The sequence below is a fragment of the Delftia sp. NA_296.1 genome, from assembly GCF_052692095.1.
Map to the genome: position 1 here is coordinate 1 of NZ_JBQZGF010000006.1, position 53,859 is coordinate 53,859.

Here is a 53,859-nt window from a genome sequence, read left to right on the forward strand (position 1 = left end):
CCTGTACCGGACGACGTGATGCAGCTTGCAGATGTCGATATGACCACATTGCTTGGACTCGATGCATTTCCAACTACCGACACCCTGCCATTAAGCGTTTTGGTGAATACGGCGGAGTCTGTGTAAGTGCCGTCAGCGAGCTGCACGGTGATTGTGTATCCGCCGAAATCTATAGGCACAACAATTTCAGCAACTCGCTGAAGAGTTTTGAATGCCCCGCCGGATGTATTGCTGAGCCCCGTATTGCTGTCGCTGCCATCGGTGCGGACGTAGTAGGTGCGCGCAGCTGTGAGCAGCTCGCGGAAAACAAGCTGGTCCCGGGACACGATGTCCTTGGGATCTGTGCGGCGACCGACATGCTTCATGGAATCAGCCCGTGACGGTGGCTCGGTACTGGCCCGTGGTGGGCGCCACAGCGAAGGTCAGCTGCACCGTGTTCACCCCGTTGGCGACCCAGTCGCACAGCACACCAGCATTCGTCGCGGCCTCGCGCACGCTGACCACCACATCCTGGGTGTTGAGGCTGTGGGTCACGGTGATGGTCGTGGCCGTGCCGTCGCCCACGGTGGCTGAGGCCTTGCGCGCCACCACACCGGTATCCACCGCGATGACGCCGGCACTGATCGTGATGCCGTTGCCCGCCGTGTAGCTGGCCCCGCCGCCGACCTGGGCGAACGTCAGCGCCGTGGTGCCGATGGTGATGGGCGCATCCGTGGTCATCAGCCAGACCTGGTTGCCTTGCGTCGTGCCCTCGGAGACGAAGACGGCGGCGCCCAGCACCTCGCTGGCTGCGTCGAAGTCCGTGGCGCGCGTCCAGGCGCCGGCGGCGGCCAGGTAGACACCGTTGGCCGAGCCCGTGGTCTGGTTCTTCACCAGCACCCGGTCGCCAGCAATGACGGACACCCCGTCGATGGTCTGGGCACCGGACAGCGTGATGTTGGCCGTGGTGGCCGCGCGCGCCGGCTCCTTCCATTTGTAGCCCTGCACTGCCGCGTCGAGCTGGGCCTTCGTGACAGCATCCTGCGGGTTGACCGCGTCGGCCAGGTTGATGACCCGGTTGCCCGAGGCGTCGAGGTTGTTCGTGATCTTCATGGCTGGGCCCTCAGTTGCAATAGGCGCGGCCCGTCAAAGGCACGCTGTGGGTGATCTGGGCAATGTCGGCGTCCAGGTACCGGACATCGGGATAGAGCTGGCCGCCGAGGTTGTCCACGACGGTGATGGAGGGGTAGCGGCCCAGGTTGTGCGGCACGGTCCAGACAGCTGCCGCGACGCTCTGGGTGTGGGTGTATGTCGCGCCAGCACCGCCGCCGGGCGGACCTTGCGGCCCGGGTGGGCCCTGCTCCGCCGCCGCCAGGATCTCGATTTCCTCGACCTGCTCGACAAGCACCGAGTCCTGGGATTCCTCGGCCAGGATCTCGGTTTCGTGCACAACAAGCACGTCAGTCACGGGTGACCTCCGGGCTCACGCAGCAGGAGCCTTGGGCAAGGCGCGTGACGTCGCCGCCGGGGTGCACGATTTCCAGGTCGAACACCCCGCCGGTCCAGGCGATGGCCGCCGTGGTGCCCGCATCGACCAGCAGGTCCACCGTGCCGGCAGTACCGCCCAGGGCAATGCGCCCGTTCTCGGTGTTCAGCTCCAGCAGCGCGGCCGTGGACTCCACATCCTCTCGCACCTGCATGCGGGCCGTGCAGCCCGTCAGGTCGATGGGTGTCTTGTCGGGGTTGAGCCAGCGCAGGCGCCGCCGGAATGTGGCGCCTTGGTAGATCGTGAAGTTGAGCTTGGCCGGCTTGGTCATGCCCCGCAGTGTCCCGGCCAGGGCGCGCGCAGGCGAACCCTAGCCGGGGGAGCCTCAGAGCTGGCCTGAGTAGGTCCAGCTGACACGGCCGTCGATGCCCGCCGTGGTGGACACCATCGACCAGGCGCTGGCCACGCGCTGCGCCGCAGTGGTGTATGCGACCTTGGCCGCGTCCAGCTGCGCGTCCTTGGCGTGCATCGCTGCATCGTTGTTGGCCTTCGCAACATGGAAGGTCAGATTTGTGCCTGCCTCGTACTGCTTGAGATCTGCTTCCCAACGCCGCATGTACGCGCCGGCCTGGGCCTCCGCAGCCGATGCGCCCAGGCGGTAGCCATCCACAACGATCGACGACTGGTGCGCGGCGGCCTCCATGCGACTGCTGGCCGCCGACAAACGGGCTTTCCAACCATCCCACTCCAGCGTCTTCGCGGCAATCTGCGCTTGGTACCGGGCCAGCTCGACGCGAGCTTTCTCGGCCTGGGCCCCGACCTTCGAGGCATAGGCCTGGGTAAGCGAGCGGAAGGCCTCCACCTTGGTGCCCTCAGCGCCGACCTGAGCCTTGTACATGTCGGCGCGGGCGGTCTCGGCGTTGACCGTGGCCACAAAGGCCCTGACCTGCTCGCCGCCGGCCTGGATGCGGGCCTTCTCCAGTTCAACCAGTGTCTGGGCCGCGCCCACGCGGGCCTTGTAGATCTCGACCACCGCCATGCGCCCATCGATCTCTGCGCGGTAGCGATCCACCAGGGACTTGTTGATGTCGGCCTTGGTCTGCTCTGCCGTCAGCATGGCCTTGTAGACCTCGACCTTGTTGAGCTCAGCCCGGATCACGGTGTCATAGGCGGCAGCATAGGCCTGGTAGCCGGCCAGCAACGCCTTGTAGTGCTCGACCGCCGCATTGAAGGCGGCCAGGGCATTGTCTGCCGTGGTCTTGGCGGTCTCGAAGGCCAGCATCTCCAGCTTGTATGCGTCGTCCAGCAGCGTGGTCTCCAGCTGCAAGGCCTGGGTGATGGCGTCCTTGACGTTCTGCTGCTCCATCTCGGCCTGCTTGATGGCCACATCCCGCGAGAGGCCCGAGAGCTTGTCGTGGAACTCGCGGCGGGCATCCGCCAGCTGGCCCGCCAGCGCCCCGCTGGGCAGCGGGAAGCCCAGAGCCTCGGCGCCGCGCAACACCTCCTGTTCGCGCGCCAGCGCCACGGCAGTCTCGCGGTCGCGCGCACGATCCCAGATCTGCTGCTCGACCGCCGGAGCGATCCCGGTGCCGCCTTGGATGCGTGCGTGCAGCGAAGCCTTCAAGCTGTCCAGCAGCTGCGAAGCGTACTTCGCCCCGGGCTTGTACTGGAACGGGCTGGGCTGCAGCACGGAGAGCGCCGGGATATCGTCCAGCTTCGCAAGCCAGTCCTCGTGCAGGTTCACGCCGCCGAAGGTGTGTGTCTGCAGTTGCAGGAACTCGGGGGCTCCTGGCAGCACGACATCAGGGGCATCTGGCACAGCGACGTCGCGGACTTCGGGCAGCGCCGGAGCCTGGCCGATGTTCAGCGTCGGTGCCTGCCCAAAATTCAGCTGCGGCGGCGTGACATCGAAGCTGTCGATCTGCACGTCATCCATCTGCAGCAGCAGGGCCCCAGGCATGCCCCCTGGCTCATCAAAGGTGACGTTGGGCAGCTGTGGCAGGTCGGGGATGGGAGGCAGATTGGGCGCGGCCAGCGTCTGCCAGCGCACGTCGATCTGGCCGGGCTTGTAGAAGTTGTTCGCCAGCGCCGTGGCGCATGCCGCAGCCTCTCGGTTCGCGGCCTCGGCCAGCGCGACGGATCGGGCGTATTTGTCCTCGACGATCTCGGCGGGTCCATTCAGATCCAGTGCCATTTCATGCTCCTACGCGGCGGGTTTTGGAAGACACGGTCGCAACCTCAATGCGATCGAGCGTGAAGGACTGGCCGGCCGGGGTGCTCAGGCCGAAGCCCAGGTAGTTCTGGCGGATGCCGCGGCCTGGCTGGCAGCGCGTCTGGCCGGAGGCCACGAGGGGGAAGCTGTAGGCCCAGCGCTCCGCGTTCGGCCCCAGCACCGCGAACTGCGCGCAGCCGCGCCCGCGCATCGACAGGTAGACCATCTCCAGGTGCTTTTTCAGCGTGTTCTCGCGGATGGTTGCTGGCAGCCGCAATTCGGCAACGATGGGCAGGCCATCGTCGGTATCACCGCTGGCCAAGGCAAATAGGCCCGCTGCGCTGCCGCCGTGGGTGGCAGTGATGGCATGGAAATCGTGGCGGCTGTATTCAGACACGGCACCGCTCAGGGTGTTACAGACGACGGTGTTCATACTGAAAAAATCTCCGCATTGCTTCGGGCCTTGACATTGGGGGCAGCGGGCAAACGCATCAAATCCTGGATCTGCTTCACACCATGGTCGTCAACGACGAAGATCCAGCTCTGGTGTACGGCGCGGGTTTCTTGCAATACCTCCTGCAGATTCACAACGATAGCGCCCGTCATTGGATCAGAAGCAAAAATAACGACATGGCGATAAGGCCCCATGGGGTCAAAATCCATGGTCAGTACCCTTGAATTATTGAACGATACATTCAGATAGTTTGATTCATAATAAGCATCTGAAGTGATTTCTTTCCTATAGCCGAATTCTGCATCTGGATCAGTTACGTATTGCCACGTCGTACTGTTCACCTTGTTTTCTTCATAATAGATTCTGAACTTGTAGTCCAGATCATCGAACAGCAGAGATTGCCCGCCAGTGTTAATCATTTCAGAACCGCCTCCACTGGCAGTTGTTGAAACTTCCGTGGCGATGGCTTCGCTTCGCAAAGAAAATGAATCACTGTATTGGAGAGTGGTCCTAGCACCGCCAAATCCGCTCACAACATCAGTGCGGCGCCGAGTTTCTCTACTAGAGCCAATCGTGTGCAATGGCGTTGTCTCTGTCGAAACCGTGATAATACTAAAGGAGCTGTATTTATCCGAGTAGCTTGATACGGAAGCAGTTCGATTCTCATCCGCCTCAGGCAAAGGCAATCCACGTCGGCTATAAGCCCAATCCCCCTGGGCGTAGACCTTGAAGACAAACTCACCCGAACCGTAGTCGCGCCCCGGACCTAAATAGCTATTTACCGTATCCACGGGGGTTGTGCTGCCGTATTCGGCGCTACCGTCGCCATATCCGAAGATGTCCCAAGTCTGCCTGTTATATCCGGGCTCATTGGGATTCCCGGCCTCCTCCACCTTGAATGATCGGTTATAAAAGATGCCCGTTTGCCTGCTGCTTGGAAGTTCTCTCTCGACAGAAACGGCAACACCGGCGCGCGTTATTGAGAGCAGCACGAATCTTGTCTCCCCAGCCCCATATGCAATCGCGCGCGCAAATTGCCCATCAGAGCTGAAGGTTATCGTCCTGAAATCGAGCCCTAACCCAGCGGGCAGCCTCTCCCTCGAAACGACATCGCCGACATAATCGCTCCCACGTTGCACGATGGGCCCAAGACGCAATTGCATCCAGTACCTGTCTGGAAAAATCGCGTCCTGCTCAATATCAATATGCATGGCATATTGCTTGCCGCCTTGCTCCGTGTAGATGAATGGGATGGGCGATGTTGAAGACCCAGAAACCGCCACCTGCACAGATTCCCGGAACACGGCAACATTTTCTTGCATGTCGTCGTACCAATATGCCTGGCCATTGAGACTCACTGCTGAACGGATGAAGGGGATGTTTTGATCAGCCACCCCCTGAACACCTGCGAAATAAACCCGGCCCGTGCCGTCTGCATTCACTGCCTTGCCGCCTCGCAGCACCTTCCTCCTGCGCACGCGCCAGCGACCTGAGGGTAGACGGCTCCCCTTCACCACTTCAGGCGTGAGCAGATATAGGGCCGGGGCGTCGCTCTCGATGTGGCCCGGAATGGACTTGCCCTCCAGGTCAGTGAGCACGATGGCGATCCCGCTGTTGCGTTCTCCCTCGTCTCCTTCCTCGGTCCATATCTGCATCGTCGTGGAGTTGCCCACGCGCACGATGCGGTATGCGGTCCCGTCGGGCAGGCGGCCGGTCTCCACCGGGTTGGGGGCCTGTGATACCCGGGCCTGCATGCAGAAGCGATAGAAGGTCGCCTGGGCCTGGCCGAGCTGGTCCTGCGTGAGCGGCGCGCCGTGCACACGCAGCGCGGCAGGCGCCACCGGGCCGATGGGCACGCCGCCGGGCTTATAGGTGTGCGGGTCCCAGATGCTCATTGCGGCACCGCCAGGTACTGCGGGATGTCATTCACCACCCGGAACGTGGCTGCGACTTCGGCCACGGCCCCAGGCATCTTGAAGCGGTTGGCCGTGAGGCTGGCTGTCTGGCCGCCCGCGAAGCCGGCCACGATCTCGCCGCCTGCGATGCACACCATGGCAGGGCCCGAGCCGGTGCCATCGCCCAGTTTCAGATGGCGGCCTGGCGCCGGCACGGCAGAGCCAGGCACCACAGGGCCAGTCTTGCGCTCCAGATAGGCCAGTTGGTCGAAGGTGGTCCCAGACAGGAAGACCAGATCCTCGGCTGTGCCCACATAGATGCCATCGTCCACGGGCACGATGCCGGTGATCGGCGCAGGCATGGGCCGGAAGTCGCGCCAGTCAGCAAGGTGCGGTGCCATGGGTCGGCTCGCCCACAGCACATTGCCCTGGGCGACAAGCACGCGCCCGCGCCACGCGGCGGTGATGGTGCCCACGGGGAACGGTTGGGCGCCCAGGGTTCGGCAGGGCAGCACCAGGGCCGAATTGGGGCCGCTGACTTCAAAGCTGCTGCCCGTGGCCACGCCGGCCAGATAGGCGCCCTCCCCGTCCTGGCCGGAGAGGTAGACGTTCACGGCGTAGCCCTCGCGCACCGGCAGCCCGTCCAGCCGCAGGCCGCCCTCGGCGATCTCGATAGGTGCCGAGCTGATGGCCGGGCCTTCGAGCCGGTCAGCCAAGCGCACATGGCTGAGGTGGTAGCGGTACTGGCCCGGGTGCAACTGCCCAAAGGCCGCGTCTGGCGCGCCCAGGCCCGCCGGCGTGGGCACGCTGCGCTCTTCATTGACTAGGCCGTCCGTCACGCCCTGGATCAGCCCGTTCGTCCATGTCGTGCGCCCATCCGGCAGGTTGCAGTACCAGACCCGCTCAGGGCCCAGGGATGGGTGGATGACGTGGCGTGCGCCGCCGGGATGGATTGCGGTCAGCTGCGCGCCCACGGTGGCGAGCAGGAAGCCGCGGGCCTGGTGCAGGTTCTTGTGGCAGAGGTCCGAGACCTGGGTGAGGCCGGCGCGGCGGGTGATCTCGCCCGTGAGCCCGATGTCCACGTTCTCGGCCGCCAGCAGCGAATCGCCGCCCAGGCGGTGCTCGGGCAGCACGTTGTTGATGCCACTAAATTTCTCGAAGGTCAGCATGTGTTCTCCCTGGCCGCGCCCGGCCCGCCCAGCTGCAGCGGGAAGCCGGCGCGCGCGCGGACGGTTGTGGAAGGCAGGCCCAGGGAGCCCAGCTCAAGGACATAGGCGCCCGCGGCCAGCAGCTGCGCGGTGGGCAGAGCTATGCTGGCCGTTCCCGCGCGCACCAGATCAATGCCATCGACCTGCAGCGCCACAGCCACCGATGGCACACCCAACTCCAGAGGCCGGGCGGCGCTGGCCTGCAGGCGAATGCCCGCGGCAGGAATGCCGAGTTCCAATGGATGAGCGCCCTGTGCCTGCAGACGGACGCCGGCGCCCGGAATGCCCAGTTCCAGGGGCTGAGCGCCGGCAGGCTGCACCGTGACGGCGCCGGGTTGTGCTGCTGGCACGCCCAGTTCCAAGGGTCGGGCACTGCGGGCCTGCACCACCTGATCGGGCGCGACCTGATCCAGCGTGATGACTGCAAAGTCCGAGCGCACGAGGTCCAGACCGTCGATCACCAGGGCCACATCAAGCCCGTTGCGCACACGAGGCGCGCCCAGTTCCAACGCCTGCGCGCCCTGCGCCTCCAGCACCGGCATGGCGATGGCCTGCCCGCCCGACACCAGGTCAATGCCCGGCGGCCGCAAGGCGGTGTTGTAGCGGGCGATGGCCTGCCCGGACGTGACCAGATCCATGCCTGCAGGCCGCAGCGCGAGCGCAGCACGTGGCGCTCCCAGCTCCATCGGCAGCGCGCCAGCGGGCAGGAGCGCAGGCCGGGCAATCGCCTGCCCCGAGGTCACAAGGTCTATGCCGACCGTGGCCTCGCCAGCCTCTTCTGCGTTGATGGCAGCGCCGTTGATGAGCGGGTAGCTCATGAGATCAGCCCTCGACGTAGAAGCCGCGCCAGTAGAAGCGGCCGGCGAACTGCCCACCAGCGGCGGGTGTGTCAACTCGGAACGTCAGGGCGTTCGACAACTGGCCACCCACGGCGATAGGAACGCGATGCGACTCGCCCCCACCTGTGATCTGCGACAACGCCACCGCATTTGCAAAACGTGTCGGCCGGGGATCGCCAGAATTCAGTTCCGAGCCAATGGAAACGGTGGGCGGTGCGCTGGCCGTGACCACGCTGGCGATGAAGCCAACCTCCTCCACCACGACGCGCACCCCTTCAAGGCGCACCAGCAGGTTCACAGGCATGGGCACGGGAACCCAGTGGCCCAAGGCCGGGTTTGCGGGGTCCAGCGGCACATGGGTGCCAGGCCCCTGGAAGTCCGGCGTGGTACCCGCATACACGGCGCTCGACTGGTTCGTGCAGGCCCAGTACTGGCAGCCATCCGCCACGGCAGGTACCACGACATCGCCGTGCAGGATGTTGCCCGCCGCCCAGGCTGGCGCCGTGCCGAGATCCACGAACATGGAGCCGCCCACGATGGACATGCCGTTGCCCGCGCGGTGCCAGTTGAGGGTCGGGCTTGCCAACAGCTGCGGCCATGCGCTCTTGAGCGCGGGATACCCCAGCGCCGCGAAGCGGTCTGCACCGGACAGGGCCGGCCCGAAGAAGCCATTGGGCTGCATCTGGACGAAGGTCTCCAGCATCCCGGCTGTGACGCGCACACTGACCTTTGCGCCAGCGGGCCAGTCCATGGGGCCGCCGGCGTCCCAGGGCAGTTCTACCCCGCGATCCACGATCAGGTTCACGTCATCGATCTGGCGGATGGTGACGATTTCCCACTGCCCGGGCATGGTCGCATCCGTGATGGTGGCGCGCAGGGAGCGCGTGCCGCTGGGGTTTGCAAAGCCGTCCAGGCCCGCGCCCGTGGTCACGATCGTGCCGTAGCCTGGGTCGCCGCTGTCGCTGGTCAGGGCCGAGGCCAGCACGGTCTCGGCGTTGTTGGAAAACAGGTCCATGGCCCGGCCCCTTACGCCGGCACCAGCGAGAAGATGCGCGCGGCGCCGTTGGACCACTGCACCACCAGGCCGCCGCCATTGGTGGCCAGCGGCAGGCCCAGCACGTCGGTGATGCGCGCGATCACAGGCGACGTGGCCGCCGTGCCGGTGTCCTTGTACAGCAGCACGCTGCCGATGGTGGAGCCGGCGGCCAGCGCGCCGAAGTTGGCATCGTCGGCATCGAGCACGCCGCCGGCAACGCTGCGACCATCCAGGGGCAGCGCCGAACCGATGAGCGTGCCCACGTCCGGCAGGAACTCGTGCGCCGCGTCATAGACATAGGCGCTGGGCAGCAGGGCCACGCGGATGTTGTCGGCCGCGAAGTCGATGGAACCGGACCACATCTTCTCCGCGCCCTTCGGGTAGATCGGCAGGTTGAGCCGTGCGATCTTCTTGATGTTGTTGTCCCAGGGAATGGTCACGGCGCCGCCATTGGTGGCCATGGGCAGGCCAGTGACGGTATCGAAGAAGAACAGCATGGGCGACGTGGAAGTGTTGCCCGTGTCCTTGAAGATCACGACGGAGCCGATAGTTGAGCCTGGCGCCAGGGCGCCGAAGTCCGGATCATCGGCATCCAGCACGCCACCCGTGATCGTCTTGTTGAGCAGGGGCTGGGCCGTGCCGATGATCGAGCCGAGCTGGCTCACGAACTCATGCGACACGCTGAAGGCGTAGCCGCTGGGCAGCAGCGCTGCCTTCAGGGTGTCGGTGGAGGCATTGATGGAGCCGGAGAGAAGCTTCTCCATGCCCTTTGGATAGCTGGTGTTCGCCATTGGAAGCTCCTGCAGGTGTTGGCTGATGCAATGCCTGCAGTGTTCCGGCGCTCGGCTCTGTGGTCGAACCCTAGCCGGGGCACGCGCTCCGCGAAAGTATGCGGCCAATTACATTGCCTTTACTCCAATAGTTAGCAAAGTAATAGTTTGCTCAATAACCAATAGACTACCGCAATTAATCCCCCACCTAATAGGGGGAATTCAAAAATTCACAAACAAAACTCTATTAGTATGCATGACTTAACAAACTGGAGGAGTAGTTGCATATGAAATCATTCAAGATGGTGGCCGCCTCAATTGGAGCCGCTTCTGCAATGTTTGTGGCCGGTGCCTCTGCACAAAGCCATGGCGTTTTGCTGCCCATAACTATCACAAATGCGTCGGGTAACGTAGCCGATATGACCAAGGCAGCCGACAACAACCCGTACACCGCATGGAATGCCGGTGGAGGGCCTACACAGTGGATAGACATTGACCTTGGTTCAGAACGGATGTTCTCGATACTGCGCATGCTGCCGATGCAAATTCCAGCGGGACAAACGGTCCATCATGTATGGGGGAGAAATAACGCTGGTCAGTGGTTCGACTTTGGCGAAATCGGCGGAGTCACAGAAGACAACAAGTGGATCGAATACAAAAATACCAAGGAAATTCCTGTCAGAACAATCATTCTTCAAACCACGGCAAGCCCATCCTGGGTGGCTTGGCGCGAGTTTCAAGTGTATGACGGAGGGGCCCTTTCAACGAGTTGCCATCTAAGCCTACCCCGAGGAATGGCCGTTTATCGAACCTCTTTTGGCAGTTGTCCCGGATATACATCTAATACCATATTCCACATAAGAGATACTCGCAATCTACCAAAGGGCGCAGAAGTATATGTTTGTTCCAGTTATGGAATGGACGGTTGGAGCTGGATCGATTCAAATGGATGGCCGGCTTACGACGGGACCCAGCCGGTACAAGGACGTTGCGGATATTTCGATGGCGGGGGAGTGTTCCGACTACGTAAAGACTACGGCGGTTAAAATAAAAGGCGCTTTGCCCTATGTTTAATTCACTATCAACTGAATATCGTAGGGCTCGGCGCCATGTGCTTCACCTATCAGGTACTGCGCCAATGCACGTAGGGCCTTACCGTGCCTCCGCAGCCATCTCCCGCATTTGCTGCCGCAGCGCCTTGGGAGAGTTGTCCGCGATCCGGTCAATGCGATCCTTGCCCATCTCGCGCACCTTCTTCCACACGTCCGGCATCTTGACGACGATAGGCTGCTCCGGATTGTTCTGGTTCCAATCAGCCAGCCGCTCGCGCACGCGCGCCAGCGCACCTTCATCCTTGCGGAACAGAGCATCAGCCCACTGCGCCTTGATCTCGCTGCTGGTCAGGCTGTAGAAGCTCTTGGCTCGCTGCATGAAGCTGTTGGCTTCCTGGATCTCAGCCACGCTCTTGGGCTGGAAGCCGACAGCCTTGGCCACCGCCTCGGCCAGCGTCGTGTCGATCACCTTGTAGCCCTTGGTGTCCTTGTACATGCCGCTGGCGGCCATTTCGGCGCCCTTGAATGCATTGCGCACGGCCGTGGGCGACACCTCCAACGCAGCGCCGCCGAAATCTCCCGTGAGCGCCTTGCCACCGGCCTTGAAGCCACGGGACACCAGATCGCCCGCCGGCCCCACCACCTCGAGCAAATCCCGCTCGCGGCTTTGCTTGGTCAGCAGCAAACCGGTGCCGGGCAGCAGGTCGCCCATGCCCAGGCGCCCGGAAACATCGATGGGAGCACCTGGTAGTCCAGAGACGCCCTGCTCCAGGAACTCGGCCAGCTCCTTGCCCACGATGCCCGCGAGCGCCTCCTTGCGCCACTGCTTGGAACTGAGGTTGTAGCCCATCATCTGGCCCACGCCGTCGATCAGGTCCTCGGCGTCCGCCATGAAGGGAACGCCGCCGGCGCCGCCCATCAGCAGCAGCATGGCCAGGGCCCAGCCCACCGCGCGCTTGCCCTCTGGCCCTCCCTGCTTCCACATCCGCTGCATCAGCTCCAGGTAGCTGACGGAATAGGTCTTGAAGGTGAAGAGCGTGCCGCCCACGGCGCCGCGTGCCCACTGGGGCTTGTTGGCCTTGGAATAGACGAACTGGGTCTCCAGCACGGCCTTGCGCGCGAAGGCGCCCGGATCATCCATGCCCTGGGCCTTGGCGATGCGGAAGGCCGCGATGAAGGTGGAGCGCCGGTTGAACTGCTCGGCAAGTGCGAATGGCTGGCCCCAGGCCACCTTGGCGCGTTCCCAGGCATTGCCAGCCGCCGCGCGCGCATCCCCAGCCCGCGTACCGTCACCAGAGCGCAGGCCGCCCGCGCCGCGCGCCTGGGCCATGAGCTGGTGCACTTCCTGCGGGGAGACCACGCCGTCATCCTCGGCAGACTTCAGCGCGTGGGCCAGGTCAGTCTCGTACTTCATGCGGCGCGTGCCCATGTCCTTCAGGGCCCGCGCCATCTGGCCGCTGGCCGCACGGATGCCGCCAAACTGGCTGAGCCAGGGCAGCGTCACGGCAAAGGGCTGGGTCATGTTCACGGCGGCCGAAGCCAGTGAACCGCCCAGGTACTGCGCGAACAGCATGCCGCGCACGGCCTGGCCCTCTTCCTGGGGATCGCGGATGTAGCTGCGCAGGCCCATGGCCAAGTCCTTCAGCTCACCCTGCTCCTTCGGGATGTCGTTGATCGCGCGATCCATGGTGCCGGCATTCAGGCCCGCCGCGCCCTGGCGCGCATTGCTGTAGATGAAGTTGGCCACCACGCGGCCCACATCCTGGCTGTACCCCTCGATGCCCTTGCGCTGGATCAGGCGCTTCAAGGCGCTGTGGTTGTTCTTTGTCAGCTTCAGGTATTCATCGAAGACCTTGCGCGTGGCCGCATCGGCCTCTTTGCCCACAACCATGTCCTTGAAGATCTCGAGCGTCTCGGGCGTGATGCCCGCGAACAGCTTGAAGGACTGCTGGCTCATGGTGCCCTGCGTGATCACCGCGCCGGGGAAGGCCTGGGCCATCTGGATCTTGGCCAGGTTGGCTTCCTTCATGGTCTCGTACATGCCGAAGTACTGGCGGTTGCCATCCTGGTCCACCACGTCCAGCGTGTACCGGCCGAAGCGCGACAGCGGCGCATATCCGCCGTCCTGCAGATCCTTGGCCGTGGCTGCCCGGTCCACCACCATGTTGTTCAGCTGCAGCAGCCGTTCGGCCAGGTCCGGCTTGGCCTTGGCATCCTCCTGCAGCGTGGTGGTCAGCAGTTCCAGGGCATCGGCCAGCTTGGGTGCGTCCAGCACCATGTCCCGCATCCCGGCGTACTCGTCGCCCAACGCGCGCATCATGTCCGCGCGAGCCGTCATGTCGATGGAGCGGTCAATGGCCGCGCGGGCTTCCCGGTACAGGGCTATCTGGTCGGGCGTGGCACCGAACATCGTCTGCAACTCGGCATCCGTCCAGACCGCGCCAGCCTTGAGCATCTTGCTCTCGAAGCGAGAATTCACCAGCGCTTCGTACTGGGCCAGCGGGAGCCCGCGCCACGCGCGCAGCATGCGGTCGTCCAGACGGCCGGCGCGCAGCAGCAGCTGGGCCTTGTCGTCGGCAGGCAGGTTGCCGTACTTCTTGGCCAACTCGTCCACCAGCACGGCCTTGCCGTCCACGTCCCGGCCCCACAGCAGCGTGCCCTCAAAGAGAGGCTTCGCCACGGCCTTGTTGTCGGCGGCGGAAACAGGCGTCTTGCGGTTCTTGCCCACCAGGTCGCCGATGGTGTCCACGCGCGGCAGCAGGCGCGGCGCCCGGTCGGCCGCGTCGTTTGCCAGCATGGACACGTCATCGATGTTGCGCTGGGCGGTCTCGTAGACCGGCTTGAAGGCTGGCGCGCGCTCGGCCAGGTGGCGCATGGTGCCGATGGTCTTGTCCCAGACAGAGACCTTGCCCGGGTGGGACATCGTCTTCTGGAGCTGATCCAGTGCGCTGTCCTTGATCTCCGAAAGCCGCGAGCGGCTGAAGCTCAGTTCGTCGCCTGCATCGCCTTGGCGAGGATTGCCTTGATCTGCGCGCTCGCCTGCGCGTCGTCCTTCTTCAGCGATTCGATCTCGGAGTCGCTCAGCCGGCTCGAATCGCGCGAGGTATCGGGCTTCCGACTCTGTGAGCGCGTCGAATCCGTAGCCTGTGGCTGCACGGAATTGGTCTTCGAGGTCGCCATGTTTTTGCCGGAGAGAGGTCAGAGTTTCGGGAGAGGGCTGGATTTTTGCACTGTACTGCTTCCCGGTCAACGCAACCACGCCCACCACATTGCCTCCACCCTCACGAATGTGGCTGGCCAGGGCCGCGAACGTGCCGCCCTGCGTGAGGGTGTCATCCACCAGCAGGTAGTCGCCAAGCTCCACGGCGCCCGCGAAATCGACAGGTGCAAAGATGCGGTTCAGCCCATCCAGGCCGGTGCGCCGCGCGCGATTCGCCTGCACGATGCCTGTCGTCGTTTCCAGGCCCAGGCGTGCAGCCAGGACTTCGGCCACGGCGCGCGGGATCTTGTTGCGACCCGAGGATTCCTCGGCGGCCACTGGCAGCACACGCGGCCGCGCACCACCCAGCGCATCTGCCACCTTCGCCACCATCTCAGGCGTCACGAGGTCCACGGCCAGCCGCGTGGCGGCCTCAACGTCTCCCCCCTTGGCCGCAGCGTAGTCGGGATGCTTCGATGCGCTGCCCAGCGTGCTGCCGATGATGGCGTCCGGAGTGATGGCCGGCGAGTCCGACCGGCTGAACACAGGCTCGATGCGGTCGGTCGCGGCGCGCTGCCCGCGCTCCACAAACTCGCGCGCCGGCAGGATGTAGCCTTGGATGATGTCGGCATCGCTCAGCTTCAGACCCTTGAACCCGGGCACGTTGGCCCGCAGCCAGTTGCGGATCGCCGCCACGGCGCGGCGCACGAAATGCAGCTGCGGCGTCTTCTCGGCCATTTCGGCCAGCACTTCCTCGGCCGCGTGACGCCGGCTCAGGTCCGTGACGCCACGCAGCCCGTATTCCTTGATCTTGGCCGCCACCTCTGCCGGCCGCATGGTGGCCACCTGCTGGAGGATCTTGTTCAGTTCCGGCCCGAACATGCCGCGCAGGCCGTGGTGGCCCAACACCTCGTGGTGCAGCACGCGGGCCGCGTCGGCGGGCGTGTTCAGCTTGCTGGCCAGCAGGTAGGCCTTGCCGCGCCAGTAAAAGCCCTCGGGCGCTCCGGAGGCCCCGCCACTGCGCTGGCGCAAATCCGCGCGCCGCGCCGCCTCCGGCACGGCCGGGTCGTTCATGTCGAAGGCCACCACCACCTCGGGGCCGTTGCTCCAGCCATTGCGGATCGCATCCACCGTCTCGCGCACTTGGCCCACGGCCTGGGCCCGCGCCGCATCGGAAAACGCCGCCGGCTCCGGCCGCATGATGCGCAGCAGGTTGGCCATCTGGTCATCGGTCAGGCCCTGGCCCTCGGCCTCGGCGCGCCGGAATGGCAGTTCCTCGGCGCGCTCCACCGGTCCGGCCTTCAATTCGCGTGCGCTGGGTGGCGTGGCATGGGTGCGCTCGCGCACGCCCGGCACATCCCGCCAGCCCGATCCCTGCTTCTCCACCTCGCGCACCATCACGCTCCAGACGCCATCGGCATTTGCAGGCGTATAAGCCACAACGCGATCGAACCCGCCGCCATAGCTCTTCAAGATATTGCCCGGGGTGTAATAGGCAGCGCGGGCTGCTTCCTCGGCTGCAGCCTTCTTGGCCAGGATGCCGCGAGGCTTCTTGGGGCCCGGCGCGGGCGCTGCGCCGCGAAGCGTGCCGACGGGCTTCTTCGTTTTCGCAGGATCCCGCACCCAGGCCTTGAACTCGTCCTGTGTCATCTGCGTGATGGCTCCGAGGCCCGTCCACCCCTTCTCATAGTTGCCAAGGTAGGCAGCCCGTGCATCGGCCTCGTCCGCCGCGCCCAGCACCACCTTGTGCTCATCGAACGAGCCATCACGGTTCACCTGGTCCACAACGAACACCGGAAGTTCCGGCTCGCTCGCGCGGTCGGTCAGGAACACGTCCACATGGTCCTTGTCCGCGCCCAAGGAACCCTTGAAGTAGCCGTAGTGGTTCTGCAGCGGAGGCCATTCGGGCCGGCGGCGGCTGCCGGCCGGGTTCTCGATGCTGATGTCCAGCCCATTCAGGCGGACGTGGCCCTTCTTGTAATTGCCCGCCTCCTTCTGGGCATTGGTGGGCTGGGGCAGGTCGTTGGAAGGGCTCGTGGCAGCTTCTTTGGCCGCGACATCGATGCGATCTGCCCCTGCACTCCGGGCACTTTCCGGCACCTGCTCCCGGTAGTCCAAGGCGTCCAGTCCGCGCGCCATGTTTTCAGAAGGCTTCACCGATTTTTCATTGGCATCAACCCAGGCCAGTGCCTGCTCGCGATTCAGGAACTCGCCCTGTGGCGTGACGAACCCTGTTTCAGCAAAGCCGCCGGCCTGCGCCGTGTGCTTTTCGGCTACGACGAAATGCATCGAGTTGGGTTTTCCCACATACACAACGCCATCGTTGCCAAGGTTTGCCACTGCCAAGCCCTTGCTCGGGACCTCTTCGCCGCGCGACGGGTACTGGACGCCAGCGGGCGTGCGCAGCGTGCGTGCTGCAGGTGCTGCAGGTGCATCGGGCATGGCGGCGGCCAGCTTCTCGCGCACCTTGGGCGCCAGGTCAGCCCATGCCCGCGTATGAGCGCCCGCCCGTGCTGGTGCGTTCAGCCCCTTCGCGGCCTTTGCCACAGCCTGGCGCTCGGCCGCCTGCATGCTGGTCCAGCGCTCGCTGGCTGCCAGCAGCTGAGCGCGCCGCGCCTCGTTGCCCTGCTGTGCGATGGCCACAGCCTGCTGCTGGCCCGCCGTAGAAGCTGGTGCAGCAGCAGGCGCTACAGCGGCAGCCGGTTCGCTGGCGCCACTTCGGCCAGGTACAGCAGGTTGCATGCCGGCAGCAGGCTGTCCGGAACCTCCCCCTCGCGGCCCAGCAGACTGCGCATCTGGCGCGCGTCGTGCCGGCTGACCGCCCCCAGCCTCCGCAGCAGCCGCAGGGCCTGTAGGGCGTTCATCTGCCAGCCGTACTGAAGGTGCGGGTGAATCATTGATTGCTCCTTGCGGTTGCATGGCGTCAGCAAGGCGGAGCTGCAGCTCCGCGTTCAGGTTCTCCCAGCGCGCGCCGTGGAGACTGCCTTTGATGGCGGCGTTTACACCGCCAACACGCTTGGCCAGGGCCTTGCGCTCTGCGACGGGCATGCTGGCCCAGGCCGCGCGGCCGGCATCGATGCGCTGGGCTGCTGTTTGGACTGGCGCTTGAGCCTGCGAGCCTGGCGCTGCAGCTGCTTGCGCGCCATCGTGCTGAGACGAGGTGGTGCCATTGGTCAGCCCCTGCGCAGCTGCAGGACCTGCAACCGGCGCTCTCTGCGCTCCTGCTGCCTGCGAAGATTCCGCGCGCGGCGGCTGGGCTTGATCGGCTTGTGTGCCATCGATGCTTCCTTGCTTAGGGGTGGAAATGGTGGCGGGGGTTGGAGCGGCGCCGCGCCCCTGTTTCTCGCGCTCGGCACGGCGACGTTGCAGCTCCAGGGCCAACGGCGTGCGCACCTCTTTGGCCTGCGCAGAGCGGAATGCGTTGGACAGGTCTTCATCCGTCCAGGTGGCCAGGGCCCCGCCCTGGATCTCGCCTGTGGCAGGGTCTGCAGTTACCTGGCGTTCGGAAGCCTTCTTCTTGGCTGGTGCACGTGTCGCCTGCTCTGCGGCCTGGGCCATGGCACTGGCCTGCTGGGCCTGCTGGGTCTGCGCCGCCGCGCCTGAGTCCACGGCAATGGCAGCAGCTGCGGACAGCGAGCCGGCTGCCGGGTCCAGCCCCATGGCGCGCGAGGGCGGCACAGGCGCCGCGCCCGTGGATTGCAGGATCTCGTCGTCTGGGGATTCGACTGCTCGATTGGCCGCGTTCTTCGCATCGCGCTGGGCCTTTTCTGCCGCGCGCTGCTGCGCCAGGGCCGCCGCGCCATCCGGAGGAGCGGACTGCACCACCTCTGGCTCGCCGCCCTCTTCCTGCTGCAGCTGCGACATGCGGGCTTGGAATGCGCGGCGCAAGGCATCAAGACCGTTGTGCTGGCCTTTCAGTTTCAAGCCAGATGTATCGAATTCACGTTGAAAATCGATGGTGTTGCCCAGCTCGGGCGCAGCCCCCAGCTCCGTTTGGAACTCTGCCTCAGCCGCCTCTGGCGCATTTGCAGCACTCGCCACTCCTGTGGCCTCATCGCCGAGGCTCGGATTGGCTGCCCCCGGGGATGTAGTCCAGGCAGATGGGATGGTCTGGGTAATCTGGCCGGCATCGGTCGGTTGCGTACCGGTCTGCATCGCATTATTCGAAGCAGCTGTTTGTGCGTCTGCCCGAGTGCCAGTCGCCCGTGGCTCGCGCGCCGCCCGATACCCCGCCGCGCCGCCGCCCATGGCCGCGCCCGACAGCGTGCCCAGCACCACCGCCGTGTCCACGTCCTCGGACCAGTCCTTGCCCAGGGCCAGGTTCTGGAAGATCTGCTCTGCCACCGACTGGGGCAGCTCCTCGAGGAAACCTTCGGAGATGGCCCCTTCGATCACCTGCCGCGGAATGCTCTTGACCGCGCGCTGCTGCAGCAGTGGATTCGTGGCCGCCGTGGCCGCGTCATCGGCGAACTGCTTGGCAATGCCCTTGTTGCCCTGGGCCAGCATGGTCTCGGCGTCACCAATGCCCAGGCGCTGCGCCACGCGCCCGCCGGCATACCCGAAGCCCGCCGTGGCCGCGCCCGTGGCTGCCGCCGCCGCGGCCTGGCCCGGCGAGAGCAGCCCGTCATCTGTTTCCTGGCGGATCTGCTCGGCAGCAGAGCCCGCGCCCACGACGCCCTCACCCAGTGCGCCCGCTGCTGCAGCGCCCTTCGCGCCTGCCTGGCCCAGCCGCGTGGCTGCACCCAGTGCGCGCGCCGCCACGCCGCCCGCACCCATGGCCGGCAGCGACTCCACGACCGCGCCGACGATGTTGGACGGGTTTTCAACGGCGGCCTTGAACTTGCCGCCCAGGCCCTCGGCCTCCTGGAATTTGCGCTGGGCTTCCTTGGTGGCGTGCGAGTGCCATTCGTTCACGGCTTCCCGAGCAGGCTTCGGCCGGAACCCGACGGTACCGCCTTCGTTCTCCAGGAACTTGCCCACACGCCCACCAGTTGCCAGGTCTGCCAAGCCGACGGCAGCCTCAGGGACTGCGATGGCCCCTTTCACCGTCCAGGCGGCTGCATCCCGAGCGTAGTCGGCGGCACTACGCCCCTTCGACTTATCGTCATTTACGAGGGTTGAACCCTTGTCCAGCCACGACGTGTCTGCGGAGGCCTTCTGCTCAGAAGGCGTAACAGGGGTAGATGCTTGATCGAGCCAGTTCTGTGCCATCCCCCCACTCTCTCCGCGAGGAGGAGCGGGGTCGAACCCTAGCCGGGGGTCTCAGAAAAGACAAAGCCCGCCAATGCGGGCGTACTGAGGAGTTGCTGTTGCCTACGCAGACAACAGCGCCCAGCGTTCGTGATCTCGCCAGCGACCGCCGACCTTCATGAATGCGGGCGACAAGCCCTCAAGCTTGAAGCCGCACGACTTGGCCAGCGCAATGGCCGCCTTGTTCTCGGGCTGAATGTTGGCTTCCAGCCGATGCAGCTTCAGAGTCCTGAAGACCTGCTTCACGACATGCGCGAGGCCCTCCTTCATCAGGCCCTTTCCTTCGAAGCCCGAGAACGCAAAGAAGTCGATATGGGCGGAGCGGAACGGGTCCATCAAGATGTTCGTGATCTGCACGATCCCGGCAAAACCATCGCTTCGCCACTCCCAGATGACAAACGCGGCACCGGACGGTTGCTGCACGCGGGCCAGATAGCTCTGGAACTCGTGGGACGTACTGGGCGGCGAAACCCATGGTGCATGCAGTTTGCGGCTCTGCCCGACCGCGTCAATAAATTGCTGCTCCAGATCGGCGGTCAGCTCCGAAACGTAGATGTCTGTGCCCATGGCTTCCTCTCTGTGGAGCGGAAAGTGTAGCCAGAGCGGAGATCTGCCGGTACAGCCATCGAGCCTCTGGACCCTGCAGATTTGTCAAGAGCAGGCCAGAAACGACGAGGCTCCCCGGCCGCACATCAATCGGCCAGCCCCGTGGCCTCATCCTCCAGCGTGTGCACATAGAACATGAGGTGTTCCAGAGCTACGGCGTGCGGGTCACGACCTCCCAGCAGCGACTCCCTTGAAGAGTCGTCCGGAAGGAAGACCAGAAGCACGTCGCCGCAGGCCTCGTAGTCTGCGCTGAACTCGACGTCGTTGTGGGTGAAGACGCATTCGTGCATGCGGGGCATTGTCACAGGTGCGAGTTCGCGGCACCAGCGCCCAGAAACGACGAGGCCTGCAAGAGGCCGGGCTCCCGCTCAGATCTCAAAGGGCTTCCGATCTCGGCCCTCGATCCACCGGGGAGCTCGGCCACGGCCCGTCCAAGTCTCGCCGGTCTTGGGATTCCGGTAACGCGCGTTCTTCGGCGGGTCCAGTGCAAACAGATCGCAGACCTGAAGATCGTGTTGCTTCACCAGAGCCCGTGCTGCATCAATCGCATCGAGCCGCATGGCTCCATAGTGCTCAGCGATCTTGGCATCCAATGCAGCTTTCTCCTGTATCAGAGACTTGTACTTGCGTGACATAGGTTCGGGGCTCCGGCCAGAAATGTGCAACGTTCCGGGTCTGGGCTGCAGAGGGAAACTCCCTCCTCCCCGAGCCGGGCTCTTCCTGCGGAGGTGGCAAACGACGTGCCGAGCTTGAAGCTGCCCCAGAAACGACGAAGCCCGGGCGAGCGGCCAGGCCTCAGAAGAAAAGCCCTCCCGGGCTACGATGGGTGCTCCTACACAACCATCCCGAGAGGGCGAAACCGATGGAGCTGCACACCTTTGTTGAGTCCGATGCGCTGCTGAAGGGATCCTACGACCCCTCAACACACCTGATGCGTCTATGGTTCAAGAGCAACCCGGATCGGGCTTACGACTACCAGGGGGTGCCGGCCCATATCTGGACCGAGTTGAAAGCGGCCCAGTCGGCAGGCAGGTACTTTCGCCAGAACATTCAGGACCAGTACGGGGAGCCGCGCGTTCCAGCAAATCCATGGCGACGTCGATAGCCGCGCGCGCCCTGGAAAAATCGACAGTCCAGCTTGTATCTGGCGACAGGGGCAAGTCTGGGCGGTCGGTGGCCACGCATCCGCCGTGGAAGTCGAACTCGCGGCGCGCGAGCAGCAGCACGTCGCGCACATAGGCCAAGTCGGCGTCGGCCGGCCGCGCGCGCGCTTCAGCCCGCCGCGCCGCAGCCCTCGCACGATGCGCCGCGTGCAACGCTACGCAGACCAAGACAAGCGCCAGGAACAGCGCACCAGAAAGGATGAGGATGGGGGGATGTGGCATGCCCCAGTGTCAGCACCGGGGCAGGATCCCGCGAACCCTAGGCCGAGATACTGCGCAAGCATACGCATCAGCGAAGGAGGGTCGATAGCGAACGTGGGCCGGGCTTTGTAATCCATGTTGTTGATTCCCCACGAGGGCGGATGGAAATTCATCAGCCTGCGCGGCCACAGGCCAACTTCAGCAGCGAACTCACGGGGCTATTGAGTGTGAGGAAGAAAGATCAACTGGCCGGCCACGCTTGGCTCTGGTACCCTACACGGACTGCCAGTAGGACAATTGCCGTGAATAAAACAGACGAGTACGAGCTTTGGATAGACGCGTACACGCCAGATACGATCCCTATGAATCGCCTGGCGGAGTACTTGGCTGCCCTTTCGAAGCTACTTGGCTATCAGGCCAATGTTCATTTCTCTCGCTTGGAGAAAGGCAGTCTTTTGAGCGTAGCCGCTATCGAAGATGTAGTCTCACCTATGGTGGATGACCGAGTGTCTCAAGCGGCGGCGGGTACAGCTGCAAATGACGCGCTCATCGCGTACGCGGACATTAATAGGTTACTGAAGCAAGATAATGCTATTGGAGAACTGCGCGGCAGAAAAAAAACGGGAGCTACGGCTGTTGTAATTCAATTTCCTGGACGCGATTCGCCAGATCCAGAGAAGTACGCAGCTTTCTGGGAGCCTGCAGAGTTAGACGGCGAATTGGTGCGAATCGGCGGAAGAGATAGCAGTGCTCATGCGCAAATTGTAGACATGGACGGCCGCACTTGGTCCATAACATTAGCCCGCGAGCTAGCCAGCCGTATTGCCCCGTATCTATACAAAGGTCCCGTTTTACGAATTAGCGGCGTTGCACGCTGGGAACGGAATGAGGCGAAAGAGTGGAAGTTATTGGATTTCAAGGCCGAGGAATTCAAAATACTTGAAGACTTGGATTTGGATGAAATTACAACCCAACTTCGAGCCCTTCGCAACTCCGACTGGTCCAGCCAAACGGATATAGACTCAACAATCGCGCGGATACGCGGGCATGAGGATGGACTGCACTAATGGTCGTTTTTGATACCTCAGTATTGGCAATTGCTTTTGACCAGAATGCCTGTGTTCCTAAAGATCCCGCAACCGGCCAGCCTCTGGAACGATGCAAGGAGCGCATCGACCACCTGCTGAAGACGCTGACAGCTACAAAGGCCAAGATTCTTATTCCGACTCCAGTGCTCGCAGAGTATATGGTGCACGGAGGACCAGACCGCCAAAAGCGCCTTAATAAAATCGTCTTGTCTAGAGTTTTTACCGTAGCCCCATTTGACATGAGGGCGGCAGTTGAATGCGCCGAACTTGAGCCAGTCCCTCGCAAGGCGAAGGCGATAACACATTTTGATAATGAGACCAAAGCCAAGGTCAAGTTTGACCGGCAGATACTAGCGACAGCACTCACACACAGGGTGTCTCACATGTATACAGGTGACAACCAACTCGCACGAAAGGCCAGGGATTGCGGCCTCCTTGTGACGTTAACTTGGGAGCTGCCGCTTCCGCCTGAGAAACCAAAATCTCCTCAGTTTGAGATTGCGTTCCAGGCTGATCATTCGGCACATCCGTCTATGCCATAGTGCGCCCGACGCATTATGAGCACGTCCATCATCGTATAGGCGTAGAGCCCATGTTTTCTAAGTATCAGGATTACTGCAGCCGCCAATAGCAATTGCTCTGCTTCAGTCCCAGGGCAGGAGAAGCCGCAATGCGGAAAGCCATTTCAGTCATCGTCATTGCTGCAGCAGCGAAAACAGCTTTCGCAGCCGACTACGCCACATGCCTACTGGACAAGCTCCCGGGCGTGAAGAACGCGCCGGCCCATGCGGCCGCGCTGAACCTGTGCGCCCAGCAGCACCCTGACAAGTTCTTCGAGGTCCGCCGCGGATCGGGCCGTGGGCTGCTGGGCCCGAAGTCCCCGGAGCAGTGCACGCTGGACAAGGCGCGCGACACATCCTGGCAGCCGGCGGCTGGGATGATCATGCGCGCGTGCGGCTGCCTGTACACGCAGAGCGCTGGCCCGACGGACATGTGCGAGCGGTATCCGCTGTCTGCCGAGATCCGCGCGCAGCACCCGCTGGTGAAGACCGACGCGGACCTGCTCAAGCTGGAGACGCACTACCGGAAGATCTACACAGCGCACCCAGATGCCGACTCCCTGTATCAAAGGAAAGACTTCTGGGCCTGGGTCACCCAGAGCAAGGCACGCGAGGACTCGCTCATCAAGGGATCGACGGAATCCATCATCCGCGTGATGAGCGAGTTCAAGGCCATTGGCGCGGCAGACACCCAGTGGCTAGACGGCGTATCGACGGTGGTCCCACCTGCTAGGCAGTAGCGCCCTCAGGTTTTGCGCCGCTGCACCCCGGCTGCATCAACGAACAGCGCGCCCTTTTCCAGCTTGGCCAAGTCATCAGGGCTGCGCACCGTCGGCAGTGCTCCAGAAGCCCCCGCATCCACCTGCTGCACCTCGCCCGTGACGGCGTTGTGCCGGATGATGCTTCCCTGGCTCGTGGAACCGTCTGCATTCTTCACCGCAGGCGTGACCGTGACCTTCCAGGGCGATGGATCGGCATCGCCTCGAATCGCGCGCATCGACTGCTGAGCCTGCTGCTTCTGCTGGGGCGTGGCATTGGGATCGAGGAGCGTATTGCGCAGCTGCTCTTCCTGGCGCTGGGCCCGGGTCTTAAAGCCGCGCGCCTCTGCCTCGCCCTGCAGGCGCTGCTGCTCGATGCCCACGCGCATGCCCGTGCGCCCGGTTTCGCCGGCCTGCTGCATGGCCTCGCGCTGCAGGCCGCCGGATTGCTGCATGTCTTCGCGCATGAGGCCTGCGTTCTGGCGCATGGTCTCTGCGTCCAGGCCTGGCTGGGCCTGGCGCAGCGCCGAGTCGGTTTGCAGGGCGGCCTGGTAGGCGGCCACGGCCGGCGGCGGGCCGGACTGAGCGCCACCGCCACGGAAGCGGGCCATGCCGGCCGAACTCCACTCGGGCCGGTTCATGATGCTGCTCGCGCCGGTCTCCAGGTTCTGGAGGTCTTTACGTGCCTGCCAATCGTTGCCGGAGTGGGCGACGGTTGGTGCACGGAAGCCTGGGAAGCCCAGGCGGGGCTGCTCGACCTCGGTGCGCTGGCCAGGCGTAAAGCCGCGGGCTGTCGATTGCGCGGCCAGGTTCTGGGCTGCCAGGTCGTTTTGCCGCGATGGCAGGCCGCGCGGCTGGGCGCCCAAGGCCGCACCCTGTGCACTATCGGAAAAGCTGTTGCCCTGACGGAAGATCCCGGGCTGGACTTCCTGAGGCGCGGCCGAGCTGGGCGGCCCCATGGTGCTGCCAGTGGGTGGCGTGGCCTGCGGCGTTGCAACTGAGCTTGCTGGTGCTGTGGAGGGCGCGGGGCTCGCCATCGTAGAGGCGGCAGCAGGGGCTGAAGCTGCGGCGGCACCTCCCCCGATCCCGGCGCCGACCGCAAGTCCACGCGCGGCGTTGGTCCCGGAGTTGATGGCGCCACTGATCGCCCCGCCCGTGCGTCCCACAACGGACAGAGCGCCGCCCAGTCCAGCCGGTGCAGCATTTGCCAGATTCGACACATTGCGGCCCAGCTCGGTGTTCATGGGGTTGGACTGCGAGCCGTCTGGAGTCGGCGCTTTGGGGTAGCCGCCCAGAGGGATCTGGTCCTCTGGCGCACCACCGTTGGCGAAGAACACCTTGGGCTTGAAGCCGCGCGGAACGAATGCCTGCTCGGGTGCTGGTGTGTGGGTGGCATCGACGGCGGCCTGCAGCGCCCCGGCCCCGCCCATGGCGTGCACGGTATCGGGCGGCAAGACGAACTCACCCGGTTTCACCATGGCGGGGATGGAGTCGGGCGCCTGGTTCTGGGCCTGGGCCTTTCGCGCCTCCAACACCGATGTAGGGCCAAAGCCGAGGCCGGGCCCTGGCTGGCCTCGCTCCTGCTCGCTGCCGCGCGGCCGGAACCCCAGGCGCGGCTGGTTGGCCAGCGCTTCGGCCCTGGCCTGCTTCATTTTCTCGGGATCGAATCCTCGCATGCTCTTCTCCTCCTGCTCTCACAGGGTATGGACCACGGTCACCTGGGGCTCGTCATGACGGGTCGCACGGCGCAGATCGGCATCGGGTCGGGCGCCGAAGTAGGCTTCGAACTCCCCCAGGGATGTGGCCGACCGCGACGGGTCGAAGCCATCGGAATCCGGCAGCCCGAAAGCGCGATGCAGCGCCCAGTGCACGAGATAGGCGTGGTGAGCCTCGTGAATCTCGGGTTTGTCGTTGCAATTGGTGAGCTGCTTAAGCGGCAGTCGATAGGCCTCCAGCCGCAGCGTCCCTGCCTCGCGCGGCGCAGGCACCAGGCGCAGCCGCGTCTCGGTCTGGATGGCGAAGCGAGGCTCGCCCGGCCCGTGATCGCGCCAGTGCGGATGTTTGGAATCCAGAAACTCGCGCGACACGAGGTCCAGCCCGCGCGCGTGCGATGTCGCCGCGCTCACGAACCGCAGATGCGATATCTCGTAGACCTTGGGGTGCAGTTGATGGCTGGCCGCGCCGGCCGCGACGGCGATTTCGCACACGGCAGGCGTCGAGTCGTCCAGCAGCAGGCGGCCACGCACCGCAGCTTCGGCCTGGGCTTCATTGAGCCAGGCCAGCACCTCTGGCTCGCCCCACAGATAAGGTTGCTCCCGGTCGAGGGAGTCCACCCGGAACTGTTCCACCAGCTGCTGAACGTTCATACCGCGCCGTACTCGTCAATGAAGGCGAACACCTTGGCGCGCATGTTCTCCAGGGTCATGGTCTTGGGCACCACTTGGTTGTAGGTGTCCTTGGCGAACACCTGCAGGCCGTCCTTGTCCATGTTGGAAACCTGGTCCAGCAGTTCCTGGCGGCGCACGTCCTTGGCACGCTGCTCGTCCTGCAGGCGCTGGGCCTCGGCGAGTTTGGCGGCCGTATCGTCCAATGGCGTGATGGTGGGCTGCTGCTCGCCCTGCCCCGTGCCCACGTCATCCGCCACCGCTGCGCGCTGGAACATGTCGCCGTGTCGCAAGAACTTCTTGGCGATGGAGGCCGGAAGGCCGCGCACCTGCTCCGAATCAAACGAGAGGCCGGTGCCATACAGGCGGTCGATGTACGAGGGGCGGCGCCCGATGTACTGGACCGCGACTTTGGTTTCTTGGTTCATCATGAGCCTCAGCGGTTCATGCCAGCGCGGAAAGAGGCGTCGCCGCCCCTTTTGGCCGCGCGGCGGGGTCAGTCCGCGCCCAGGCCTTCGCCGTGGACGATGAGATCCAGGTAGCCAGCCTCGGCCACGGCCGCGCCGGTGATGGTCAGCAGCAGCGTCACGCCTGCAGGGAACTTGGCCAGCTTCTTGGTCAAGTTCAGGCGTAGGTTGGCAACAGCGGCCAGGTCGATGCCGGCGCCGAAGTAGTTGGCGGCCTGGGGCAGCTCGGGACGGTCCACGCCGTCGGTGTACTCGAAGCCCAGCGAGGCCGTGACGCCCGCGCCGAAGCCGTTGGACACGATCAGCGACACCGCCTCGACCAGGAAGCCGGGTTGCAGCGTGTTGATCTGCACGACATCGTTGACGGCCAGCGCAGTGATGGCGTTGGAGCGCACCGGGATTCCCGTGGCGCCCGTTTCCAGCACGCTGCGGATGGTGGTGACGTTCCCATAGGGACGGGCGCCGCCGAACTGATTGCGGTCGGCGCCGAGGATTTTGATCTTTGCCATGATTGGCTCCTTTGGAAGTTCAGGAAGTGAGACAGGGAGCCGCGCTCCCTGCCCCAGGCCTTACAGGCTGCGACCGAAGATCGGCACCACGGTGTCGATCACGGTGGCGCCGTGGTCGGTGAACTCGACCCGATCACCCATGTTCACGGCGAAGCGGATCTTGGAGGCGCCCAGGATGCCGCCGATCATGGCTTCGAGCTTGTCCTCGAAGTCGTCGTCCTGCTCCTTCCAGAAGTACGGCAGGCCGTTGTGGCGGCTCTTGGCGTAGCCCTTGGCCAGGGCCTGGCCGCCCAGCAGGATGGCGCGATCCACGGCAAAGGTTTCGCCGAAGGACTGGGGCACGATCACGCCGGCCTCGGTCTCGCTGTCGAACTGGGTGCAATACTTGATCTCGTCGCCCGCGAAGAAGCGGATGGGCTTGGGCATCTTCACGATGAGCACCCCGCTCCACAGCGCAACTTCAGGGTTGCGGAACAGCGGGTGATCCTTGGCGTTGCGGGCGCGGGCCAGAGCCTGGGCTTGGTAGTTGCGGAAGTTCGGGTCGGTGGCGAACTTCTCGTACTGGGCATCCGACACCAGCAGAACACGGAACGGGCTGTCCTTGGCCATTTCGTCGCCGTCGAACTCCACGGGCGGCGGCGGCAGCACCATCTGGCCGAGGAAGCTGCGGATGGCATCCACGTTGGACATCTTCATGATGTCGGCCGTGGTCAGGTCCACCTCGCCGCCATTCACCTTGAAGCGCTGGACCGAATCCCCGTCCACGATGAAGTGGCGGTTCTTGGTCGGAGCCTTCACGCGGTTCACCACCACCTTGTTGAAGCGTGGATCCGCCGCGAGGGGGATGCGCCAAGTGATGTTGTCTTCGAAGCCGCGCGCGCCGGCCATGTGCACCAGCGACAACTGATCCTCGTAGTTGTCCATGGCGCTTTGCAGCAGCGGCTTGGCCAGGCGGTAGATATCCACGGGGCTGCGCACTTCGTCCATCACGCCGCCCAGGTCCAGCGGGAAGCGGGCCTGGTTCACACGCAGGCGGTCCTCGGACAGGCTCACGCCCTCACCGCGACCAGCAGCGTACTCGCCGCCCATGATGGGGATGCCGCCCACGGGGTTGACGAAGTTGAACTTCAATTCGTCGCCCTTGCCCTTGCCCATGTCCATGGTCTGGACGATGGGCATGGTGTTGCTCGTTTGGTTGGCAATCGAGCTGGCGGCTGTATCGATCTTCGGGAACTTGCCCGTCAGGCGGTTGATGTTGGAGTGGCGCTTCTGCGTCGCAGTGAAAACGCCAACGGCTTGTTGCACCAGCTTTTGCTTGTCGCTGGCCGACATCGCGGTCTTGGTCATGTCAGTCCTCGCTCAGTTCAGGTTTTTCGGTTGAGGAACCCTTCGCGCTGCTCGTCCGTGAGGTCGGCCATCGCGTTGAAGAGCTCCATGCCTTCGAGCGAATCCAGCCGTTCGAACAGCGACCCGCCACCCGGACGGCCGCCCGAAATGTCCGAGAGGCTGTTGGGTACGGGCACTGCGAGGGCCGCCAGCTTTTCCTTGGCGGCCTTGGCCGGGTCGTTCGGGGGATCCTTTGGAGCGGGCGAGGCGGCAGCGGCGGCGGCCTTGTAGTCCTTGAAGAGCTCGATCACCTGCTCGGTGGTGCCACCGTCCAGCACGCCGCGAGCGGCGCTTTGCGCATAGCTGGGCATGGCCTTGAGCCACGCATCAAACTCCGCGCTCTGGGCGATGGAATCCACGTCGGGGTGTGCCGTGTAGATGGCGTTCGTGTGCACTTCATGGGCCGAGGCATGGCGGTGCTGACGCAGCGGAGCCAGCTCGCGCTCGACTTCTGCCTGCAGTTCCGCCTTCAGCTCTGCCTTCAGCTGCTCGCGGGTGGCCGCGTGCAGCTTCAGCAGGCCGGCGCGCAGCCCTTCTTCCGAGTAGTCGCCGAACAGCTCCGGATCCGCGCCAGCCTCGATGGCCGCGCCTGCCTGCGCTGCCAGCTTGTCCGTCTCGGTCGGGGCCTTGCCATCGGCAGCGCGTTGGCCCGCCTGTGCCTGCAGCACGGCCAGGGCGGCCTCCGCTGCGGCGGCACGGGCGGTCTCACGCTCGGCCTCAGACTTCCAGCGCTGTTCGCCCTGGCGTGCCTGTTCCAACTTCTCGTAGGGGATGGTGTGCTTGCCGTCCTTGGCCAGGACCACGGCATTTGCCGGGTCTGGCTCGGCCGGCGCAGCATCGCCCCCGGGCTTCGCTACCGCTTCCACAGCGGGTGCAGCAGGAGTGTTTGCCGGATCAGTGGCGGTCGCTGGCGCGCCGCCGGGTTCCTCGGACGCTGCCGAGGTATCGCCATGCAACCCAGCGTTGAGCATCTGGGTCAACTGTCCGGCCGACAGTTCGCCGCCCGCGCTATTCAAAGAATCCTGTTGTGATGTCGTCATGCCTGTCCCGCCACATATCGCCGTGGCCGCATGGGCCAGCAATCAGGAGCAGCGCCTGGGCGCCGCGCCATCTGCTTTTGAATCCGCAGCGCCGAAGCGCCGCAGTCATCGCCACAGCGACATGCGCCGCGGCTTGGAAGCAGTGTCAAAAAGCGGGGAGGTAAAGGCCAACCCTAGACAGAGCGGCAATGAAAACGCCGCCCGAAGGCGGCGCTGGCCGAAGCCAATGGAATCAAGCGCCCTGCGGCAGGTTGTCGTCGGGTGCGGTGGTCTCGATGCCCTGCATGCCGCGCGCCGGCTCCTGCGGGATGGGTGGGAATGCTGGGCTGGTGTTCTCGCGCACCTGCCCGATGTCGCCCGCCGCGGCAGGGCCACCCGACTGCGGCACTGGGCCACCAGCAGCAACGCCAGGTACCGGGAAGTCCGGATCGTCACCACCTGGGTTGGGCTTCTGGTAGCCCGCGCCCTGCATGATGGCGTCTGCGATGGGCGCGATGGCAGGATTCATGGCGACCTGGGCCCCGCCCTGCATCGCCGAGAAGGCCGCCTGCACGCCCACCTGCACAGCGTCGGCCATCACCTTCTTGATCTGGGCGTCCGTCAGGCGCTCCTTCATCTCCAGCTCGCGCGCCTTCAGGTCGTGGCCGGCCTTGGACAACGCGGCCTGCACCTCCTGCTGAATACGCTGCTCGACCTGCTCCGGGCTCTCCTGGGAGCCGGCCGCGCGCAGGGCTTCGATGATCTCGCGCTTGTAGGGCGTGTCCATGAGCGCAACCATGTAGGGCATGGCGGCCTGCTGGAACTGTGGCGGCATGGTCTTGATGACCTCCTGCATCGCATACAGCTGCTGAGAGCGATAGCCGGGCGTGCTGGGCACGTCCTCGAGCTGGACCTTCAGCAGGGTCCGCTGCACGTCGTTGCTCAGGTAGGAGTAGCCGGCCGGGTCGGTCTCGATCTTGTTGAGCACCACCGAACGGTCCTCGGTGACGGCATCGCCCTCGATGATCACCGTCTTTTCCTTGGCGCCCAGGTCCTGGACGATCATGGCCAGCAACATCTCGCCCATCAGCGTTCGCGCGCGGCGGAAGTTGCCCATGATCTCGCCCAACGCCTGGTTGGCCTGCTCCAGCTGCGTGCGCTCCTGCAGGCCGCTGGTCGCGTTGCCGCGCTGGCCCGTGAAGGCAGCCGGCGCCGCGGACAGCTGCTCAAAGACCGCGCGGCAGTCGTTCATGAGCTGGTGCTGCTGCTCGGTGAGCTGCACGTCTCGCTTGACCTCGAAGCGCGCGCCAGGCTTTGCCATGTGCTCCTGGTCCAGCACCACATGGGCGTTGCGCCGGCCGATGGTGCGCCGCAGGACCGCGTCGGGCATATTCGTGGCGCCCTTCGTGTTCTCGACCCGGTAGGCGGACAGGCCCCAGCGCATGAGCGCCGTGCCGCTGTTCAAACTGTCCTGCTGGTAGATCAGCCCGCGCACGTAGCCATAGGGCACGCGCGTGGAATCCTCGCGGAAGCCCCAGAAGATCACATAGGGGAAATGGCTGTGCGGATATGGCGTGGGGCTGTCGTGCAGCTTGTGCGGCCCGAGCCAGTAGCTGCGGCGCACCTTCGCCACGATGGCCTTGAAAGCCTTGGTCATGCCCGTGGCCAGACCGTAGTTGTGAGCCTGGTTGCCCGCGTCGTACTCGACCACGCGGCCATCAGGAGACTCGATGAGCACCACCTCGACCCAGCGCCGATACCAAAGCTCGGTCAGGCACAGCTGCTTGTTCGTGCGGTCGTACCAGCGCGCTTCTTCCACCGTCCAGCCGCGCGCATCCTGGCCCGCATTGGTCAGGCCCGTGGAACTGCCGCCCTGGTTGGCCAGCCGGCCCGGATAGCCCTGCTGCCACCAGGTGGCGCCATTGCGGCCACAGGACAGGATCAGTTCGCGCGCCTGCGGAAATGCGCGCGCGATGCGCTCGGGGTGCAGCCATTTGTCCCGCTTGAAATACCGCGCGTCGCTGAGATCCCACTCCTCCGCCGTCCAGTCCCACCGCACCTCGCTGCGCCGCACGACTGCGCATTTGTAGCGGTATTGCGTGGGGTCGCTCACGCGCTGCACCCCCACGCAGCCAAAGCCCACGGCGGCCTGGGGTCGGAAGGCATCGCTGCAGGCATTGTCGGCATGGGACTCGCGCTCGGCCTCGTTCAGCTCGACGTTGAGCGCGTCGGCCACGTCCTTGCTGCCCGTCTGGCCATTGGCCGTGACGCGCCAGTCCGTGCGCGTGGTCTGCTCGTAGCCTGTGAGCGCACGCAGCGTGGGCCCGATGCGGTCTTCAATGGCCGGCGGAATGCCCTGCTCCTTCATGGCGTTCAGCAGCTCGGTGTCCAGCTGCTTGCCGTCCGCATAGTCCATCTCCTTGTCCGCCGCGATGCGCCAGGGCGGTTCCTCGTCCATCTCGCGCAGCCATTCCGTGTATTCGTGGAGCGATACCTCGCCCTCACCCATGCGCAGATCATCATCCCCGTCGTCCAGAGAGCCCTCGGTTTCGGGCGAGTCCACGTCCATCGTGCTGGTGTTGATCAATTGAGCCTCCAATCGGTCTCTTCGGGTTCTTCGTATTCATGGCGCTTGCTGCCGGGCTCAGGGATGCCCTGGACAAAGGTCATTGCCACCGCGTCGCCCTTGTCAGGGGAGCGGCCCAGCGCCTTGCGGATGTCGTCCTTGGACAGCATCTGGATCGCCGCGACCCGGCCCAGGGTCACGACCTTGTAGCGAACTGCCGTCAGGTCGGCCAGCAGCTCGGGGTCGGGCGGCAGCGCGATGGGATTGGGGTTCGTCGGGTCCAGGGCCTCGCGCAGCAGCCAGTACATTTCCGCGCGGCGGTTCCGGAAGCGCAGATTGCCGGCCTTGGTCATGGCGTTGGACGTTTCCGAGCCGTTGACTGCGAGCACCAGCAGGTTCAGGCCCACGATGAAATCCAGCGCGCTGGAGCCGATGCCGATGCTGTCCACGCAGATGCACGCACCGTCGCGCACCAAAGGCGTGACAAAGCCAGCCGTGGTCGGGCCGTCCTTGGTGACCGCGCCCGGCACGGTGATCAGCTCATCGAACCATGCGCCATGGCGCCGCGCCGCCGAGGTCTTGTCGATGCCGCCGCGCGCAGGGTCCAGGCCCAGGGCCGTCATGCCGCCCTTGGCTTCGCGCGGCTTCCACCGGGCCTGCGCCGCCTTCACCCACTCGGTGGGGATCACCTGCCAGGCCGGGTCGGCGCTGCCCGCGTTGAAGTCGCCGTTCAGCATCTTGCTGCGCAGTGGCTCGGGCAGAGACTGCAACGTGGCCTTGTAGCCCGTGGACAGCAGGAACAGGTTGTCGTTCACGCTGGAAGGGATGAACGTCCGGCTCTTGGGCGTCATCAGGTCCGGGCCAACCATGACAGGCTCGGGGCCAGGCACCTCCTGGTCCTCGCCCTTCTCGTTCGTCACAAACCAGCGCAGCTCACCCGGCTTGGCTGGGTTCGGGTGCGAAGGCTCCAGCCACGGCGCCCAGAAGCGCTTCACCCATTCCCCTTCTGGCTCGGTAGGCGGATTGCCCGCGCACACCACGCGCTGGCGGATGGTCGGGTCATCGGTGCGCAGCCAGCCGATCAGGGAACGGAACTGCAGTTCGGTGAAGTGGGTGATCTCATCGAAGCCCTTGAAGTCATGCGCGCGGCCCTGGTACTTGATCCAGTCGCCCGGCTCCTTCACGCTGCCCAGCTCCAAGACCTTGCCCTGTGGCAGCCGCCAAATGCCGTCCTGGCTGTTGTAGCCATCGCGCGTGCCCAGGATCGAGGTCATGCGCTCTTCGATGCCGGTGAGCTGCACGGACTGGCGCCGGAAGATGATGCTGTGCTTTTGCTTGGTCAGCGGCAGGCCCAGCAGCAGATCGGTCTTGCCGCCGCCGGCCGCGCCACCGTAGAAGACGATATCGGCGTCGGACTCGAAAGCTACGGTCTGGGGGCCAGGCTGCGGCACCCAGATGGGCGCATCGCCAGACAGCAGCAGAGAGTCCAGCTCCGCGCGCGTGTCCGCGTCCAGGCCCTTGAGCAGATCCAGGATGTCGGCCGTGGTCAGCGCGGGCGTGGTCATTTCTCACTCCGTTTCGCCGCGAGCGTGGCCAGCAGCATGGCCGCGCCTGGGCCGCCATTGAGCAGTGCCGCGAGCCGCACAGCCCGCTCTGCATCGGTCATCTGCTTGAGCATGAAGGGATCGCTCTTCTGCTCGTTGTCCTTCTCATAGAGGCCGGTGTGCTTGAACAGCTTCTCCAGGATGGCCACCTTGTCATGGAACATGACCTCGATGCCGTACTTGCCTTCCTTGGCTCCCGCATACAGAGCGCGGGCGGGCGTGCTGAGCTTGCGGGTGTCCTTCGTCACCACGCGCGAATGACCATCGCCGCCGCACTGCGGGCAGTCCGGGTTGGGCTCCAGCAGTGGGTTGAAGCCAATGCCGCCCTGCTCATCGAACTCATCGGGCGCGTTGCCCTTCACGGCCCACAGCTCACGGTCGGCGTTCATCTCACCCACGGTGCGCTGGTATCGGTTGCCCTCGCCAAAGCAATGGCGACAGCAGCCGGTCTTGACCTCGACCAGTTCACGGGGATCGGCGACCAGGATGTTCAGGGCCTCGGTGAGCACGCGGTCAGCACTGACCTGGGTGCGCTCCTGCTGCTGCTTCCGTGCCTCTGCGATTGCCGCCTGCAGGTAAGGTTTTGCTAGGTTTTCCGTAGCAATCTGTTTGGCTGTATGCACGCTGTAGCCGGCGCGAATCGCGGCCTGGGCACCATTGAGGTCAACGAGATACTCCTCCACGAAACGCTGCTGCTTCGGAGTCAGGGCTTGGCCATCGTGCGTCTTTGCCGCCGGGCGCTTCGCAGGAACGGCAGAGCCTGCGGCCTTCTTCGCGGCAGCAGGCTTCTTGGGGACAGGTTTCTTTGGAGGCTCGGACTTGCCGGCAGGACGTTGGGCCATGGCCGGAAGTGTTCACGGCACAGCCAGTGGGCGTCCAACCCTAGGCGGGGCCGTGACGGCCGTCCCGCCGAACCAGTTTGCCCAACCTCAGTTCAGTCACAAGGGTGCAAGAGAAGAAATCCCGAAATGCCCCAAGCAACTGAAATGCGAGCCCATAGATGTCTTCAAATTGGGCTATAAGTTGCTGCTTCAAATTTGATAGCAAGTGTACAAAGTAAGCAGACTCCCACGAAGTCCACTCAACCTCCTACAATTTGATGGCGGCAAAAAACAAGGCCCCACTATTAAGCAGGGCCTTGAGCGCGAAGTTCGAATTGCAGCTCAGACTTCACGCGTGCAGCGGTTCATCAACCTTTGCATTCGGATTGTAGTTGACAACTATTACTTTTTCGTCAATTAGCTGTTGACGTGACTGTATGGTCATCAGTCCGGTGCGCCAACTATGAAAGCACCATGGCGCTCACTTTTCTACAAACGCTAGACGCGATCACTCGCCTCATCATCAACCTGCAAACCATCTACCAAGGTTTGAACGGCCAGCAAAGTGGCGCGCATTGGCTAGGGGATTGCATCGCCTACATAGCGCGACTCTTGGGCAGCTGATGTAGCCAGCCAGCTCTCATGGATCGCCCCTGCCGACGCTTCGTGGGCAGGGGTGCGAAGGTCAACTACGAACCCGCCACATCAAGTAAATCGGCTTGACGCGGGTCCGCCCGCTTCAAGCCCTTCAAGCCTCTCACCTCTCTTTCAAGCGCCCGCCGCTTCGCCACCTCTTCCAACAACTGGTCCTGTAATTCCGTGACGCGTGTCAGCGCCGTGTGTTCCAGGGCCACGCCCGCCAAGCCTTGGCCAAGGCGCGCGGCCTCAGGGCGGACGAGGTGCAGCACATGCTCGCCGATCTCCACCATGGTCCGACCATCGTTCAGGTGGACGATCACCACATCCCGCGCCGGCCCGTGCTGGTGCACCGGGCGATAGCACTGCTTCACCGCCGCGATCATCCCCTCGCCGCGCAGCACCTTGATGCGGTCGTCCACTGTGGTGAGGTTCAGGCCCGTCATCTTGTGGATGCGGTCACGCGTGGGCTCCTCGCCGGCCTCGTGCAGCTGGCGGATTGCCTCATAGACCTGCGTCAGCGTGGGCACGGCCTCGACCGCGCCCGTGTCCGGATTGCCGCCGGCTGTCTTGTGGATGGTGCTGGTGGTGGCTTGGTTCATGCGGTTTCACTCCAGAGTGGCAGGCGTTGTGGCCATTGGCCGGATTCGAGGATGGTGTGGCGGGTGATGCGACCCCATTCGAGTCCATAGTCCCGATGGGCTTCGCGGCCGCCGTCTACAAGGCGGTATTGGTCGTATGCGACGTGGCAGCCCTCGATGTCGGGGCGCGTGCAGCACAGGGGGAAGCCCGTGCGGTCGTCGGTCTTGAGCGCGAAGCCCTTGCCGAGGTTGAGGTGTGCGTGCTGAGAGAAATCGCAGATGCCGCACCAGATGCACGGCAGCGCGGCGACGGCGCGGCGGTAGGCTTCGCATTCGAGGATCTCGGCCTTGGGCACGACCAAGCCCGTGCTGGCCCCGCCCATCACAACGATGCTGGTGCACGCCATGCCGGCGGTGGCGCGTGCACTGTCCATGGCGCGGGCCGCGCGCTGCGCCAGACGCTCCTCTCGGTCTTGCGCTGGTGCGGCGGCCGGCCGGCGGCCGAAGCCGCGGCTGGGCCAGGTGCTCCGGTTCTGGATCATCGGATGTCGCCCTCCACATCCACCTGCACCAGGAAGCCGTGATCGTTCATCACGCACACGCGCGTGGGGCCGTACTGCTGCAGGGTGCAGCAGCGGTTGTAGGCCCAGGTGGAGAGGCGGTACCGGCCATGCGCGTCCGGGCCGTGGGTGTGCTCTTCCGCAGTGGCATCGCGCCACAGCGGCGGGTACTTCTGCTTGGGGCGCTCCTGGCCACGCATGCCGCGCCGGGGCAGATCTGGGCGGAAATCAATCATGGGCACCGCCCTCCCCTGTGCTGGCGTCGAAGTCCTTCACCTCCATGCCCAGATCCAGGGCCAGGCCGTGCTCGACGCGTGCGCCCTTGGAGCCGCGCCAGCCGGGCAGCATGTAGACCGAATCGCAGGTGCACAGCTGCGGCAGCGCCAGGCGCATGTAACCGGCCCAGCTCCCGCATGCTGGCGCGGGGTTCTCGGCAGGGTTCTCGACGTGGTGGCCCTGGGCGCGCAGAGTGGCGGCGGCGCGGTTGAAGGCCGGGTAGTTGAACTCGGGCAGGCCTGTCATCGGGCCAGCGATGTAGATCCGCTTCATGGCCGGGCCCTCCGGAAGGACCACGCGATCATTGCGGCGTCACGCTGGTGCTGATTGCTGCGGCCGGCCCAGCCTGTGAGGCGGCTGAATGTGGCGGCATCGATCTTTGCGCCGTGGGCGCCGCCGGCCTTGGCGCTTGGCGGCATGCCGTGGCATGGGATGCCCAGCGCCGCGCACAGGCCAACGATCAGCTTGCACCAGGCGTCGATCTCGCCGACGTTGCGCGCGATCTTCTTGCGGGCGCCGTCGCTGCCCTTGGCCGTCCAGGTGCGGCGCGCGGCGCGGCTGTCCTCGAAGATAACCAGCGTGGGCTGGCGCTCCTGCAGCACCAGGGCGATCTGAGCCGGCTCGACCTCCTCCAGGGCCTGCAGCTGGCCATCCACGATCCAGGCCAGGCCAGTGTGCTTGCCCGGGTCCATGCCCAGCACCGTGATTGGGCCCTGGTGGCCAGCCGGGACCGTCACGCGCGGGGCGGCGGGCGCCAGGCGAGCGCCTGCAGCTGCTGCACCACCTGCTGCTCGATGTCCACGAACAGCCGGGACTCGTCCCTGTCCAGCTCCCTGGCCCTGGCCTTGACGTACTCCCACCACCCGGGTTGCTGGGCCAGCTTGACGAGGTGCGCCACGGCTGCCCCGCTGAGATTGATTTGGTGTTGCTGCCATTGGTGTTCAGACGACGATGAATTCATGGGAATCGCTGCCGTGGCTGTTGACCAGCAGCTCGCGCAGGCGGCGTTCGGTGGCGCGGTGCGCGCGGATGAAGGTGCGGGCCGGGATCACCTCCAGCACCTGGCCGTAGGCCTCGCCGAACTCGACCAGGTGGCCCAGCTGAACAGCGTTCAGGCGCATCTCCTGGCCGTGGCCGTGCTTGCGGCCCAGGTCCACGACGGCTGCAACGGCATCGGCAAACAGGCTCTGAGCCTCGGGCTCGGTGAAGACGCCCATGCCCAGCAGCGTTTCGGACAGGTTCGCTGCGTCGGCCAGGTCGCGCCAGTGCTGCACTGTCGGCGCGGCGTAGCCCACGGCATGCACGGCGGCCTGGACTGCAGCGGCCAGGGGATCGCGCTTGCGCTGGTGCAGCGGCTGCCGCTCACTGGCCGACAGCTCCTGTGCCAGCGTGTAGGTGTAGGGCAGCGTCAGGTACCCCCGGGCCACAGAGGTGTGTAGGGCGCTCATGCCTGGCTCCCCTGCTGGTGCTGTGCCACAGCGGCAGCACTGCGGCGCTTGGCTTGTCCCAGGCGCATCCGGTCTGCACGGGCCTGGACTTGCACGGGCGTGAAGCGCGAGGCCTTGAGCGCGAAGGCTTCACGCAGGGTGGCCAGCTGGGCCAGCACCTCGCGCTTCGGGCCGCTGGGCATGGACTCGGGCGCCGGCAGCGCCAGTGCTGCGCGCGGGGCCGGCAGCTGCAGCTGCTCGCGCAGGTCGTCGGTCAGGCCATCCATACCGCCCGGCAGCCGGCCTGCCGTGATGGCTTCCTGCACGGCGCGGGTGCGCGCTTCGGGGTCGTGGCCCAGGCTGACCTGCACCACAGGGCGGCGGCGCAGCGCGCGGGCCTCGCCCGTGATCCGGCCGTAGGCCTCGATGAACGCCTGCCGAGCCCCGAACTTGTCGCCAGCAACCAGCAGCGGCGCGGCCACTGCCCAGGCCTGGGCGATCTCGTCGGTCCACACCACGGTGGCCTGCTGATCGGCGCTGGTCAGGGCAAGGCCATAGGCCTCGGCCGGCAGCATGCGACCCATGGCGTGGTCCACGTACTGCAGCACGGTGCCGGTCAGGATCGGGCCGCGGTGCTCGGCGCGGATGCGGGCCAGGGCCAGGCGCAGCACAGGTTTGTCGATGTGGGCGAGGTCTTCAGCCAGCAGCAGCAGGGCTGCAGGTCGGACCTGCTGGCCGCTCAGTTCCATCGTGGCGCCCAGCTCTTCCAGCAGCCAGTCGGTGTCGAGGTCGTCACGCATTACCGCCCTCCCCGTTCCCTCGGCCACCGCGCTGGCGCAGCAGCCGCTTGGCCTCCTCGATGGCGTCGAAGTTGGCGCTCGTCTTGTCCGCTGCCTGCGCAGCCGTGCCGGTCACCGCCTGTCCACGGGCCCACTGTGTGCGGAAGCTCTCGGCCTGGTTCACCAGCACGCCTACGCCGTGGGAGTTCTTCACCACGAAAGCCTCGTTCACGCTGGACACGTACCAAGCCGCAACCAGCGGCGCTTCCTCGAAGCCCAGGCGCTTGACCAGCGTCTTCACGTTGGCGTTCACCACCTGGTTGCGCACCGGCTTGACGCCATACCGCTGCTCGTACGCCAGGCTGTACGCTGCCCATGTGAGCTTGCAGGCCGACTGCAGGGCTGTCTCTCCGTCGTCTGGATCGCCTCCAGCACCAACGCCGCCCGGCGGCGCAGCCGGCGGGAATGGTTCGTTGGCGGTTCCTTTACGGTTCCTATTACGGTTCAATGATGATTTGGGTGCGCCATCTGCACCCCTGGGGTGCGCCATCTGCGGGGGTTGAGGTGCGCCATTTGCACCCCCTGGTGCGCCATTTGCGGGGGGTGGTGCGCCGTCTGCACCCGGTGCGCCATTTGCGGGGGGTGGTGCGCCGTCTGCACCCGGTGCGCCATTTGCGGGGGGTGCGCCATTTGCACCCGGTGCGGCATCTGCACCCGTGCCACGCTTGCGCTTCGCGGGCGCTGCAGCTGGGTTGAAGTTGGCCGGAGTGATGGTGTAGCTGGTGCTCGAGTTGATGCGGTACTCACGGAACACCACGCCAACAGTCTGCAGCCAGGCGATGGCATCCTGCACCGCGCGCTCGGACAGGCAGGTGCGCTTCGCAATCGTCGCAACGCCGGGCCAGCACACACCGTCATCGTTGGCCTGGTCAGCAAGGGAAATCAGCACCGCCTTCTGCGCGGGGGACATTGCCAGCGGCCAGCAGGCCGCCATGATCATTGTGCTCATTGCTGCGCACCCTCCTGCGCCAGGCGGGCCTGGTGCTGGCCCCATAGGCCTGCAATCCACGTCACACCCTTGCTGGTGAACTTGGCCTGGGTGAAAGCGTGGTCGCTGTGCTGGGCATGGCCAGCCTTCACCACGAAACGGCCCGCGTCCAGGTGCTGGGCCAGCGGAGTCAGCCGGCCGCCCAGGTGGTACATCACCTTGTTGTCCAGCAGGAATGCGCGGAAGCGCTCCTCGTTCGCGCGCAGCAGCTTGCAGACCTGGCGGAAGCCCATGGCGCCGGTCTCGGCCGCCACGAAGCGATCCACAAACTCCGCCTTGGGCGCGGCCAGGGCCAGCGCCTCGGCCGTGCGCAGCTCGGATTCCTTGGCATCGGCCCAGGCGCGCGCAGCGGCCACAGGGTTGGAGAAATCAGGCAGCGCCGGGGCGGCCTGGGCCTCCAGCTCCTGCCAGCGCTTCACCACCTTCATACGCGCCACGGCGTCGTAGCCAAGCAGCAGGGTCAGGCAGGTGTCGCGGTCCAGTTCGTACTGCGGGTAGCGCTGGCCGTTGGCGCCCGCGTAAGTCGTTGTTTCGCAAACAGGATTCAAATTTGAAGCCTGCAGGTCGTCCAGCATCGTGCGGATGTCGCGCATCACGTTGCCGTGGTCGCGGCCCGTCAGCCCGGCGATTTCGCGGCTGCTCATGGTCAGCACGGCGGCAGAAATTGCAGTGATCGCGTTCATCGGGCAGGCCCTCCGAATTCGAGGGCCGCGAATGGGCCTGTCAAGTTCGCACGGATGTCCATAGCATCAGCGTCATGCAAAGCCTTTTCAGCAACCATCACCGTGTAAGTCTTGCCGTGCACGATGAGATAGATGCCGTCGCGGTTGCACGCCGAGGCGTCCTGCTTGCGGGCTGCAGCGATGCGACGGAACAGCTCGGCTGTGCCTTCATCCAGCCATGTCTTCAGGCAGACACTGAGCTTTCCGTTTGGACCAGCGATGCCACGGGCAAACATGGCCGAGCCCTCGGCAGCATCCAGTTCTTCCTGGACGTGGGTCAGCACACGCTCGGCCTGGCCGTAATCCAGGTTGGCCAGCGCCGCCTTGATCGCCTTCACGGCAGCCGCTTCAGCCCGGCTCAGCTTTTCGTGGGGGTCTCGCATGCGGGACTACTCCTGGAGATGGATGGGGGGATTCGGCGCCACTGGCGGGCACTGGGTGCAGGCAAGCACGGGGACAACGAGCAGCGATCCGCGTGTATGCCAATGGGTCTGGCCGGCTACGCGCGCTGCTCGGGTACGGGCGACAAAGGACACCTTCCTAGAATGGAGATTCCACTCACCATCCTCAGAAAGGGCCTTTGCCATGAACGAACTACCCGCCGTCATAAGAGGGACTGCGTTACTGCAAGGCGAAGTGATTTCGCACAAAATCTTCATGGACGCCCTCTACGCAGTGCTTTCACCAGCTCAAAAAACGCAGTTCGCAGAGCACTTCGAAAGCTTCGCGGAGTCCGCTCGGAATTCGCTTCTCCCAGAGGCTGTGCCGGAGGCTTGCATTGAAGGCTTCGAGTCATCCATCCGGGAGATGCAGACCAAGCTCTAGCCACCCGTGCGGCGCTCGATTCATAGCTAGCACGCACTGCCGAGAGCCGGCGTTGAACATCAGTGCGGCGCTGGTCTTGTGCGCGGTGCAAGCGCTGCTGATGCGGCAGCGGGCCGGAACGCTTGACGAGGCGGGGCTTAGGCATGGCCGGGCTCCTGGGACTGTGGAGCGGGGACTGGGGTATGGCTGGAAGCGCGGGCGCACTGACGCCCAGACTCGCACCCTGGCTCTGCCTGCAGGGCGCCTGAAGTGAGGCGTTCAAGCTGGAGTTGCCGGGACCAAGGCGGAAACTCATCCCACTGCGAAACCGCGCTGGGAGACACTCCCAGCAGTTCGGCCAGGCTGGCCGCGCTTCCGGCGTAGCGCACTGCATCTTCAGTTTTCATAACGCTCAGTTTAGTTTACTGAACGATGCTCGGTCAACCCAACTAAACAGTTAAGATGGCTTAATAACGGTATGGATCTCAAGGACCGTATCCGGGAAGCGTTCGCTTCCACCGGACTGACTCAAACTGCTTTCGGCGCCAAGATCGGCGTGTCAAAAGGAGCCGTGTCGCAGTGGTTGAGCGGCACAAACCAAGACCTCCGCGCAGCCAACGCTCAAGCCATCGAGCAGTTGACTGGCTACCGAGCTGGATGGCTGATCAACGGCGAGGGGGCGAAGTTCGAAGCCCCGGCCGCAAATGGCAAAGCATCTGTCGAACACGATGAAGAGGCGCCCGCTCCTGGTACGCCCATACCGGCATCAAGTCTTCGCAGAATTTGGGTGATAGGCAAGGGGTCTGGAGGACGCCTGCCAGAACGGATCTGGGAAGGTGCTGCCTACCCCATCGGGGCGAGCGACATGTACGCGGAACTGGGAAGCAGTGACCCTGATGCATTTCTCTCAGAAGTGATCGGTCAGAGCATGTACCCGAAGTACGAGAATCGAAACTTCGCACTGATAGAACCAGGCACACCCATCGACATTGAGGATTGCGTGCTTGTACGGCTTTTGGATGGTCAGACGCTACTGAAGAGACTACTTTCCCGCCGAAACGGAATCACGTTGGGCAGCTATAACGATCCCGAGATCCTGAATTTTGAAGAGGACGACATCGGCTGGATGTACTACGCTGCTCATGAGGTCCCTAGGAAAAAGATCAAGACTCGGTACTGACATCACGCCATGTCGAAGCTTTCGCTTTTAACTTTCTTGCTGGCAGTGGCTACCAACACAGCGATTGCTGGGTTCGGTGGAATGACCGATGTGGGCTCGGAGCACGATGGATCAAGCGGCTCAGGCGGATTTGTAGCGCCTGGCGCGTTGGTCTCGGCTATTTTTGGCGCCTTTGTGGGATACCGACTCGAGCAAGCATTCCATCGCTCAGAACTGAGGCAGCATGGCGCAACGGACTCAGATCTCGAAGGCATGGAGTTTGGCGGCAAGGTTGGGGCCGCGATTGGGGCCATCCTTGGACCGCTCCTCTTCCATCTGGTGGCCTGAGCTACCGCCCTCCGAACAGCCGCTTCCGGGCGGCTTTTTCGTGTGCATCTTGTGACGGCTCCACAGAACTTAAACCCAACTGTTTAGTTTGCTTGACCAAATCTTGTTTAGTAATCTAAACTAGCGCATCGCCTAGCAAACGGCGATGGGCACCACGGGATCGACCGGGCCAGCCCCGGTCTTTAACAAGAGAGCTTGAGTACAGATTGGTTGAGGCGGCCGCTGACGGCGCGTGAGAAGTTCAGCGGGAAGCGGGCTGGATCGCTCCAGCCCGCCCCACTCGGTCACAGCATCAGTAGCAGAACGATGTAGACGATGGCTTGGAGGCACTTGGCCACGTCGATCTTGATGCTCACACGCACAGAAGTCTTCATTTGGATTGCTCCGGTGAAGACCCGTGGCCACGGGTCAAGAACCCGCTTTGCACTTATTACGCGCCCTTGCTGGCGCGGCCAGTTGCTTACCGCGAATGGGCTTCTGGCGTCGGCTTGGAGAAAGGGGGCGATGCTCTTATCGCCGAGCAGGCGGGACATCCATCCCATACCACCCCAAGTCACCGCACCTGTAAGCGCCTTGCTAAGGCGCAGTGGGAGTTAGCGGCTCCCACGGCAAGTATCTCAGATGGCCGCCTCATCCAATCTGCACTCAGCTCTCGCACTGCACGCCGATGTTGCTTGCCCCACCCGAGGGGCATTCGCCCGGCGCAATGGCGCTCCTGGGCATGGGCCAGGTCAGCGCGCCGCGTCTCCGCGCGGTTGCCAGTCCGTCAAAGCACGGTTCACGGCATAGGGAAGGAACTGCGGGCGAGATGCCCTGTAGAGAGTAGGCGGGAGGCTGTGAAGGGTGCGCGCCAGCGCATCTGGAGCCGACGATGGAACACCGCCCGGGCATTCCGGTGACGAACGCAGTGAGATGACACCAAGGAGCAAATAAACGGTGCGGCATGTTGATGCCGCGCAGCTGCTACCAGATGCAGCAGCCCCTGGCTTCGGCCAGGGCCATCACAGATAGGGAATGCGCGGGCGACGCGCGGGGAATGGGAGCAACCGGAGCGACAGACTTCCTAGGCCGTACCCGCGAGGGCCAGGCGGCTGCCATGAAAAACAGCGCTCGCTTCTGTGCCGGGATCGCATCCGGCCCTTATCTGTGATGGCCAATCGTGACAGGCATTTGCCCGCCTGCAAGCGGTGAGAGTCCGCCAAACCGTTGTAGAGGGAAAGCCGGGGCGAATACGGCAGGCCATCAACCATCACACCCCGAAGGGGGCTAACCGTGATGCTAAGCACGGGATGAAGTCATGGAGCCGGTCAACTGTGCAAGGCGACCCGGCCGAGGCGATATGTCGCTCCCGCTTGCACCATCGCTCCCGCTTTTTTTCAGCCGGGCCCGGGGGACTATCTCCACCCTCCCTATCAACTCCCTGGGCATGCCAGCAATGGCGCCGGCTTTTTCCCTGGCCCTGCAGCTACACCAGTTGCAGGGCCTTTTTTGTTTTGGCCCGCGCGGCCGCAATCAGGAGTCCCCATGGAAATCAAGATCGAATTGGACCTGCCCGCAATCGTCGCCCAGGCCGTCAGCGCCGAGCGCATTCAACCCATCGTAGACAAAGCCATCGCGGAAGCGGTCAAGGATGCAATCAGCGATGCCACCGGCTATCGCAGCAAGTTCCGCGAAGCCATGAAGCAGCAGCTCAGCGACGCCATGCCTCACGGCCTGCGGATTGATGACGTTGCCAAGTTCCAGCAGGTGCTCAATGCAGCTGTTTCCAGCGCTGTCCAAGGCGAGAACGCGAAAGCTGTGCAGACGGCCATCACATCTGCCGTGGGCAGCTTCATGCCAAACCTTCCTGCGAGCATCAAGCTGTCGGAATTGCTGCAGATGGCGCGTCGCGGGTTTATCAAAGAATCGCATGAAGCCTTCTTCGCTGAACTTGAAATGAGCGAGTTCAGCAGCGGTGGCGGGTGGCTTTATTTGGACAGCGAAGAATCAACGCGCGGAACGCACTCCGCCTCCATGCGACTCGCCTTCACCAGGGAAGGGCAAGTCTATTCGCTCAAGCTGGACGACAAGTTGGTAACGCCGCTGAGCATGCCCAACGCGATTGGCGAGTTTGACGCCATCCTGCTCGCGCTGTACGTCGGTCGCACCACCCTGGAAATCGACATGGATGAGCACGACGTTAAGTCCGCCGCAAGCGAGCAATACGACTGAGTCACTGTTTCGTGGGGTCGCCTTGTGCGGCATTTGGCCCGCCCTGCAGCAATGTGGGGCGGGCACTTTTTGGAATCCACCATGAGAACCAGATTCACCCGGCTGCGCGGAGATCGCGGCCAAGCCGCCTATGAGCCGCGCTCTCTTGCCGAATGGAAAGAAGAAGAGCGCCTGTTGGCCGAGGCTGCTGCCCAGCGCCGACAGCAGCAAGCCACCAACCCCACGAATCCGCCTCCTGGCGGATTTGTCGTTTCAGGAGAGCCCAAATGCAACGAGTGACCCCCTCCGAGCCCTTCAATCCCGACCCCGATGCGCGCTTCCTCCGCGAGGCCTCGCGCCCGGGCCCTGTGGCCGAGCCGGGCCCGGCGCCCACGCCCGGCAGTTGGCTGCTGCTGTGCCTTGTCCTGCTGGTGGCCATCGCGCTCAGCGCCTGCGCTGATGCCGGCGCGGCCCAGGAACCCGCGGCCAGCGCAGCGGACGTGCAACGCGCACGCAGCGCCGCCCAGGCCTGCCCGCCAGGTCATGCAGTCGTGTGGACCGGCCCGCAAGCCATGGAATGCCTTCGCGAGCTGCCATGACCAAACTCCTGATGACGCACGTGGCCGAGCCCATCATCGAAATCCTGAGTGCCTACGGCCAGCGCAATGGCAACGCGTTCGCAGTCTATGGCGGCCTGTATGCCATGGGCTGCGCCCTGGCTAGCATTGGCACGAGCCTGGAGCCCGGCGTGGATCTGCGGCAGCAGCTCGAACCCATGCTCGCCGGCTACCAGGCGATGCGCGAGTCCCAGCTCAAGGCACAGGCTCACTGATCGCCATGCCGAATCCCGAGAAGCTCAACCTCTCGCAGATCTGCGCCGCCTTCGCGCCCGTGCTCCAGCTCAGCGCCGCCAACCTCGTCGCCCTGGGCGTGCCCTTCGAGAAGGACCACAGTGCAGTGCTGATGAACGCCCGCGACCTGCCCCGCCTGGCCGACGCCCTGATCGACCAGCTCTACCTGAAGCGTGACGAGTTCCTCGCCGGACCCACGCCGCGCGCGCCAGCGCCTCGTGTACCCGCCATCCAGCACCTGCCTGCCGACGACACCGAAGGCGGCGCCCTGTAACCCATCGTTTGGAGAATCCCATGTCGCAAACACCGGCAGATCTCTACGCGCAAGAAATGATCATGCGTGCCAAGGCCAAGGCCAAGGCCAAGGCCACCGAGGCCGCCGCTCTGCGCGTTGAAGCAAAGGCCGAAAAACGCGCCGTCGAAGCCTACAACCTGCGGGCACGCGCGAAAGCACTTTCGGGCGAGGCTGCCCAGCTGCGCAACGAGGCCAAACTCGTTCACAAGGAAGCCGTGAAGGGCATCGAGATCGAGGCCGAGCAAATGGTGAAGCGCATGCCGCCCGAGTTCGGCGGCTGGGGGATTCTCAAGACCCGCGCCTATACCAAGCTGCTGGACCTGCTCGTGTCCCAGGCAAAGCGCGTGCAGCCCAACCTGGCCCTGGCCACCCAGGCCCACACCCTGCTGCGGGACCACGCGGCCTGGACCGATGCAGAAGCCAACCGCCTGGGCTGCCTGCCCAAGCATCCCAAATCCCTGGCCTGAAACACCATGCTCACAAACCTGATCATTTACCGAATCGCCGATTCCTGGACTCCTGACCTGCAGGCTGTCGAAGCCGCGCTGGCCAAGTCACCGTTTGCCGAGTGCGGCGCCACGCAGGAGCGCAGCGCCGGCTGGGTGCCGCCGCGCGGCGAGCCCCATGGCCCGCTGGCCGAGTCTGTGGCCAATCAGTGGGTGATGCGCTTCATGACCGAGGCCAAGATGCTGCCGGCCAGCGTGCTCAACCGCCGCGTCAACGAAAAGGCTGCCCACATCGAGGCCACCGAAGGCCGCAAGCCCGGCAAGAAGGAAAAGAAGGAACTCAAGGACGAGGCCAAGCTGGACCTGCTGCCCATGGCCTTCACCAAGCAGGGCGCCATGTGGGTCTGGCTGGACCCCCAGGCCCGCACCCTGGTGCTGGACACCGGCAGCCAGGCGCGCGCCGACGAGGTGGTCAGTTCGCTGGTGGAGGGCCTGACGGGCTTTGCGCTGGCCCTGGTCGATACGCAGACCAGCGCCCAGGCCGCCATGGCGCACTGGCTGACCACGCATGAGAGCCCGGCCGGTTTTTCGATTGACCGCGAATGCGAGCTCAAGGCCGCCGACGAATCCAAGGCCGTGGTGCGCTACGGGCGCCACCCACTGGACATCGCAGAAGTGCAGCAGCACATCGAGCAGGGGAAGCTTCCCACTCGCGTTGCAATGACCTGGGATAACCGTGTGAGTTTCCTGCTGACCCAAGGGCTGCAGCTGCGCAAGGTTGCGATGCTCGATGTCGTGACGGAGTCCAAGGATGGCGATGGTGGTTTCGATGCCGATGTGGCTATCACGACGGGCGAGCTATCCAAACTCATCCCCGACCTGATCGAGGCCCTGGGCGGTGAGGGTCGCACTGGCCTCGGGCATGCACTGCCGGCCTCGCTGACCACAACAGGCCCGGCCTGTGCCCCTCCAGATCTGAAGCCAGGCGATGTGCCGTTCTGACATGGCCACCTCCTCCGAAAAGGCCTGCACCACCTGCGGCGAACTCTGGCCCGCCGACGTGGGCTTCTTCCGCGCCCTGGTCAAAAGCCCCGACGGCCTGGCCGACCAGTGCAACGCCTGCGTGTGTGACAAGTACCGCCGCTATCGCATCCGCAACCCCTCCCGCCCGCGCGCCACCGATGTGCTCGCCAGCATCTGGATGCAGCGCCCGGTGGCCACTGCCTCGACAGCATGAACCAAGACACCGAACACCTGCCCACGCGCGCCGAGCGCGATCTGCCAGCCGCGCGCCGCGCCGCCGAACGTGCCCGCGCCATCTGGTGGGATGAGCAGAAGCCCACGCACTGCTTCGGCTGTGGCGCCGAACTGCCCGAAGACCATCACCGCGGCGATGCCCTGCCCTGCGGCCACTGATCACCCATCCAAGAAAGGAAACCCGATGTCCGAATACAAGACCCTGCTGGCCCGCAAGGCCGAACTCGAAGCCCAAATCGCCACCGCCCAGGCCGAGCGCAAAGCCGAGGGCATCGCCGCAGCCCGCGCGCTGATCGCAGAGCACGGCCTGACTGCCGCCGATGTCTTCCCGGCCCAGGGCAAGAAGCCCAAGGGCAGCGTGGGCGCCCCGAAGTACCGCGACCCCGCCACTGGCGCCACGTGGACCGGCCGGGGCAAGCCGCCGAACTGGATCAAGGACAAAGACCGCGCGGAATTTCTTATCCCGGAAAAAGCAGGCGCTTAAACGTCAAACTCGCTCAACCTACAGCGAATGCGATCTTGAGTAGCGCTGTCCTCAGGATTATCGACTTCGATAACCAACAGGTGATAGGGAAATTCGATCCCGACAGGTGATGAAACTGGAGGAGCAACCGCAGGTGCCTCAAATATGGGCACTCCAATTGCTTCTCCGGGTTTTGCAAGCACCACCATGCTCGCGTGCCAGACATGCATAGCCTGTAGCTCAGGTTCGCGTATCCGAAGGTCCATGATGAGATCTCCAAAAAAGCTTGGCTGAATCACCACCGGCCCCCAGGCATTTAATCCTGGGGGCCGGCGAACTACGGAATCAGTACATCAAGCGAAGGATTACTTATGTTCCTTGCCAGTTGTTCCTTGTTGACCAGAGGCTGAACCGGAACCACCGCTCTTGTCGCTGCCGCGTTGAGCGTCGCGCTCTGTGCGCCACTTGTTGAACTCGTCAGAGAACTTTTTGTAGCGATCATTTCGCCAGTTGCGGTAATCCTCATCCAAGGCATCCACTTGTTCCTGACGCCACTGATGATAGTCAGGGTCGAACGGTTCACTTGTCCGGCTCTGACGTACATATTGCTGGTCAGAATTGCCGTAATTGTTTCCGCCCGCTCCACCATCCCAGCCTTGAGTATCTCGGCCAAAATCACTGCGTTCATGGCCGCCCCATCCGCCTTGCTGCGAATGGCGCGAGTAGCCCTGATCTTGTCGAGAACGACCATAGCCTTGGTCGCCGTATCCGCTGCCGCCGCCGTATCCGAACTCCCGACGACCAGGCGCTGGCCCGTATCCGCCGCCGTAGCCACCTTGCTGCTCGCCTTGGTACCCCTGATAGGCGGACTGCTGACCGCCAGGGTAGCCCCTTTCGGGGTATCCACCGCCTTGCTGACTACCTGAGTAGCCGCTGCGATTTCCTTCCCACTGGCCCTCATCGCGCCACTGGTCCTGCCCGCGTCCTGCGTAGGAGCGACGGCTTTCGTCAAACTGATCGCGTCGGCCGTTTGCGTCGCCAGAGTCCTGCTGCTGTTGACGGTTCTGACCTTGTCGGCCGTGGTCTTCATGCTGTGCCATTGCTGGTTCCTTTCATGAGCTTTGACTTCAGGCTCGGAAATTCAAGCCTGCCATCTCTCTGAGCAATCAGCATTCCTAGCCAACATCCAAGAAACATAACCTCACATTTCTTTAACCGCGAAACATTTGCCCCAGGATCCCTTTCTATTCGTGCTTTGAAACTCAGGACCACACAGCGCGCATGGGACACCTGTCCTTACACGTCAAGCAACGAAATCTGGGGAGCCAGTCCTGCTGCTAACTTCAACGAAGCGATACCGTGGATCTGCTCCCAATTCTTTTTATAGGAATCAAGGCAGCCGGCACGAAGACCAGCATCCCCGCCTGCCAGCTTGTCGAGTGCATCCCCAGAGATGGTGTCGCTGTAACGCCCATCTTCTACCCAGAAGTTAAACGATACCTGCCGGAGATCCATTTTGTATTCGGCATCAGGGTCGCACCGGTCCATCTCTGCTCCTTTTTTGTAGAGCCCTAATTTCACCATAAGCCTCCGACCACGGAGGCAATCCCGAAGCCGCCCGGCCCTGCCGCGAGCGGCTTTTTTTTGGCCCAAATTTCAAGGAGCCGCATGCTCACCCCTCAATTTCTCCTGCCCCTCGCTGCCAAGCTGGTGATCGACCTGTTTGCCGGTGGCGGCGGCGCATCGACCGGCATTGAGCAGGCCATCGGCCGGCCCGTCGATGTCGCCATCAACCACGACGCCGATGCCATCGGCATGCACGAGGTCAACCACCCGCAGACCAGGCACTACCGTTCCGACATCCGCGAAGTGGATCCCCTGGCCGTGACACGCGGCGAGGTGGTGGGCCTCCTCCACGCATCGCCCGACTGCACGCATCACAGCCAGGCCCTTGGCGGCCAGCCCCGCAACGGGGAAATCCGGTCGCTCGCGTGGATCGTCATCCGCTGGGCCGGCAAGACCCAGCCCGATGTCATCACGCTGGAGAACGTCGAGCAGATGGTGCAGTGGTCCCCGCTGATTGCGAAGCGCGATCCAGCCACCGGCCGCGCCATCACTCTGGACCGCATCACGGACCCCGCCACGGGGAAAGCCACCTTCCGCGTAGCCGAACCCGGCGAGGTGGTGCCGCGTCGCAATCAGTTCCTGGTGCCGGACCCGAAGCGCAAGGGCCGCAACTGGCGCCACTTCATCCAGGCGCTGCGCGACCTGGGCTACAAGGTCGAATGGCGGGTGATCTGCAACGCCACCCTGGGCTCACGCAGCACCCGCACACGGCTCTACCTGATCGCCCGCCGCGACGGCCTGCCCATCGTCTGGCCAGCGCAGACGCACTGGAAAAACCCGAAGCCGGGCCAGAAGCCATTCCGCCAAGCAGCCGAGTGCATCGACTGGAGCATCCCCGGGCAAAGCATCTTCGGGCGCAAGAAGGAACTGGCGCCGGCCACCATGCGGCGAATCGCGCATGGCCTGGACAAGTTCGTGCTGAACAGCCCCCAGCCGTTCATCGTGAATATGGCCCATGGCGGGAAAATCGAAATGCTCGACCGGCCCATGAGCACCATCGCCACGGAGAAAGGCGGCTGCCGTGCCCTGGTGTCCCCCACCCTGATCCAGATGGGCTACGGCGAAGCCAAGGGCCAGGCCCCTCGCGTGCTCGACCTGTCCCAGCCCCTGGGCACGGCCGTGGCCGGCGGCATCAAGCACGCCATCAGCTCGGCATACCTGGTGCAAGCCGGGCACGGCGAGGGCAAGGACGGTGGCAAGCGCTGGAGCCACGGCGCTAACGACATCCGGGGACCGCTGGGCACGGTGACGGCCAGCGGTGGCGGGCAGAGCCTGGCATCCGCGTTCATGGTCCAGGCCAACGGCGGGTTCAACAGCACGCCAGCCCGCGACCTGCGTGACCCGGTATCGACCGTGACCACCAGCGGCAGCCAGCAGCAGCTGATAGCCGCGCACCTGTGCACGCTGCGCAGGAACAGCGTGGGCCGCGACATGCGCGAGCCTGTGCCCACGGTCACGGCCGGGGCCGAGCACCATGCCTTGATCCAGTACCACCTGTCGCCCGAGCAGGAGGCCGGCGCCCTGCGCTGCGCCGCCTTCCTGATGCGCTACCACGCCAGCGGCGGCCAGTGGGCGGACCTGCGCGACCCGATGACCACCATCACCACGCGCGACCGCCTGGCGCTCGTGACCGTATGGCTCAAGGGCGAGCCCTGGGTGATCGTGGATATCACGCTGCGCATGCTGGTGCCGCGTGAGCTCTACAACGCTCAGGACTTTCCTGAGAACTATGTAATTGACCGTACTGCCAGCGGGAAGGCCCTGACGAAGACCGCCCAGGTGCGCATGGTCGGCAACTCCGTGAGCCCCGTGCCCATGCAGCAGATCGTCTCCCTCAACTCACCCGAGTCCACGGCCTGGCAGCTACGCCGGGCCGCCTGATCCCACCCACCTGGCCCGCACCCGCGGGCCTTTTCTCGCCTGGCTACATCTGCAGGCACTGGAGAAACACGCCATGACCAAGAAAGAAAAAATCGAAGCTGCCAGCGGTGGCGATGCACTGGCCATCGTGACGATGCGCCCTATATCGATCAGCCTTCAGGAGGCAGCGCGGGCGGTGGATCTGTCCGAGTCGCAGATACAAAAGCTGGTACAGACCGGCGACTTTCCCAGGCCCCGGCAGCTCAGCGCGCGCCGCGTGGGCTTCATCGTGGCCGAGGTCGAGGCCTGGGTCATGTCGCGGCCGCCATCGGAGTGTCTGCCGGCGCCAGACAGCGGCTACGGCCGGGCGGGGAAGCCCGGCAAGTCCGCCTCACCACCGTATGGCTAAGCAGGCAGGCCCTCAAGCTTGCGCACGGTCTGGTACAGCCTCTTCACCCAAACCTGCTTCTGGGCATCGAAGGTGTGGAGGTTGTAGCTGGCCACCATGACCCCGGGTTTGTGGCCGATGATGGCCTCGCCCACATCCTCCGGGCAATCAATGGCGCTGAGCAGCGTGCGCGCCGTGCGCCGCAGTGCGTGGGGCGACCAATCCACCACAGGGCAGATCAGCCCGTCACCCGCTCGCCGCTTGGCCTTGGCAGACTCCGGCATCAACGAATAGACGTAGCTGGAGAACGTGTTGCGGTGGTACGGCCGGAACTTCCCACCCCGGCCCGTGAAGAACAGCCATCCTTCCCAGGCCCCGGACACGCGGCGCTGCACGATCTCCAGCGCCTCACCGAACAGCGGAACGCGGTGGTCCACAGTGTCTGCATCCCGTTCCATCTTGAGCAGGTGTGCGGGGAACGTGATCCACCAGCCATCCTCCTCCTCCGACACGTACTCAGTGCGCAAGGCAAAAATCTCGACACCCCGCATGCCGGTGTAGAGGTACAGCAGCAGCCCATCCAGCGCGCTTTGCGACATATTGGCCCGGGCCCACGGCAGGAGCTTGCGCAGTTCCGCCTGGGACAGCACCCGGCGCCGAAACCCCACATGCTCCCCCCCGACGATTTTCCCTTTTGAGCGCAGTTGGCCCTTCAAAAGGCTGCGCCACCAATTCGGCGCCGCGCCATCGATTTTCCCAGCATCGAGCCCCCAGTCCCACGCCTGCCCCAGCAGCGCCCGTAGCTTCTTGGCAGCCGCAGGAAGGTCTCGACGCTTGTCCAGCACGTCGTAGGCTTGGGCGCGGGTCACGTCGCGCGGCGCTGTCCTCGCAAGCTCCGGCTCCTCACCCAGCATTCGCTCCAAAGCGCTCCACGCCCGGGCCGCGCCCTCGGCTTGGCGCAGCCCCGCCAGGTGATCTCGGAAGCCCTCCAGCAGCGCACGCACGGTCGTAGCCACTGCTGGGCCATTCTTGGCCGTGGTTGCCTGGCGACGCGCTGCAACTGGATCAACTCCAGCACTGCGGCCATCGCGCTTTTCTCCCCAAGCCGAAACGGCTTCAGCCAGCGACATCTCCGGCCAATGGCCGAGCCTGACCTGCTTCATGAGGCCAGCAGAATCCTTGTAGCGATAGGTCCAGGTCTTGCGCGATTGGGACGCGACCAATCGCAATCCATCACACCCCTGGACTAGCAGATGCGAGCCTGGCTGAAGCTGCTTTGCGGACCGTGAATCGAATAGCACTAGAATCCCCCCAGAGTCATGGCGTAGGTTTGATTGCCAAAGGCGTAGGGAGCAAAAACCTACGCCAAAACCTACGCCAAAGTCCTAAGTGTAGATAGATTTCGTTGGATGCTAAGTTGAAGTTTTGCGGCAAAAACGGCGCGAGATTTCGAAGAAAAACAAGCACTTAGCGAAGAAATTCGTGCTTTGACAATGACTTATCTAAAGCGGGCGTCGTTTAATGGCAGGACCTGAGCTTCCCAAGCTCATGATGAGGGTTCGATTCCCTTCACCCGCTCCAGATTTCCTGGAGCAAAGTCCATCAGTCCCGGATACACATCGGCCACTGAT

At 64.2% G+C, this 53,859-nt stretch carries 59 protein-coding genes, 1 tRNA gene and 1 pseudogene; 22 read left to right on the top strand and 39 right to left on the bottom strand.

The window, feature by feature from the left end:
- From ACUTR7_RS15920 to ACUTR7_RS15970, 11 genes and pseudogenes are all read right to left on the bottom strand, one after another.
- A pseudogene (locus ACUTR7_RS15920) lies at positions 1 to 365 on the bottom strand (hypothetical protein); the annotation flags it as partial.
- A gap of 4 nt (positions 366 to 369) precedes the next feature.
- Positions 370 to 1,092, bottom strand: coding sequence for a head decoration protein (locus ACUTR7_RS15925; RefSeq protein ID WP_445609220.1), 723 nt, complete (start codon positions 1,090 to 1,092; stop codon positions 370 to 372).
- Between the two features lie 10 nt (positions 1,093 to 1,102).
- Positions 1,103 to 1,447: a hypothetical protein gene (locus tag ACUTR7_RS15930; RefSeq protein WP_445609221.1), complete on the bottom strand. Its 345-nt coding sequence runs from the start codon at positions 1,445 to 1,447 to the stop codon at positions 1,103 to 1,105.
- Entirely contained in the window at positions 1,440 to 1,796 is a 357-nt protein-coding gene (locus tag ACUTR7_RS15935) for a hypothetical protein (RefSeq protein ID WP_445609222.1), read from the bottom strand. The genes ACUTR7_RS15930 and ACUTR7_RS15935 overlap by 8 nt, the downstream gene beginning before the upstream one ends.
- Positions 1,797 to 1,850: 54 nt before the next feature.
- Positions 1,851 to 3,659, bottom strand: a complete 1,809-nt coding sequence (locus tag ACUTR7_RS15940; protein ID WP_445609223.1) for a hypothetical protein — start codon at positions 3,657 to 3,659, stop codon at positions 1,851 to 1,853.
- Position 3,660: 1 nt separating this feature from the next.
- Positions 3,661 to 4,110: a hypothetical protein gene (locus ACUTR7_RS15945; protein ID WP_445609224.1), complete on the bottom strand. Its 450-nt coding sequence runs from the start codon at positions 4,108 to 4,110 to the stop codon at positions 3,661 to 3,663.
- A complete protein-coding gene (locus ACUTR7_RS15950; protein ID WP_445609225.1) occupies positions 4,107 to 6,026 on the bottom strand; it encodes a hypothetical protein in 1,920 nt (639 codons plus the stop codon). Before ACUTR7_RS15950 ends, ACUTR7_RS15945 begins: the two co-directional genes overlap by 4 nt.
- Positions 6,023 to 7,195, bottom strand: coding sequence for a hypothetical protein (locus tag ACUTR7_RS15955; RefSeq protein ID WP_445609226.1), 1,173 nt, complete (start codon positions 7,193 to 7,195; stop codon positions 6,023 to 6,025). The genes ACUTR7_RS15950 and ACUTR7_RS15955 overlap by 4 nt, the downstream gene beginning before the upstream one ends.
- Positions 7,189 to 8,052, bottom strand: a complete 864-nt coding sequence (locus tag ACUTR7_RS15960; RefSeq protein ID WP_445609227.1) for a hypothetical protein — start codon at positions 8,050 to 8,052, stop codon at positions 7,189 to 7,191. Before ACUTR7_RS15960 ends, ACUTR7_RS15955 begins: the two co-directional genes overlap by 7 nt.
- A 4-nt stretch (positions 8,053 to 8,056) precedes the next feature.
- A complete protein-coding gene (locus ACUTR7_RS15965; RefSeq protein WP_445609228.1) occupies positions 8,057 to 9,088 on the bottom strand; it encodes a hypothetical protein in 1,032 nt (343 codons plus the stop codon).
- Positions 9,089 to 9,099: 11 nt separating this feature from the next.
- On the bottom strand, positions 9,100 to 9,900 hold the full coding sequence (locus ACUTR7_RS15970; RefSeq protein ID WP_445609229.1) for a hypothetical protein: 801 nt from the start codon (positions 9,898 to 9,900) through the stop codon (positions 9,100 to 9,102).
- A gap of 266 nt (positions 9,901 to 10,166) precedes the next feature.
- Here ACUTR7_RS15970 and ACUTR7_RS15975 point away from each other — a divergent pair, with 266 nt between their 5' ends.
- On the top strand, positions 10,167 to 10,925 hold the full coding sequence (locus tag ACUTR7_RS15975) for a discoidin domain-containing protein (protein ID WP_445609230.1): 759 nt from the start codon (positions 10,167 to 10,169) through the stop codon (positions 10,923 to 10,925).
- Between the two features lie 106 nt (positions 10,926 to 11,031).
- Here the strand turns inward: ACUTR7_RS15975 and ACUTR7_RS15980 are convergent, their stop codons facing one another.
- From ACUTR7_RS15980 to ACUTR7_RS15995, 4 genes are all read right to left on the bottom strand, one after another.
- Positions 11,032 to 19,044, bottom strand: coding sequence for a PLxRFG domain-containing protein (locus tag ACUTR7_RS15980; protein WP_445609231.1), 8,013 nt, complete (start codon positions 19,042 to 19,044; stop codon positions 11,032 to 11,034).
- Between the two features lie 399 nt (positions 19,045 to 19,443).
- Entirely contained in the window at positions 19,444 to 19,947 is a 504-nt protein-coding gene (locus tag ACUTR7_RS15985) for a GNAT family N-acetyltransferase (RefSeq protein WP_445609232.1), read from the bottom strand.
- 125 nt (positions 19,948 to 20,072) lie between these two features.
- Positions 20,073 to 20,276, bottom strand: a complete 204-nt coding sequence (locus ACUTR7_RS15990; protein WP_445609233.1) for a hypothetical protein — start codon at positions 20,274 to 20,276, stop codon at positions 20,073 to 20,075.
- Positions 20,277 to 20,354: 78 nt separating this feature from the next.
- Positions 20,355 to 20,579, bottom strand: a complete 225-nt coding sequence (locus tag ACUTR7_RS15995) for an H-NS histone family protein (protein ID WP_445609234.1) — start codon at positions 20,577 to 20,579, stop codon at positions 20,355 to 20,357.
- 269 nt (positions 20,580 to 20,848) lie between these two features.
- On the opposite strand from ACUTR7_RS15995, the gene ACUTR7_RS16000 reads away from it, so the two are divergent.
- The 4 genes from ACUTR7_RS16000 to ACUTR7_RS16015 all read left to right on the top strand — a co-directional run bounded on the left by ACUTR7_RS16000 (position 20,849) and on the right by ACUTR7_RS16015 (position 23,738).
- On the top strand, positions 20,849 to 21,091 hold the full coding sequence (locus ACUTR7_RS16000) for a KTSC domain-containing protein (RefSeq protein WP_445609235.1): 243 nt from the start codon (positions 20,849 to 20,851) through the stop codon (positions 21,089 to 21,091).
- A 561-nt stretch (positions 21,092 to 21,652) separates the two neighbouring features.
- Entirely contained in the window at positions 21,653 to 22,417 is a 765-nt protein-coding gene (locus ACUTR7_RS16005; RefSeq protein ID WP_445609236.1) for a hypothetical protein, read from the top strand.
- Complete coding sequence (locus ACUTR7_RS16010; protein WP_445609237.1) at positions 22,417 to 22,980, top strand: hypothetical protein; 564 nt, start codon at positions 22,417 to 22,419, stop codon at positions 22,978 to 22,980. The genes ACUTR7_RS16005 and ACUTR7_RS16010 overlap by 1 nt, the downstream gene beginning before the upstream one ends.
- 128 nt (positions 22,981 to 23,108) lie before the next feature.
- Positions 23,109 to 23,738: a hypothetical protein gene (locus tag ACUTR7_RS16015; RefSeq protein WP_445609238.1), complete on the top strand. Its 630-nt coding sequence runs from the start codon at positions 23,109 to 23,111 to the stop codon at positions 23,736 to 23,738.
- 5 nt (positions 23,739 to 23,743) lie between these two features.
- On the opposite strand, the gene ACUTR7_RS16020 is transcribed toward ACUTR7_RS16015, so the two are convergent.
- From ACUTR7_RS16020 to ACUTR7_RS16060, 9 genes are all read right to left on the bottom strand, one after another.
- Positions 23,744 to 25,432, bottom strand: a complete 1,689-nt coding sequence (locus ACUTR7_RS16020) for a hypothetical protein (RefSeq protein ID WP_445609239.1) — start codon at positions 25,430 to 25,432, stop codon at positions 23,744 to 23,746.
- Between the two features lie 18 nt (positions 25,433 to 25,450).
- Positions 25,451 to 26,122 carry a phage adaptor protein gene (locus tag ACUTR7_RS16025; RefSeq protein WP_445609240.1) on the bottom strand — a complete coding sequence of 224 codons (672 nt, stop codon included), beginning with the start codon at positions 26,120 to 26,122 and terminating at the stop codon, positions 25,451 to 25,453.
- On the bottom strand, positions 26,119 to 26,568 hold the full coding sequence (locus ACUTR7_RS16030; RefSeq protein WP_445609241.1) for a hypothetical protein: 450 nt from the start codon (positions 26,566 to 26,568) through the stop codon (positions 26,119 to 26,121). The genes ACUTR7_RS16025 and ACUTR7_RS16030 overlap by 4 nt, the downstream gene beginning before the upstream one ends.
- Before the next feature lie 68 nt (positions 26,569 to 26,636).
- Positions 26,637 to 27,116 (bottom strand): hypothetical protein, encoded by a 480-nt coding sequence (locus tag ACUTR7_RS16035; RefSeq protein ID WP_445609242.1) that lies wholly within the window; start codon positions 27,114 to 27,116, stop codon positions 26,637 to 26,639.
- A 60-nt stretch (positions 27,117 to 27,176) separates the two neighbouring features.
- A complete protein-coding gene (locus ACUTR7_RS16040; RefSeq protein WP_097203120.1) occupies positions 27,177 to 28,463 on the bottom strand; it encodes a phage capsid family protein in 1,287 nt (428 codons plus the stop codon).
- Between the two features lie 17 nt (positions 28,464 to 28,480).
- Complete coding sequence (locus tag ACUTR7_RS16045) at positions 28,481 to 29,542, bottom strand: hypothetical protein (RefSeq protein ID WP_445609243.1); 1,062 nt, start codon at positions 29,540 to 29,542, stop codon at positions 28,481 to 28,483.
- A gap of 232 nt (positions 29,543 to 29,774) precedes the next feature.
- Positions 29,775 to 32,108 carry a portal protein gene (locus ACUTR7_RS16050; protein ID WP_445609244.1) on the bottom strand — a complete coding sequence of 778 codons (2,334 nt, stop codon included), beginning with the start codon at positions 32,106 to 32,108 and terminating at the stop codon, positions 29,775 to 29,777.
- Complete coding sequence (locus tag ACUTR7_RS16055) at positions 32,105 to 33,652, bottom strand: terminase family protein (protein WP_047473737.1); 1,548 nt, start codon at positions 33,650 to 33,652, stop codon at positions 32,105 to 32,107. The genes ACUTR7_RS16050 and ACUTR7_RS16055 overlap by 4 nt, the downstream gene beginning before the upstream one ends.
- Entirely contained in the window at positions 33,649 to 34,533 is an 885-nt protein-coding gene (locus ACUTR7_RS16060) for a terminase small subunit (protein WP_445609245.1), read from the bottom strand. The genes ACUTR7_RS16055 and ACUTR7_RS16060 overlap by 4 nt, the downstream gene beginning before the upstream one ends.
- Positions 34,534 to 34,986: 453 nt before the next feature.
- Here ACUTR7_RS16060 and ACUTR7_RS16065 point away from each other — a divergent pair, with 453 nt between their 5' ends.
- Positions 34,987 to 35,136 (top strand): hypothetical protein, encoded by a 150-nt coding sequence (locus tag ACUTR7_RS16065; RefSeq protein ID WP_445609246.1) that lies wholly within the window; start codon positions 34,987 to 34,989, stop codon positions 35,134 to 35,136.
- A 65-nt stretch (positions 35,137 to 35,201) separates the two neighbouring features.
- Here the strand turns inward: ACUTR7_RS16065 and ACUTR7_RS16070 are convergent, their stop codons facing one another.
- The 11 genes from ACUTR7_RS16070 to ACUTR7_RS16120 are packed head-to-tail and all read right to left on the bottom strand — an operon-like array spanning position 35,202 to position 40,924.
- Positions 35,202 to 35,750, bottom strand: coding sequence for a hypothetical protein (locus ACUTR7_RS16070; RefSeq protein ID WP_445609247.1), 549 nt, complete (start codon positions 35,748 to 35,750; stop codon positions 35,202 to 35,204).
- Positions 35,747 to 36,271, bottom strand: a complete 525-nt coding sequence (locus tag ACUTR7_RS16075; RefSeq protein WP_445609248.1) for a hypothetical protein — start codon at positions 36,269 to 36,271, stop codon at positions 35,747 to 35,749. Before ACUTR7_RS16075 ends, ACUTR7_RS16070 begins: the two co-directional genes overlap by 4 nt.
- Positions 36,268 to 36,525 carry a hypothetical protein gene (locus ACUTR7_RS16080; protein ID WP_445609249.1) on the bottom strand — a complete coding sequence of 86 codons (258 nt, stop codon included), beginning with the start codon at positions 36,523 to 36,525 and terminating at the stop codon, positions 36,268 to 36,270. The genes ACUTR7_RS16075 and ACUTR7_RS16080 overlap by 4 nt, the downstream gene beginning before the upstream one ends.
- Positions 36,518 to 36,838 (bottom strand): DUF4406 domain-containing protein, encoded by a 321-nt coding sequence (locus ACUTR7_RS16085; protein ID WP_445609250.1) that lies wholly within the window; start codon positions 36,836 to 36,838, stop codon positions 36,518 to 36,520. Before ACUTR7_RS16085 ends, ACUTR7_RS16080 begins: the two co-directional genes overlap by 8 nt.
- Positions 36,835 to 37,257: a hypothetical protein gene (locus ACUTR7_RS16090; RefSeq protein WP_445609251.1), complete on the bottom strand. Its 423-nt coding sequence runs from the start codon at positions 37,255 to 37,257 to the stop codon at positions 36,835 to 36,837. The genes ACUTR7_RS16085 and ACUTR7_RS16090 overlap by 4 nt, the downstream gene beginning before the upstream one ends.
- A 41-nt stretch (positions 37,258 to 37,298) precedes the next feature.
- Entirely contained in the window at positions 37,299 to 37,526 is a 228-nt protein-coding gene (locus ACUTR7_RS16095) for a hypothetical protein (protein WP_349613384.1), read from the bottom strand.
- Entirely contained in the window at positions 37,507 to 38,013 is a 507-nt protein-coding gene (locus ACUTR7_RS16100) for a hypothetical protein (RefSeq protein WP_445609252.1), read from the bottom strand. The genes ACUTR7_RS16095 and ACUTR7_RS16100 overlap by 20 nt, the downstream gene beginning before the upstream one ends.
- Complete coding sequence (locus ACUTR7_RS16105) at positions 38,010 to 38,792, bottom strand: hypothetical protein (protein WP_445609253.1); 783 nt, start codon at positions 38,790 to 38,792, stop codon at positions 38,010 to 38,012. The genes ACUTR7_RS16100 and ACUTR7_RS16105 overlap by 4 nt, the downstream gene beginning before the upstream one ends.
- Positions 38,785 to 39,780, bottom strand: a complete 996-nt coding sequence (locus tag ACUTR7_RS16110) for a helix-turn-helix domain-containing protein (protein WP_445609254.1) — start codon at positions 39,778 to 39,780, stop codon at positions 38,785 to 38,787. The genes ACUTR7_RS16105 and ACUTR7_RS16110 overlap by 8 nt, the downstream gene beginning before the upstream one ends.
- Entirely contained in the window at positions 39,777 to 40,502 is a 726-nt protein-coding gene (locus tag ACUTR7_RS16115) for a phage antirepressor KilAC domain-containing protein (RefSeq protein WP_445609255.1), read from the bottom strand. Before ACUTR7_RS16115 ends, ACUTR7_RS16110 begins: the two co-directional genes overlap by 4 nt.
- Entirely contained in the window at positions 40,499 to 40,924 is a 426-nt protein-coding gene (locus ACUTR7_RS16120) for a hypothetical protein (protein ID WP_445609256.1), read from the bottom strand. Before ACUTR7_RS16120 ends, ACUTR7_RS16115 begins: the two co-directional genes overlap by 4 nt.
- A gap of 202 nt (positions 40,925 to 41,126) precedes the next feature.
- On the opposite strand from ACUTR7_RS16120, the gene ACUTR7_RS16125 reads away from it, so the two are divergent.
- A complete protein-coding gene (locus ACUTR7_RS16125; RefSeq protein WP_445609257.1) occupies positions 41,127 to 41,366 on the top strand; it encodes a hypothetical protein in 240 nt (79 codons plus the stop codon).
- A gap of 137 nt (positions 41,367 to 41,503) precedes the next feature.
- On the opposite strand, the gene ACUTR7_RS16130 is transcribed toward ACUTR7_RS16125, so the two are convergent.
- Positions 41,504 to 41,752: a Cro/CI family transcriptional regulator gene (locus tag ACUTR7_RS16130; protein ID WP_445609258.1), complete on the bottom strand. Its 249-nt coding sequence runs from the start codon at positions 41,750 to 41,752 to the stop codon at positions 41,504 to 41,506.
- 71 nt (positions 41,753 to 41,823) lie between these two features.
- Between ACUTR7_RS16130 and ACUTR7_RS16135 the strand changes: the two genes are divergently transcribed.
- The 12 genes from ACUTR7_RS16135 to ACUTR7_RS16190 all read left to right on the top strand — a co-directional run bounded on the left by ACUTR7_RS16135 (position 41,824) and on the right by ACUTR7_RS16190 (position 48,375).
- Entirely contained in the window at positions 41,824 to 42,525 is a 702-nt protein-coding gene (locus ACUTR7_RS16135; protein ID WP_445609259.1) for a S24 family peptidase, read from the top strand.
- A gap of 9 nt (positions 42,526 to 42,534) precedes the next feature.
- The gene (locus ACUTR7_RS16140; RefSeq protein WP_445609260.1) at positions 42,535 to 42,852 is read left to right on the top strand and encodes a hypothetical protein; all 318 of its coding nucleotides are present in this window, start codon (positions 42,535 to 42,537) and stop codon (positions 42,850 to 42,852) included.
- Between the two features lie 1,524 nt (positions 42,853 to 44,376).
- The gene (locus tag ACUTR7_RS16145) at positions 44,377 to 45,063 is read left to right on the top strand and encodes a hypothetical protein (protein ID WP_445609261.1); all 687 of its coding nucleotides are present in this window, start codon (positions 44,377 to 44,379) and stop codon (positions 45,061 to 45,063) included.
- A gap of 81 nt (positions 45,064 to 45,144) precedes the next feature.
- Positions 45,145 to 45,342, top strand: coding sequence for a hypothetical protein (locus tag ACUTR7_RS16150; protein WP_126312990.1), 198 nt, complete (start codon positions 45,145 to 45,147; stop codon positions 45,340 to 45,342).
- A complete protein-coding gene (locus tag ACUTR7_RS16155) occupies positions 45,330 to 45,641 on the top strand; it encodes a hypothetical protein (protein WP_445609262.1) in 312 nt (103 codons plus the stop codon). Before ACUTR7_RS16150 ends, ACUTR7_RS16155 begins: the two co-directional genes overlap by 13 nt.
- Positions 45,638 to 45,874, top strand: coding sequence for a hypothetical protein (locus ACUTR7_RS16160; protein ID WP_445609263.1), 237 nt, complete (start codon positions 45,638 to 45,640; stop codon positions 45,872 to 45,874). The genes ACUTR7_RS16155 and ACUTR7_RS16160 overlap by 4 nt, the downstream gene beginning before the upstream one ends.
- Before the next feature lie 5 nt (positions 45,875 to 45,879).
- Positions 45,880 to 46,167, top strand: a complete 288-nt coding sequence (locus tag ACUTR7_RS16165) for a hypothetical protein (protein WP_445609264.1) — start codon at positions 45,880 to 45,882, stop codon at positions 46,165 to 46,167.
- Between the two features lie 20 nt (positions 46,168 to 46,187).
- Positions 46,188 to 46,655, top strand: coding sequence for a hypothetical protein (locus tag ACUTR7_RS16170; RefSeq protein WP_445609265.1), 468 nt, complete (start codon positions 46,188 to 46,190; stop codon positions 46,653 to 46,655).
- A gap of 6 nt (positions 46,656 to 46,661) precedes the next feature.
- Positions 46,662 to 47,636 carry a recombination-associated protein RdgC gene (locus ACUTR7_RS16175; protein ID WP_445609266.1) on the top strand — a complete coding sequence of 325 codons (975 nt, stop codon included), beginning with the start codon at positions 46,662 to 46,664 and terminating at the stop codon, positions 47,634 to 47,636.
- 1 nt (position 47,637) lies between these two features.
- Entirely contained in the window at positions 47,638 to 47,871 is a 234-nt protein-coding gene (locus ACUTR7_RS16180; RefSeq protein WP_445609267.1) for a hypothetical protein, read from the top strand.
- Entirely contained in the window at positions 47,868 to 48,050 is a 183-nt protein-coding gene (locus ACUTR7_RS16185) for a hypothetical protein (RefSeq protein ID WP_445609268.1), read from the top strand. The genes ACUTR7_RS16180 and ACUTR7_RS16185 overlap by 4 nt, the downstream gene beginning before the upstream one ends.
- A 25-nt stretch (positions 48,051 to 48,075) precedes the next feature.
- Positions 48,076 to 48,375, top strand: a complete 300-nt coding sequence (locus tag ACUTR7_RS16190; protein ID WP_445609269.1) for an H-NS histone family protein — start codon at positions 48,076 to 48,078, stop codon at positions 48,373 to 48,375.
- Between the two features lie 344 nt (positions 48,376 to 48,719).
- Here ACUTR7_RS16190 and ACUTR7_RS16195 read toward each other — a convergent pair whose 3' ends face one another.
- Together ACUTR7_RS16195 and ACUTR7_RS16200 are read right to left on the bottom strand one after the other, a co-directional pair.
- Positions 48,720 to 49,454, bottom strand: coding sequence for a hypothetical protein (locus tag ACUTR7_RS16195; protein WP_445609270.1), 735 nt, complete (start codon positions 49,452 to 49,454; stop codon positions 48,720 to 48,722).
- Positions 49,455 to 49,650: 196 nt separating this feature from the next.
- The gene (locus ACUTR7_RS16200) at positions 49,651 to 49,935 is read right to left on the bottom strand and encodes a hypothetical protein (RefSeq protein ID WP_445609271.1); all 285 of its coding nucleotides are present in this window, start codon (positions 49,933 to 49,935) and stop codon (positions 49,651 to 49,653) included.
- An 87-nt stretch (positions 49,936 to 50,022) separates the two neighbouring features.
- On the opposite strand from ACUTR7_RS16200, the gene ACUTR7_RS16205 reads away from it, so the two are divergent.
- Both ACUTR7_RS16205 and ACUTR7_RS16210 read left to right on the top strand, forming a co-directional pair.
- A complete protein-coding gene (locus ACUTR7_RS16205) occupies positions 50,023 to 51,861 on the top strand; it encodes a DNA cytosine methyltransferase (protein ID WP_445609272.1) in 1,839 nt (612 codons plus the stop codon).
- A gap of 73 nt (positions 51,862 to 51,934) precedes the next feature.
- Positions 51,935 to 52,249: a helix-turn-helix transcriptional regulator gene (locus ACUTR7_RS16210; RefSeq protein WP_445609273.1), complete on the top strand. Its 315-nt coding sequence runs from the start codon at positions 51,935 to 51,937 to the stop codon at positions 52,247 to 52,249.
- Here ACUTR7_RS16210 and ACUTR7_RS16215 read toward each other — a convergent pair.
- Entirely contained in the window at positions 52,246 to 53,529 is a 1,284-nt protein-coding gene (locus tag ACUTR7_RS16215) for a tyrosine-type recombinase/integrase (RefSeq protein ID WP_445609274.1), read from the bottom strand. The genes ACUTR7_RS16210 and ACUTR7_RS16215 overlap by 4 nt on opposite strands.
- 206 nt (positions 53,530 to 53,735) lie before the next feature.
- Between ACUTR7_RS16215 and ACUTR7_RS16220 the strand changes: the two genes are divergently transcribed.
- Positions 53,736 to 53,809: transfer RNA gene (locus tag ACUTR7_RS16220), tRNA-Gly, on the top strand.
- Positions 53,810 to 53,859: the final 50 nt, after the last annotated feature.

Excerpts from the sequence above, each read along its gene's own strand:
- ACUTR7_RS15925 (WP_445609220.1), bottom strand. The coding sequence starts at position 1,092 with ATGAAGATCACGAACAACCTCGACGCCTCGGGCAACCGGGTCATCAAC.
- ACUTR7_RS15935 (WP_445609222.1), bottom strand. The coding sequence starts at position 1,796 with ATGACCAAGCCGGCCAAGCTCAACTTCACGATCTACCAAGGCGCCACA.
- ACUTR7_RS15940 (WP_445609223.1), bottom strand. The coding sequence starts at position 3,659 with ATGGCACTGGATCTGAATGGACCCGCCGAGATCGTCGAGGACAAATAC.
- ACUTR7_RS15945 (WP_445609224.1), bottom strand. The coding sequence starts at position 4,110 with ATGAACACCGTCGTCTGTAACACCCTGAGCGGTGCCGTGTCTGAATAC.
- ACUTR7_RS15950 (WP_445609225.1), bottom strand. The coding sequence starts at position 6,026 with ATGAGCATCTGGGACCCGCACACCTATAAGCCCGGCGGCGTGCCCATC.
- ACUTR7_RS15955 (WP_445609226.1), bottom strand. The coding sequence starts at position 7,195 with ATGCTGACCTTCGAGAAATTTAGTGGCATCAACAACGTGCTGCCCGAG.
- ACUTR7_RS15960 (WP_445609227.1), bottom strand. The coding sequence starts at position 8,052 with ATGAGCTACCCGCTCATCAACGGCGCTGCCATCAACGCAGAAGAGGCT.
- ACUTR7_RS15965 (WP_445609228.1), bottom strand. The coding sequence starts at position 9,088 with ATGGACCTGTTTTCCAACAACGCCGAGACCGTGCTGGCCTCGGCCCTG.
- ACUTR7_RS15970 (WP_445609229.1), bottom strand. The coding sequence starts at position 9,900 with ATGGCGAACACCAGCTATCCAAAGGGCATGGAGAAGCTTCTCTCCGGC.
- ACUTR7_RS15975 (WP_445609230.1), top strand. The coding sequence starts at position 10,167 with ATGAAATCATTCAAGATGGTGGCCGCCTCAATTGGAGCCGCTTCTGCA.
- ACUTR7_RS15985 (WP_445609232.1), bottom strand. The coding sequence starts at position 19,947 with ATGGGCACAGACATCTACGTTTCGGAGCTGACCGCCGATCTGGAGCAG.
- ACUTR7_RS15990 (WP_445609233.1), bottom strand. The coding sequence starts at position 20,276 with ATGCACGAATGCGTCTTCACCCACAACGACGTCGAGTTCAGCGCAGAC.
- ACUTR7_RS16000 (WP_445609235.1), top strand. The coding sequence starts at position 20,849 with ATGGAGCTGCACACCTTTGTTGAGTCCGATGCGCTGCTGAAGGGATCC.
- ACUTR7_RS16010 (WP_445609237.1), top strand. The coding sequence starts at position 22,417 with ATGGTCGTTTTTGATACCTCAGTATTGGCAATTGCTTTTGACCAGAAT.
- ACUTR7_RS16015 (WP_445609238.1), top strand. The coding sequence starts at position 23,109 with ATGCGGAAAGCCATTTCAGTCATCGTCATTGCTGCAGCAGCGAAAACA.
- ACUTR7_RS16020 (WP_445609239.1), bottom strand. The coding sequence starts at position 25,432 with ATGCGAGGATTCGATCCCGAGAAAATGAAGCAGGCCAGGGCCGAAGCG.
- ACUTR7_RS16025 (WP_445609240.1), bottom strand. The coding sequence starts at position 26,122 with ATGAACGTTCAGCAGCTGGTGGAACAGTTCCGGGTGGACTCCCTCGAC.
- ACUTR7_RS16030 (WP_445609241.1), bottom strand. The coding sequence starts at position 26,568 with ATGAACCAAGAAACCAAAGTCGCGGTCCAGTACATCGGGCGCCGCCCC.
- ACUTR7_RS16035 (WP_445609242.1), bottom strand. The coding sequence starts at position 27,116 with ATGGCAAAGATCAAAATCCTCGGCGCCGACCGCAATCAGTTCGGCGGC.
- ACUTR7_RS16040 (WP_097203120.1), bottom strand. The coding sequence starts at position 28,463 with ATGACCAAGACCGCGATGTCGGCCAGCGACAAGCAAAAGCTGGTGCAA.
- ACUTR7_RS16045 (WP_445609243.1), bottom strand. The coding sequence starts at position 29,542 with ATGACGACATCACAACAGGATTCTTTGAATAGCGCGGGCGGCGAACTG.
- ACUTR7_RS16055 (WP_047473737.1), bottom strand. The coding sequence starts at position 33,652 with ATGACCACGCCCGCGCTGACCACGGCCGACATCCTGGATCTGCTCAAG.
- ACUTR7_RS16060 (WP_445609245.1), bottom strand. The coding sequence starts at position 34,533 with ATGGCCCAACGTCCTGCCGGCAAGTCCGAGCCTCCAAAGAAACCTGTC.
- ACUTR7_RS16065 (WP_445609246.1), top strand. The coding sequence starts at position 34,987 with ATGGCGCTCACTTTTCTACAAACGCTAGACGCGATCACTCGCCTCATC.
- ACUTR7_RS16070 (WP_445609247.1), bottom strand. The coding sequence starts at position 35,750 with ATGAACCAAGCCACCACCAGCACCATCCACAAGACAGCCGGCGGCAAT.
- ACUTR7_RS16075 (WP_445609248.1), bottom strand. The coding sequence starts at position 36,271 with ATGATCCAGAACCGGAGCACCTGGCCCAGCCGCGGCTTCGGCCGCCGG.
- ACUTR7_RS16080 (WP_445609249.1), bottom strand. The coding sequence starts at position 36,525 with ATGATTGATTTCCGCCCAGATCTGCCCCGGCGCGGCATGCGTGGCCAG.
- ACUTR7_RS16085 (WP_445609250.1), bottom strand. The coding sequence starts at position 36,838 with ATGAAGCGGATCTACATCGCTGGCCCGATGACAGGCCTGCCCGAGTTC.
- ACUTR7_RS16090 (WP_445609251.1), bottom strand. The coding sequence starts at position 37,257 with ATGGACCCGGGCAAGCACACTGGCCTGGCCTGGATCGTGGATGGCCAG.
- ACUTR7_RS16095 (WP_349613384.1), bottom strand. The coding sequence starts at position 37,526 with ATGAATTCATCGTCGTCTGAACACCAATGGCAGCAACACCAAATCAAT.
- ACUTR7_RS16100 (WP_445609252.1), bottom strand. The coding sequence starts at position 38,013 with ATGAGCGCCCTACACACCTCTGTGGCCCGGGGGTACCTGACGCTGCCC.
- ACUTR7_RS16105 (WP_445609253.1), bottom strand. The coding sequence starts at position 38,792 with ATGCGTGACGACCTCGACACCGACTGGCTGCTGGAAGAGCTGGGCGCC.
- ACUTR7_RS16110 (WP_445609254.1), bottom strand. The coding sequence starts at position 39,780 with ATGAGCACAATGATCATGGCGGCCTGCTGGCCGCTGGCAATGTCCCCC.
- ACUTR7_RS16115 (WP_445609255.1), bottom strand. The coding sequence starts at position 40,502 with ATGAACGCGATCACTGCAATTTCTGCCGCCGTGCTGACCATGAGCAGC.
- ACUTR7_RS16120 (WP_445609256.1), bottom strand. The coding sequence starts at position 40,924 with ATGCGAGACCCCCACGAAAAGCTGAGCCGGGCTGAAGCGGCTGCCGTG.
- ACUTR7_RS16125 (WP_445609257.1), top strand. The coding sequence starts at position 41,127 with ATGAACGAACTACCCGCCGTCATAAGAGGGACTGCGTTACTGCAAGGC.
- ACUTR7_RS16130 (WP_445609258.1), bottom strand. The coding sequence starts at position 41,752 with ATGAAAACTGAAGATGCAGTGCGCTACGCCGGAAGCGCGGCCAGCCTG.
- ACUTR7_RS16135 (WP_445609259.1), top strand. The coding sequence starts at position 41,824 with ATGGATCTCAAGGACCGTATCCGGGAAGCGTTCGCTTCCACCGGACTG.
- ACUTR7_RS16140 (WP_445609260.1), top strand. The coding sequence starts at position 42,535 with ATGTCGAAGCTTTCGCTTTTAACTTTCTTGCTGGCAGTGGCTACCAAC.
- ACUTR7_RS16145 (WP_445609261.1), top strand. The coding sequence starts at position 44,377 with ATGGAAATCAAGATCGAATTGGACCTGCCCGCAATCGTCGCCCAGGCC.
- ACUTR7_RS16150 (WP_126312990.1), top strand. The coding sequence starts at position 45,145 with ATGAGAACCAGATTCACCCGGCTGCGCGGAGATCGCGGCCAAGCCGCC.
- ACUTR7_RS16155 (WP_445609262.1), top strand. The coding sequence starts at position 45,330 with ATGCAACGAGTGACCCCCTCCGAGCCCTTCAATCCCGACCCCGATGCG.
- ACUTR7_RS16160 (WP_445609263.1), top strand. The coding sequence starts at position 45,638 with ATGACCAAACTCCTGATGACGCACGTGGCCGAGCCCATCATCGAAATC.
- ACUTR7_RS16165 (WP_445609264.1), top strand. The coding sequence starts at position 45,880 with ATGCCGAATCCCGAGAAGCTCAACCTCTCGCAGATCTGCGCCGCCTTC.
- ACUTR7_RS16170 (WP_445609265.1), top strand. The coding sequence starts at position 46,188 with ATGTCGCAAACACCGGCAGATCTCTACGCGCAAGAAATGATCATGCGT.
- ACUTR7_RS16175 (WP_445609266.1), top strand. The coding sequence starts at position 46,662 with ATGCTCACAAACCTGATCATTTACCGAATCGCCGATTCCTGGACTCCT.
- ACUTR7_RS16180 (WP_445609267.1), top strand. The coding sequence starts at position 47,638 with ATGGCCACCTCCTCCGAAAAGGCCTGCACCACCTGCGGCGAACTCTGG.
- ACUTR7_RS16185 (WP_445609268.1), top strand. The coding sequence starts at position 47,868 with ATGAACCAAGACACCGAACACCTGCCCACGCGCGCCGAGCGCGATCTG.
- ACUTR7_RS16190 (WP_445609269.1), top strand. The coding sequence starts at position 48,076 with ATGTCCGAATACAAGACCCTGCTGGCCCGCAAGGCCGAACTCGAAGCC.
- ACUTR7_RS16195 (WP_445609270.1), bottom strand. The coding sequence starts at position 49,454 with ATGGCACAGCATGAAGACCACGGCCGACAAGGTCAGAACCGTCAACAG.
- ACUTR7_RS16205 (WP_445609272.1), top strand. The coding sequence starts at position 50,023 with ATGCTCACCCCTCAATTTCTCCTGCCCCTCGCTGCCAAGCTGGTGATC.
- ACUTR7_RS16210 (WP_445609273.1), top strand. The coding sequence starts at position 51,935 with ATGACCAAGAAAGAAAAAATCGAAGCTGCCAGCGGTGGCGATGCACTG.